This is a genomic window from Hasllibacter halocynthiae (assembly GCF_003003095.1).
Lineage (GTDB): Bacteria > Pseudomonadota > Alphaproteobacteria > Rhodobacterales > Rhodobacteraceae > Hasllibacter > Hasllibacter halocynthiae.
On sequence record NZ_PVTT01000001.1, the window covers coordinates 1,208,776 to 1,263,846 of the forward strand.

56 protein-coding genes (2 of these 56 cut by a window edge) are annotated in these 55,071 nt (G+C 71.4%); 27 read left to right on the forward strand and 29 right to left on the reverse strand.

The genetic code is table 11. The annotated features are described in order from the left end of the window. Both cyoE and coxB read right to left on the reverse strand, forming a co-directional pair. On the reverse strand, positions 1 to 519 hold the 5' portion of the coding sequence (gene cyoE, locus BCF33_RS06045; protein WP_106159970.1) for a heme o synthase. Its footprint begins 417 nt before the window's first position; only the first 519 of its 936 coding nucleotides appear in the window; it begins with the start codon at positions 517 to 519; its stop codon lies off the left edge, out of view. A 67-nt stretch (positions 520 to 586) separates the two neighbouring features. After that, the gene (coxB, locus tag BCF33_RS06050; protein WP_106159971.1) at positions 587 to 1,426 is read right to left on the reverse strand and encodes a cytochrome c oxidase subunit II; all 840 of its coding nucleotides are present in this window, start codon (positions 1,424 to 1,426) and stop codon (positions 587 to 589) included. 175 nt (positions 1,427 to 1,601) lie between these two features. Between coxB and BCF33_RS06055 the strand changes: the two genes are divergently transcribed. The 3 genes from BCF33_RS06055 to topA all read left to right on the forward strand — a co-directional run bounded on the left by BCF33_RS06055 (position 1,602) and on the right by topA (position 7,352). After that, entirely contained in the window at positions 1,602 to 3,023 is a 1,422-nt protein-coding gene (locus BCF33_RS06055) for a TldD/PmbA family protein (protein ID WP_106159972.1), read from the forward strand. A gap of 193 nt (positions 3,024 to 3,216) precedes the next feature. After that, entirely contained in the window at positions 3,217 to 4,653 is a 1,437-nt protein-coding gene (dprA, locus tag BCF33_RS14530) for a DNA-processing protein DprA (protein ID WP_425432753.1), read from the forward strand. A gap of 101 nt (positions 4,654 to 4,754) precedes the next feature. Then, entirely contained in the window at positions 4,755 to 7,352 is a 2,598-nt protein-coding gene (gene topA, locus BCF33_RS06065; RefSeq protein ID WP_106159973.1) for a type I DNA topoisomerase, read from the forward strand. A gap of 12 nt (positions 7,353 to 7,364) precedes the next feature. On the opposite strand, the gene BCF33_RS06070 is transcribed toward topA, so the two are convergent. Then, positions 7,365 to 9,590 carry a M10 family metallopeptidase gene (locus BCF33_RS06070; RefSeq protein WP_106159974.1) on the reverse strand — a complete coding sequence of 742 codons (2,226 nt, stop codon included), beginning with the start codon at positions 9,588 to 9,590 and terminating at the stop codon, positions 7,365 to 7,367. 125 nt (positions 9,591 to 9,715) lie between these two features. On the opposite strand from BCF33_RS06070, the gene BCF33_RS06075 reads away from it, so the two are divergent. The 3 genes from BCF33_RS06075 to BCF33_RS06085 are packed head-to-tail and all read left to right on the forward strand — an operon-like array spanning position 9,716 to position 12,142. Then, positions 9,716 to 10,432, forward strand: coding sequence for a CoA transferase subunit A (locus BCF33_RS06075; RefSeq protein ID WP_106159975.1), 717 nt, complete (start codon positions 9,716 to 9,718; stop codon positions 10,430 to 10,432). Then, positions 10,429 to 11,508, forward strand: a complete 1,080-nt coding sequence (locus BCF33_RS06080; protein ID WP_106159976.1) for a PAS domain-containing protein — start codon at positions 10,429 to 10,431, stop codon at positions 11,506 to 11,508. Before BCF33_RS06075 ends, BCF33_RS06080 begins: the two co-directional genes overlap by 4 nt. 10 nt (positions 11,509 to 11,518) lie before the next feature. Next, positions 11,519 to 12,142 (forward strand): 3-oxoacid CoA-transferase subunit B, encoded by a 624-nt coding sequence (locus BCF33_RS06085; protein WP_106159977.1) that lies wholly within the window; start codon positions 11,519 to 11,521, stop codon positions 12,140 to 12,142. Positions 12,143 to 12,253: 111 nt separating this feature from the next. Here BCF33_RS06085 and BCF33_RS06090 read toward each other — a convergent pair whose 3' ends face one another. After that, a complete protein-coding gene (locus tag BCF33_RS06090) occupies positions 12,254 to 13,060 on the reverse strand; it encodes a lytic transglycosylase domain-containing protein (protein ID WP_106160236.1) in 807 nt (268 codons plus the stop codon). Positions 13,061 to 13,434: 374 nt separating this feature from the next. On the opposite strand from BCF33_RS06090, the gene BCF33_RS06095 reads away from it, so the two are divergent. The 16 genes from BCF33_RS06095 to pdeM all read left to right on the forward strand — a co-directional run bounded on the left by BCF33_RS06095 (position 13,435) and on the right by pdeM (position 29,444). Continuing rightward, positions 13,435 to 13,677, forward strand: coding sequence for a Flp family type IVb pilin (locus BCF33_RS06095; protein ID WP_106159978.1), 243 nt, complete (start codon positions 13,435 to 13,437; stop codon positions 13,675 to 13,677). A 260-nt stretch (positions 13,678 to 13,937) separates the two neighbouring features. Continuing rightward, positions 13,938 to 14,138, forward strand: coding sequence for a Flp family type IVb pilin (locus tag BCF33_RS06100; RefSeq protein WP_106159979.1), 201 nt, complete (start codon positions 13,938 to 13,940; stop codon positions 14,136 to 14,138). 213 nt (positions 14,139 to 14,351) lie between these two features. Next, complete coding sequence (cpaB, locus tag BCF33_RS06105; protein WP_106159980.1) at positions 14,352 to 15,227, forward strand: Flp pilus assembly protein CpaB; 876 nt, start codon at positions 14,352 to 14,354, stop codon at positions 15,225 to 15,227. Between the two features lie 157 nt (positions 15,228 to 15,384). Next, entirely contained in the window at positions 15,385 to 16,791 is a 1,407-nt protein-coding gene (locus BCF33_RS06110) for a type II and III secretion system protein family protein (protein ID WP_106159981.1), read from the forward strand. Between the two features lie 11 nt (positions 16,792 to 16,802). Then, complete coding sequence (locus tag BCF33_RS06115; RefSeq protein WP_106159982.1) at positions 16,803 to 17,456, forward strand: OmpA family protein; 654 nt, start codon at positions 16,803 to 16,805, stop codon at positions 17,454 to 17,456. Between the two features lie 205 nt (positions 17,457 to 17,661). Continuing rightward, positions 17,662 to 18,921 carry a CpaE/TadZ family protein gene (locus BCF33_RS06120; protein WP_106159983.1) on the forward strand — a complete coding sequence of 420 codons (1,260 nt, stop codon included), beginning with the start codon at positions 17,662 to 17,664 and terminating at the stop codon, positions 18,919 to 18,921. Then, entirely contained in the window at positions 18,921 to 20,363 is a 1,443-nt protein-coding gene (locus BCF33_RS06125; RefSeq protein ID WP_106159984.1) for a TadA family conjugal transfer-associated ATPase, read from the forward strand. The genes BCF33_RS06120 and BCF33_RS06125 overlap by 1 nt, the downstream gene beginning before the upstream one ends. Next, the gene (locus BCF33_RS06130; protein ID WP_106159985.1) at positions 20,360 to 21,322 is read left to right on the forward strand and encodes a type II secretion system F family protein; all 963 of its coding nucleotides are present in this window, start codon (positions 20,360 to 20,362) and stop codon (positions 21,320 to 21,322) included. Before BCF33_RS06125 ends, BCF33_RS06130 begins: the two co-directional genes overlap by 4 nt. 5 nt (positions 21,323 to 21,327) lie before the next feature. Beyond that, positions 21,328 to 22,311 carry a type II secretion system F family protein gene (locus BCF33_RS06135; protein ID WP_106159986.1) on the forward strand — a complete coding sequence of 328 codons (984 nt, stop codon included), beginning with the start codon at positions 21,328 to 21,330 and terminating at the stop codon, positions 22,309 to 22,311. A gap of 84 nt (positions 22,312 to 22,395) precedes the next feature. Next, entirely contained in the window at positions 22,396 to 22,920 is a 525-nt protein-coding gene (locus tag BCF33_RS06140; RefSeq protein WP_106159987.1) for a tetratricopeptide repeat protein, read from the forward strand. A gap of 27 nt (positions 22,921 to 22,947) precedes the next feature. Next, complete coding sequence (locus tag BCF33_RS06145; RefSeq protein ID WP_106159988.1) at positions 22,948 to 23,799, forward strand: tetratricopeptide repeat protein; 852 nt, start codon at positions 22,948 to 22,950, stop codon at positions 23,797 to 23,799. Then, positions 23,799 to 24,284, forward strand: a complete 486-nt coding sequence (locus tag BCF33_RS06150) for an A24 family peptidase (RefSeq protein ID WP_106159989.1) — start codon at positions 23,799 to 23,801, stop codon at positions 24,282 to 24,284. Before BCF33_RS06145 ends, BCF33_RS06150 begins: the two co-directional genes overlap by 1 nt. Before the next feature lie 199 nt (positions 24,285 to 24,483). After that, entirely contained in the window at positions 24,484 to 25,794 is a 1,311-nt protein-coding gene (locus BCF33_RS06155) for a P-loop NTPase family protein (RefSeq protein WP_106159990.1), read from the forward strand. Between the two features lie 50 nt (positions 25,795 to 25,844). Then, positions 25,845 to 26,069, forward strand: a complete 225-nt coding sequence (locus BCF33_RS06160; RefSeq protein WP_106159991.1) for a hypothetical protein — start codon at positions 25,845 to 25,847, stop codon at positions 26,067 to 26,069. A gap of 202 nt (positions 26,070 to 26,271) precedes the next feature. Beyond that, positions 26,272 to 28,707 (forward strand): ligase-associated DNA damage response DEXH box helicase, encoded by a 2,436-nt coding sequence (locus BCF33_RS06165; protein ID WP_106159992.1) that lies wholly within the window; start codon positions 26,272 to 26,274, stop codon positions 28,705 to 28,707. Positions 28,708 to 28,763: 56 nt separating this feature from the next. Then, positions 28,764 to 29,444, forward strand: a complete 681-nt coding sequence (gene pdeM / locus BCF33_RS06170) for a ligase-associated DNA damage response endonuclease PdeM (RefSeq protein WP_106160237.1) — start codon at positions 28,764 to 28,766, stop codon at positions 29,442 to 29,444. Between the two features lie 175 nt (positions 29,445 to 29,619). Here pdeM and BCF33_RS06175 read toward each other — a convergent pair whose 3' ends face one another. The 19 genes from BCF33_RS06175 to BCF33_RS06265 all read right to left on the reverse strand — a co-directional run bounded on the left by BCF33_RS06175 (position 29,620) and on the right by BCF33_RS06265 (position 47,342). After that, complete coding sequence (locus BCF33_RS06175) at positions 29,620 to 30,219, reverse strand: MOSC domain-containing protein (protein WP_106159993.1); 600 nt, start codon at positions 30,217 to 30,219, stop codon at positions 29,620 to 29,622. An 85-nt stretch (positions 30,220 to 30,304) separates the two neighbouring features. Next, positions 30,305 to 32,218, reverse strand: coding sequence for an ATP-dependent zinc metalloprotease FtsH (ftsH, locus tag BCF33_RS06180; protein WP_106159994.1), 1,914 nt, complete (start codon positions 32,216 to 32,218; stop codon positions 30,305 to 30,307). 77 nt (positions 32,219 to 32,295) lie between these two features. Further along, entirely contained in the window at positions 32,296 to 33,345 is a 1,050-nt protein-coding gene (gene tilS / locus BCF33_RS06185; RefSeq protein WP_106159995.1) for a tRNA lysidine(34) synthetase TilS, read from the reverse strand. Next, the gene (gene ybgF, locus BCF33_RS06190) at positions 33,252 to 34,055 is read right to left on the reverse strand and encodes a tol-pal system protein YbgF (protein ID WP_106159996.1); all 804 of its coding nucleotides are present in this window, start codon (positions 34,053 to 34,055) and stop codon (positions 33,252 to 33,254) included. Before ybgF ends, tilS begins: the two co-directional genes overlap by 94 nt. Continuing rightward, a complete protein-coding gene (pal, locus tag BCF33_RS06195) occupies positions 34,055 to 34,579 on the reverse strand; it encodes a peptidoglycan-associated lipoprotein Pal (RefSeq protein WP_106159997.1) in 525 nt (174 codons plus the stop codon). Before pal ends, ybgF begins: the two co-directional genes overlap by 1 nt. 53 nt (positions 34,580 to 34,632) lie before the next feature. Next, a complete protein-coding gene (gene tolB / locus BCF33_RS06200) occupies positions 34,633 to 35,964 on the reverse strand; it encodes a Tol-Pal system beta propeller repeat protein TolB (RefSeq protein WP_106159998.1) in 1,332 nt (443 codons plus the stop codon). 118 nt (positions 35,965 to 36,082) lie between these two features. Beyond that, complete coding sequence (locus BCF33_RS06205) at positions 36,083 to 37,267, reverse strand: cell envelope biogenesis protein TolA (protein ID WP_106159999.1); 1,185 nt, start codon at positions 37,265 to 37,267, stop codon at positions 36,083 to 36,085. Next, positions 37,268 to 37,732, reverse strand: a complete 465-nt coding sequence (gene tolR, locus BCF33_RS06210; RefSeq protein WP_106160000.1) for a protein TolR — start codon at positions 37,730 to 37,732, stop codon at positions 37,268 to 37,270. Position 37,733: 1 nt separating this feature from the next. Next, positions 37,734 to 38,402, reverse strand: coding sequence for a protein TolQ (gene tolQ / locus BCF33_RS06215; protein ID WP_106160001.1), 669 nt, complete (start codon positions 38,400 to 38,402; stop codon positions 37,734 to 37,736). A gap of 160 nt (positions 38,403 to 38,562) precedes the next feature. Beyond that, positions 38,563 to 38,955 carry a YbgC/FadM family acyl-CoA thioesterase gene (locus BCF33_RS06220; protein ID WP_281260006.1) on the reverse strand — a complete coding sequence of 131 codons (393 nt, stop codon included), beginning with the start codon at positions 38,953 to 38,955 and terminating at the stop codon, positions 38,563 to 38,565. Further along, positions 38,952 to 39,593, reverse strand: a complete 642-nt coding sequence (locus tag BCF33_RS06225) for a hypothetical protein (protein ID WP_106160002.1) — start codon at positions 39,591 to 39,593, stop codon at positions 38,952 to 38,954. The genes BCF33_RS06220 and BCF33_RS06225 overlap by 4 nt, the downstream gene beginning before the upstream one ends. A 42-nt stretch (positions 39,594 to 39,635) precedes the next feature. Further along, positions 39,636 to 40,658, reverse strand: a complete 1,023-nt coding sequence (ruvB, locus tag BCF33_RS06230; RefSeq protein WP_106160003.1) for a Holliday junction branch migration DNA helicase RuvB — start codon at positions 40,656 to 40,658, stop codon at positions 39,636 to 39,638. Between the two features lie 38 nt (positions 40,659 to 40,696). Continuing rightward, entirely contained in the window at positions 40,697 to 41,356 is a 660-nt protein-coding gene (ruvA, locus tag BCF33_RS06235) for a Holliday junction branch migration protein RuvA (RefSeq protein ID WP_106160004.1), read from the reverse strand. Next, positions 41,353 to 41,838, reverse strand: a complete 486-nt coding sequence (gene ruvC, locus BCF33_RS06240) for a crossover junction endodeoxyribonuclease RuvC (protein ID WP_106160005.1) — start codon at positions 41,836 to 41,838, stop codon at positions 41,353 to 41,355. The genes ruvA and ruvC overlap by 4 nt, the downstream gene beginning before the upstream one ends. 62 nt (positions 41,839 to 41,900) lie before the next feature. Next, positions 41,901 to 42,293, reverse strand: a complete 393-nt coding sequence (locus BCF33_RS06245) for a hypothetical protein (protein ID WP_106160006.1) — start codon at positions 42,291 to 42,293, stop codon at positions 41,901 to 41,903. A gap of 112 nt (positions 42,294 to 42,405) precedes the next feature. Then, positions 42,406 to 43,284: a 50S ribosomal protein L11 methyltransferase gene (locus BCF33_RS06250; RefSeq protein WP_106160007.1), complete on the reverse strand. Its 879-nt coding sequence runs from the start codon at positions 43,282 to 43,284 to the stop codon at positions 42,406 to 42,408. Between the two features lie 44 nt (positions 43,285 to 43,328). After that, the gene (gene msrA / locus BCF33_RS06255) at positions 43,329 to 43,976 is read right to left on the reverse strand and encodes a peptide-methionine (S)-S-oxide reductase MsrA (protein WP_106160008.1); all 648 of its coding nucleotides are present in this window, start codon (positions 43,974 to 43,976) and stop codon (positions 43,329 to 43,331) included. Positions 43,977 to 44,093: 117 nt separating this feature from the next. After that, complete coding sequence (locus tag BCF33_RS06260) at positions 44,094 to 45,020, reverse strand: hypothetical protein (RefSeq protein ID WP_106160009.1); 927 nt, start codon at positions 45,018 to 45,020, stop codon at positions 44,094 to 44,096. 102 nt (positions 45,021 to 45,122) lie between these two features. After that, a complete protein-coding gene (locus BCF33_RS06265; RefSeq protein WP_106160010.1) occupies positions 45,123 to 47,342 on the reverse strand; it encodes a primosomal protein N' in 2,220 nt (739 codons plus the stop codon). Between the two features lie 54 nt (positions 47,343 to 47,396). On the opposite strand from BCF33_RS06265, the gene fsa reads away from it, so the two are divergent. Then, on the forward strand, positions 47,397 to 48,050 hold the full coding sequence (gene fsa, locus BCF33_RS06270; protein ID WP_106160011.1) for a fructose-6-phosphate aldolase: 654 nt from the start codon (positions 47,397 to 47,399) through the stop codon (positions 48,048 to 48,050). 607 nt (positions 48,051 to 48,657) lie between these two features. On the opposite strand, the gene BCF33_RS06275 is transcribed toward fsa, so the two are convergent. Together BCF33_RS06275 and BCF33_RS06280 are read right to left on the reverse strand one after the other, a co-directional pair. After that, positions 48,658 to 49,092 (reverse strand): DUF411 domain-containing protein, encoded by a 435-nt coding sequence (locus BCF33_RS06275; RefSeq protein ID WP_106160012.1) that lies wholly within the window; start codon positions 49,090 to 49,092, stop codon positions 48,658 to 48,660. 39 nt (positions 49,093 to 49,131) lie between these two features. Beyond that, positions 49,132 to 49,434, reverse strand: coding sequence for a hypothetical protein (locus BCF33_RS06280; RefSeq protein WP_106160013.1), 303 nt, complete (start codon positions 49,432 to 49,434; stop codon positions 49,132 to 49,134). A gap of 228 nt (positions 49,435 to 49,662) precedes the next feature. Between BCF33_RS06280 and BCF33_RS06285 the strand changes: the two genes are divergently transcribed. From BCF33_RS06285 to BCF33_RS06295, 3 genes are read left to right on the forward strand one after another with little or no spacing between them, the layout of a single operon-like run. Continuing rightward, positions 49,663 to 50,385 (forward strand): DUF484 family protein, encoded by a 723-nt coding sequence (locus BCF33_RS06285; protein WP_106160014.1) that lies wholly within the window; start codon positions 49,663 to 49,665, stop codon positions 50,383 to 50,385. Beyond that, on the forward strand, positions 50,382 to 50,756 hold the full coding sequence (locus tag BCF33_RS06290; protein ID WP_106160015.1) for a hypothetical protein: 375 nt from the start codon (positions 50,382 to 50,384) through the stop codon (positions 50,754 to 50,756). Before BCF33_RS06285 ends, BCF33_RS06290 begins: the two co-directional genes overlap by 4 nt. Before the next feature lie 7 nt (positions 50,757 to 50,763). Then, positions 50,764 to 51,702, forward strand: coding sequence for a tyrosine recombinase XerC (locus BCF33_RS06295; protein ID WP_245883733.1), 939 nt, complete (start codon positions 50,764 to 50,766; stop codon positions 51,700 to 51,702). A 246-nt stretch (positions 51,703 to 51,948) separates the two neighbouring features. Here BCF33_RS06295 and BCF33_RS06300 read toward each other — a convergent pair whose 3' ends face one another. The 3 genes from BCF33_RS06300 to BCF33_RS06310 are packed head-to-tail and all read right to left on the reverse strand — an operon-like array spanning position 51,949 to position 52,887. Continuing rightward, positions 51,949 to 52,146, reverse strand: a complete 198-nt coding sequence (locus BCF33_RS06300) for a putative antibiotic biosynthesis monooxygenase (protein ID WP_106160016.1) — start codon at positions 52,144 to 52,146, stop codon at positions 51,949 to 51,951. Continuing rightward, complete coding sequence (locus tag BCF33_RS06305) at positions 52,143 to 52,586, reverse strand: MarR family winged helix-turn-helix transcriptional regulator (protein WP_106160017.1); 444 nt, start codon at positions 52,584 to 52,586, stop codon at positions 52,143 to 52,145. The genes BCF33_RS06300 and BCF33_RS06305 overlap by 4 nt, the downstream gene beginning before the upstream one ends. A 10-nt stretch (positions 52,587 to 52,596) precedes the next feature. Continuing rightward, positions 52,597 to 52,887: a putative quinol monooxygenase gene (locus BCF33_RS06310; RefSeq protein WP_106160018.1), complete on the reverse strand. Its 291-nt coding sequence runs from the start codon at positions 52,885 to 52,887 to the stop codon at positions 52,597 to 52,599. Between the two features lie 456 nt (positions 52,888 to 53,343). Between BCF33_RS06310 and BCF33_RS06315 the strand changes: the two genes are divergently transcribed. Then, on the forward strand, positions 53,344 to 54,564 hold the full coding sequence (locus BCF33_RS06315) for a glycerophosphodiester phosphodiesterase family protein (protein ID WP_106160019.1): 1,221 nt from the start codon (positions 53,344 to 53,346) through the stop codon (positions 54,562 to 54,564). 36 nt (positions 54,565 to 54,600) lie between these two features. Here BCF33_RS06315 and BCF33_RS06320 read toward each other — a convergent pair whose 3' ends face one another. Continuing rightward, positions 54,601 to 55,071: the 3' portion of an HAD-IIA family hydrolase gene (locus BCF33_RS06320; RefSeq protein ID WP_211292358.1), read on the reverse strand. The gene runs 438 nt beyond the window's last position; the window shows 471 of its 909 coding nt (coding positions 439-909); the start codon falls outside the window, past its right edge; the stop codon is at positions 54,601 to 54,603.

Consider the following 55,071-nt stretch of genomic DNA (forward strand, 5'->3'; position numbering starts at 1 on the left):
CGATTCCGCCGAGACGCCGCCCGTCGCGACGGCCCAGCCGATCATCGGCGGGAACGCCCCCGCCGCCCCGCCGATCACGATGTTCTGCGGCGTCGAGCGCTTGAGCCACATCGAGTAGACGACGGCGTAGAAGAAGATGGTAAAGGCCAGCAGACCGGCGGCGATCCAGTTCGTCGCCAGCCCAAGCATGACGACGGCGAAGGCCGAGAGGACGAGACCCAGCGCCATCGCCTCGGACGGCTGGACCCGTCCGGCGGGAATGGGGCGGCCGCGGGTGCGCCGCATCACGGCGTCGATGTCCGCGTCCCACCACATGTTCAGGGCGCCCGACGCACCGCCGCCCAGTGCGATGAAGAGGATCGCCGCCAAGCCGATGACCGGGTGGACGGCCACCGGCGCGGCCACGATGCCGGCGATGGCCGTGAACACCACCAGGACCATCACGCGCGGCTTCAGGAGGGCGACGTAATCGCCGAACCCCGGCTCGCCATAGCGCTCGAAATGGGTCGCGTCGGACATCCGTTATGCCAACCGGCGGATCCTCCGCCGGCCCCTGCTGACGGGGGCGGCGCCCCCAAGGGTTGCGTTAGCCTTCCAGCGCAGCGGTCTGCACGCTCGCGCCGCCCTGCTCGACCAGCCACTCCTGATAGACCTCGGGCGAGACGACGTGGACCGTGATCGGCATGTAGGCGTGGTCCTTGCCACATAGCTCGGAGCACTGGCCGAAGTAGACGCCCTCGCGCTCGGCGGCGAACCAGAGCTCGGCCAGGCGGCCGGGGATCGCATCCTGCTTCACGCCGAAGGCCGGGATCGTCCAGGAGTGGATCACGTCAGCGCCCGTCACCTGCATCACGACCGTGGCGCCCGTGGGCACGACGATCGGGTTGTCGGTCGCCAGGAGGTAGAGGCTCTCGTCGTAGCCGTAGTCAGCGAGATCCTCGCGCGCGAGCATGAATTGCTCGAACGCGATGCCCTCGTCGACGTATTCGTAGCCCCAGTACCACTGGTAGCCAGTCACCTTGATGGTGATGTCGGCCTCCGGGATCTCCTGCTGGTGGAAGAGGACCGGAAGCGAGAACGCGCCGATGAAGAAGAGGATCAGGATCGGCACGACCGTCCACGCCACCTCGATCGGCGAGTTGTGGGTGAACGTCGCCGGGGTCGGGTTCCGGCGGCGGTTGTAGCGCACGATGACGATCCCGATCAGGGCGGTCACGAACACAGTGATCACCGTGATGATGATCGTCACCATCCAGTCGAGGCCCTGGAGCTGGCGCGCCAGCTCGGTCGCGGCAGGCTGGAAATCGATCCCGGCGGCGCTGGGCGCGCCGACGACCGGAAGCTCGTCCAGCACTTCCTGCGCACGGGCGGCGCCGCCGAGAAGGGCCGCGCCGAAGGTCGCCGTCAGAGCCGAGAGATTCCGCATATCGTCTTCCTGACTGGGTGGTCCCGCGCGGCCCGTCGCGGGGCGCGCCTTTGCTCGTGCGGGGTCTGACCATATCTAGCCTCTGACCTCAATGGGGCATGCCGCGTCACAACCGCGCGCGGCGGCCCCCGCTTCCCCCGCGCGGCGCCCCGCCGCCCTTCCAGCAGGAGTGGCCATGACCGACGAACCCTTCCGCCCGTTCGAGACCGCCATCGACGAGGAGGGCGCCCTAGGGATCCTGCGCGGCGCGCTCGAGGGCGCCGACGACGGCGAGCTCTTCCTCGAGCGGACCCGCACCGAGATGCTCAGCTTCGACGACGGGCGGCTCCGGACCGCGAACTACGACAGCGCCGAGGGATTCGGCCTGCGCGCCGTGCGCGGCGAGACGGCCGGCTACGCTCACTCGACCGAGATCACGGAGGCCGCGTTGCGCCGCGCCGCCGAGACTGCGCGCCTCGCGGTCGCCGGGGGCGGCGGGACGATGGCGCCGTCGCCCCGCCGGACGAATGCGCGCCTCTACACGGATGCCGACCCCATCGCCGGCGCGCCCTTCGGCGTGAAGGTCGAGACGCTGCGCGAGATCGACGCCTTCGCCCGCGACCTCGACCCCCGCGTGGTCCAGGTCAGCGCCTCGCTGGGCGCGGGCCTGCAGGAGGTCGAGATCCTCCGCCCCGAGGGCTGGCGCGCTTCCGACGTCCGGCCGATGGCCCGCCTCTACGTGCAGGTCACCGTCGAGAAGGACGGCCGGCGCGAGTCCGGCGGGTCGGGCGGGGGCGGGCGCACGGACCTTGCCGGGCTGATGACGGCCGGGGGCTGGCAGGCCCATGTGCGCGAGGCGCTGCGAATCGCGCTCGTCAACCTCGAGGCCGAGCCGGCGCCCGCGGGAGTGATGGACGTGCTCCTCGGGCCGGGCTGGCCCGGCATCCTCCTCCACGAGGCGGTGGGGCACGGGCTGGAGGGCGATTTCAACCGCAAGGAATCGAGCGCCTTCGCCGGCCTCATGGGCCAGCGCGTCGCAGCGCCCGGCGTCACCGTGCTGGACGACGGCACGATCCCGGACCGGCGCGGCAGCCTCACGATCGACGACGAGGGCACGCCGTCGGGCCGCAACACCCTCATCGAGGACGGGGTGCTCGTGGGATACATGCAGGATCGGCAGAACGCCCGCCTGATGGGGGTGGAGCCTACGGGCAACGGCCGCCGCCAGAGCTTCGCGCACATCCCGATGCCGCGCATGACGAACACCTACATGCTGGGCGGCGACGCCGACCCGAAGGCGCTGCTGGCGGACCTCGAGGATGGGATCTACGCGGTCGGGTTCGGCGGCGGTCAGGTCGACATCACGAACGGCAAGTTCGTCTTCTCCTGCACGGAGGCCTATCGCGTGAAGGACGGCGTAGTCGGCGCGCCCGTGAAGGGGGCCACGCTGATCGGCGACGGCGCGACGGCGCTGACGAAGATCCGCGGGATCGGCAACGACATGGCGCTGGATCCGGGGATCGGGAACTGCGGCAAGGCGGGGCAGTGGGTGCCGGTCGGCGTGGGGCAACCCTCCCTCCTGATGGGCGGGCTGACGGTGGGCGGCGCGGCGGCCTGATGCGGCGGTGACCCTGCGCGGCCACCCAAGCGGCCCCCGATCCGCCGGGCCGATGGGACTGGTGATCGTCGGCCGCGCAGACGTCTTCGGGCCGATGTGGCCGTTTTCGTGCATCGTACGGAGGGCGTTAACGCCCTCTTAACCCGCTGCCGCTAGAAGTGATTCCGCAAGCAGGCGGAGGCGGGTTCCACCCATGGACGGAAGCTCGGGTCCCGAACCCCACCCCACCCCCCACCCCAGCGGGGCCGAGCGTCTGGACCGCCTCCGCCTGCTTCGCTCCCGCCGGATCGGCCCGGCTACCTTCGCCAGGTTGATGACGGCGCACGGCACCGCCCGCAGGGCGGTCGAGCTGCTGCCTGCCCTGGCGAGCGAGGCCGGCCTGCCGGGCTACGTCCCCTGCCCCGAGGCCGTCGCCCGACGCGAGATGGCGGAGGGGGCCCGCCATGGCGCCAGGGCGATCTTCGCCGACGACCCCGAATGGCCAGCCGCGCTGCGAGAGGTCGAGAACGCACCCGCGATGCTCTGGGCCCGGGGCGACCTCTCGCTCCTTTCCCGGCCAGCCGTGGCGCTGATCGGCGCGCGCGACGCCTCCTCGCTGGGGCTGCGTATGGCCCGCTCGCTGGCCTCCGGGCTGGGCGAGGCCGGGTTCGCGACGGTCTCCGGCCTCGCGCGGGGGATCGACGCCGCCGCGCACGACGCCGCGCTGCCCCACGGCACGATCGCCGTCCTGGCGGGCGGCATCGCCGCGACGCATCCCGCCCTCGACGAGGCGCTGATGACGCGCGTGGCGCGCGGCGGCCTCCTCCTGTCGGAGCATCCGCCCGGCCGGGTGCCCGGCGCGCGCGACTTTCCGCGCCGCAACCGGATCGTCGCCGGCCTCGCCCGCGCAGTGGTGGTGGTCGAGGCGGCGGCGCGCTCTGGCTCGATGATCACGGCACGGATGGCGCTGGACCAGGGGCGCGAGGTGCTGGCCGTGCCGGGGCACCCGCTCGATCCCCGCGCGGCCGGCTGCAACATGCTGATCCGCGACGGCGCCACCCTTGTGCGCGGGCCGCAGGACGTCTCCCAGGCCGTGGGCCGGGCCGACGAGGCCGGGCTGCCCCTCTGGGCCGCCGTGCCGTCCCCGGAGGCTCCGGCGCCGAAGGCAACGCAGGCCAGCCGGCCCGAGGCAGCGCCCTTCGCCGCAGCCCCGGCCCCGGCCCCGTCGGCCAAGGAAGCCGAGTCGTCCGAAAGGAAGAGGACCGCGATGCCCTGGAGGGGCAGGCGGAGGAATGCAGGCCCTGCGGCGGCGGACGGACCTCGCGGCGATCCGGGGGGCGCGCGGAGGGCGGCGTCGCCTCCCGCCGCGGAAGCCGGCGGGACCGGTCCCGCCCGAGGCCACGTTCGCACGCCGCGTTCCGGCGGCGCGGAAGCCGCGTCACCGGACGGCGATGCCGAATGCGCCGGGATCCGGCCCGGTAGCACCGTCGCACAGGCGATCCTGGCGCGGCTGGCGGACGCCCCGGCGGACGAGGACCAGCTCATCCGCGCCTCGGGCGCCTGCCCGGGCGAGGTGGCGCCCGCCCTTCTCGCGCTCGAGCTCGACGGCCGGATCGAGCGGCGGGCCGGGGGCCGGATCCACCTTTCCTGAAGGTCCGTTCCGGGGCGGCCGATTGACAAGGCCCGCGGCGCCCCCACATCTGCGGCCACTCCGCCGGGCGCCACTCGGCCCCGTCCCCCCGAGGAGCCGCCATGCCCGTCGTCGTCGTCGAATCCCCCGCCAAGGCCAAGACGATCAACAAGTATCTCGGGCCCGACTACACCGTCTTGGCCAGCTACGGCCATGTCCGCGACCTGCCCCCGAAGGACGGCAGCGTCGACACCGAGCACGGCTTCGACATGAAATGGGAGGTGGACGCCGCCTCCAAGAAGCACGTGAAGGCCATCGCCGACGCGCTGAAGGACGACCCCGAGCTGATCCTCGCCACCGACCCCGACCGCGAGGGCGAGGCGATCTCATGGCATCTGGCGGAGGAGCTCGGCCGCCGCCGCGACACCGCGAAGAAGGTGAAGGAGCACCCGCCCAAGCGCGTGGTCTTCAATCAGATTACCAAGAACGCCGTGACAGAGGCGATGAAGAGCCCCCGGGAGGTCGACGCCCCCCTCGTCGAGGCCTATCTCGCGCGCCGCGCGCTGGACTATCTCGTGGGGTTCAACCTCTCGCCCGTGCTCTGGCGCAAGCTGCCGGGCGCGAAGTCGGCCGGGCGCGTCCAGTCCGTCTGCCTGCGCCTGATCGTAGAGCGCGAGATGGAGATCGAGGCCTTCAAGCCGCGCGAGTACTGGTCCGTCACCGCCCAGCTGGAGACACCGCGCGGCAAGGGGTTCGAGGCGCGCCTGACGGTTCTCGGCGGCAGGAAGCTGGACAAGTTCGACCTCGCGACGGAGGTGGACGCGGACCTCGCCGTCCAGGCGGTCAACTCGCGCGACCTCGCGATCAAGTCGGTCGAGGCCAAGCCAACGACGCGTAACCCCGCCGCGCCTTTCATGACCTCGACCCTCCAGCAGGAGGCGAGCCGCAAGTTCGGCATGGGCGCCCGCCAGACCATGAGCGCGGCGCAACGCCTCTACGAGGCGGGGCTGATCACCTACATGCGGACCGACGGCATCGACATGGCGCCCGAGGCGGTGATGGCGACGCGCGACTACATCAAGGCGGAGTACGGCGAGGACTACCTCCCCAATTCCCCGCGCATGTACAAGAACAAGGCCAAGAATGCCCAGGAAGCGCACGAGTGCATCAGGCCCACGGACGTCGCCGTGGCGCCGGCGAAGCTGCGCCTCTCGGACCCGGACCAGCGCAAGCTCTACGACCTGATCTGGAAGCGCACCGTGGCCTGCCAGATGGCCGCCGCGAAGCTGGAGCGGACGACCGTGGACATCGCCTCCGCCGATGGCGAGGTCGAGCTGCGCGCCACCGGCCAACGCATCGCCTTCGACGGGTTCATCACCGTCTATACCGAAGGCCGCGACGAGCCGTCCGAGGACGAGGACGGTAAGATCCTGCCCCAGATCATGCAGGGCGAGGCGGCGAAGAAGCTGTCGGTCGATCCCGCCCAGCACTTTACCCAACCCCCGCCGCGCTACACCGAGGCCACGCTGGTAAAGCGGATGGAGGAGCTGGGGATAGGCCGCCCCTCGACCTACGCCTCGATCGTCACGACGATCCAGGACAGGGGCTACGTCGTGAAGGAGAAGGGCCGCCTGATCCCGGAGGACAAGGGCCGCCTCGTCACCGCGTTCCTCTCCAACTACTTCAGCCGCTACGTGGGCTACGACTTCACCGCCGAGCTGGAAGGGGAGCTGGACGACGTCTCCGCCGGGGAGCGGGACTGGAAGGACGTGCTGGGTCGCTTCTGGGTCGATTTCTCCGCCGCAATCGAGGAGACGGCCGACCTGCGGATCGGCGAGGTGCTCGAGAAGATCAACGAGGTGCTCGAGCCGCATCTCTTCCCCGATCCCGGCGACGGGACCGACCCGCGTCTCTGCCCCAATTGCGGGGCAGGTCGCCTGTCGATGCGGACCGCTCGTTCGGGCGGGGCCTTCATCGGCTGCTCGAACTATCCCGAATGCCGCTATACCCGCCCCTTCGGACCCCCGGGGGCCGAGGGCGAGGACGGCGGCATCCCGCCGGAAGGAAAGCTTCTGGGCGAGGATCAAGGCGACCCGATCACCCTGCATAAGGGTCGGTTCGGGCCGTTCGTCCAGCGCGGCGAGGGCGCCGAGGGCGAGAAGCCGCCCCGCGCCTCCGTCCCGGAGACCTGGCCACTCGAGGGCGTCGATCTGGAGAAGGCGGTGCGCCTCCTCTCCCTGCCCCGTCTGGTCGGGCAGCATCCAGAGGATGGCGTGAACATCTGGGCCGCCATCGGACGCTACGGCCCCTACGTGAAGCACAACGACACCGTCGGGCGCGGCGGATCCTCGGCCTCGCTCGACGACGTGGAGGAGGTGTTCACCGTCGGCATGAACCGCGCGGTGGAGCTTCTCGCACAGAAGGCCGCCAGCCGCGGCGGACGGGGCCGCGCCGCCGCAAAGCCGCTTCACGAGGTCGGCGAGCACCCGGAGGGTGGCCCGATCGCGGTGATGGAAGGACGCTACGGCCCGTACGTGAAGTGGGAGAAGGTCAACGCCACGATTCCGAAGGACGTGAAGCCCGAGGATGTGAACCTCGACCTCGCGCTGGAACTGATCGCCGAGAAGCAGGCGAAGAAAAGCAAGAACAAGAAGAAGACCACGCGCAAGCCCGCGGCGAAGAAACGAAAGGCGGCCGGCGGCAAGTCGGCGGCCGGTTGAGGACGGTGGCTGCTAGACCGCAGTCACCGTCCAGGCATCCCAGTCCGTCCATTCGTGGCCGTCATACGCCCGTATGCGGAGGTCGCTGGAATCACCGGCATTCGCGTCGGCCTTGAAGTAGATATCGGCGAGCATCGTCGCGTCGAACTCGAACGGAGTGGCGGCATCGACGTAACGGGCCCCTTCCTCCTCCACGACGTAGAAGTTGGGGGGACCTTCTCGATCTTCTATTTGACAAAGGAGGAAAGGCGCGTCGTCTCGATGGGAGTAGGTGGCGACGGTATCGAGGCGGACCCACGAACCGGCGGCTAGGTCGAGATCCTCCACTGCCATGGTCGCAGGTTTCGCCGCCCTCTGGGTGGTGAGGTCGAAGGCGGACCAGGCGGACCAGTCCTGCCCGTCATAGGCCCTCATCCAGAGCGTCTGGGTGCCCGCATGGGCGTCGCCCTGCAGGCCCAGAAGCGCCGGCGGGAACACCGAGGCCCCGCCCGAGGCGTCCCGCGCCACGCCCTCCACCAGCCAGTTGTGCCCGCCCGAGGGGTCGTAGATGCGGTAGTGCGTCGGCACGTCGCCATCCGCGTCCGAGAAGGTCGCGAACGCCTCCAGCCCCAGCCGCTCGCCCGGCGCGAGCGTCACGTCGCGGACCGAAAGCTCGGGCACGTGGTTCGCCGCCCTCTGGGTGGTGAGGTCGAAGGCGGACCAGGCGGACCAGTCCTGCCCGTCATAGGCCCTCATCCAGAGCGTCTGGGTGCCCGCATGGGCGTCGCCCTGCAGGCCCAGAAGCGCCGGCGGGAACACCGAGGCCCCGCCCGAGGCGTCCCGCGCCACGCCCTCCACCAGCCAGTTGTGCCCGCCCGAGGGGTCGTAGATGCGGTAGTGCGTCGGTACGTCGCCATCCGCGTCCGAGAAGGTCGCGAACGCCTCCAGCCCCAGCCGCTCGCCCGGCGCGAGCGTCACGTCGCGGACCGAAAGCTCGGGCGCGTGGTTGGAGAGCTGGCTGCTGAGCGTCGCCAACAGGTTGTCCCCCCCCGATCCCTGTGGGTTCGAGAGGCGTATGGACGTCGCCCCGTCGACATGGATCACGACGTCTCCATCGGCTTGCGAAACCGTCGTGGCGCGGATCTTCGATGCCGGAAGGGCCGAGAGATCGATCCGGTCTGTTCCGATCACGAAGTCGGTGATCGTGTCGTGCCCGTCGCCGTCCGCGAGGACGAACGTATCGGCCCCCTCCCCGCCTTCGAGGATATCGTCGCCGCCGCCGCCTGCAATGGTGTTGTCCGCGTCGTTTCCGATGATCGCGTCTGCGAAACGGGTGCCGTTCGCATTCTCTATGCTGGTCCCGAAGGCAATGCCGATATTGTTCGTCATGCCGTGGGTAGAGGAGTAGGCGCCGGGCCGCAGATCGATATGCGCGCCTTCGCGGACGGCCTCGCCCGAAAGGTCGAACGTGTCGGTGCCGCCGGCGTCGTATATCGTCAGGACGGGCCCCTCGTTCACCTGGAAGTCGAAGACCGCGTCGATGCCGGGCGTCGCGCCGTAGCCGTAGGTCGTGTCCTCCGCGCGGGTCGCCGCGTTGGCGGCATAGCCGCCGAAGCGCCCGTCGAAGTTCCCAGCGGTCAGCGCGAGGATGTCGTAGACCATCGGCGTCTGGGGATACTGATAGCTCCAGCGTCCGTCCGCCTCCCGGAACCAATGCTCGGTGCCGGAGTCGTCCGATCCGGCGCGGAAATAGGACATGACGGTGTATCGATGCGTATCCTGACGGAATTCGGCGTCGTCCGCGTAGGTGATGCCGCCGCCGTCGCTGGCGTCGTACCGGCCAGGATGCCCGAGGCCGAGCGCGTGCAGGAACTCGTGCAGGATCGTGGTCACGCCGTAGCTGCCGTAGTCCAGGTTCTTGGACGCGTTGCTCGACCAGTTCTGGTCGAAATGGATGTCGGAGGATGCGATCCGGCCCGACGAGACGTAGTAGCTCGTCGAGGCATAGGTTCCTTTGCCCGCGCTGGCGTTGAACGAGATGTCGCCGCCCGTCCCGACGAGGCGGAAGTCGACGTCGATCAGCGCACCAACCTGTGCGACCGCCTGCTCGATCCACGCCCGGTGGGTGGCGTCCAGCGCGTTGCCGCGCGTGCTGACGTCCCCGTAGGAGTAGGTAAGCGCATCGCGCGCCCAATGTAGGCCGCGCTGGGTCAGCGCGTCGGCGATTTGCTGGTCCGTGAATGCCTCGGGGCTCGGCATGGTCCCTCCCGTTCGGTCGATCGTGAGATTGAATTCTTCAGCGGTCGGGGGAGGCGATGCGCCGGCGCCCGATTGACGCCCCGGCGCCGCCCGGTAGTGTCGCGCTGCAAGCCAGGGGAGCGTGCATGGACAAGATCCGACCCGATGCCGCGGCGGCGCTCGAGGGCCTTCTCCACGATGGGATGCTGATCGCGGCTGGCGGCTTCGGCCTGTGCGGCATACCAGAGCTTCTCCTTGCCGCCATACGGGACGCGGGTACGAAGGATCTGACTTTCGCCTCCAACAATGCGGGGGTGGACGATTTCGGCATCGGCATCCTCTTGCGGACACGGCAAGTCAGGAAGATGCTTTCGTCCTACGTCGGCGAGAACGCGGAGTTCATGCGACAGTACCTGGCCGGAGAGCTCGAAATTGAGTTCAATCCTCAGGGAACCTTGGCCGAGCGGATGCGCGCGGGCGGAGCGGGCATCCCGGGCTTCTACACCAGGACCGGCGTCGGCACCCAGGTCGCCGAAGGCAAGGAGGTGAAGACCTTCGACGGCGAGGACTACATCCTCGAGCGGGGAATCGTCGCGGACCTCGCCATCGTGAAGGCCTGGAAGGCGGACGACACCGGCAACCTCGTGTTCCGCAAGACGGCCCGCAACTTCAACGTCCCCGCCGCGAGCTGCGGGCGGATCTGCGTCGCCGAGGTCGAGCAGATCGTGCCCCGCGGCAGCCTCGATCCCGACACGATCCACCTGCCCGGCATCTACGTGCACCGCCTCGTCCAGGGTGAGCACGAGAAGCGCATCGAGCAGCGCACCAACCGGCCCCGCGCGGCCGCCGGCAGCACCGGATGACCGACCCGAAACCTGCCTTGGGGGCGGTCATCGACGAGGCCTCCGCCGACCTCGCCTTCAGCCGGGCGACCGTCTCGATCGTGCTGACGAATCCGAACGTCGACGACAATCCGATCGTCTACATCAACGAGGCCTTCGAGGAGTTGACGGGCTACGCCAAGTCCGCCGTCGTCGGGCGCAACTGCCGCTTTCTGCAGGGCCCCGACACGGATCCGGCCGACGTGGCGCGCATCCGCGACGCGATCCGCGCGAGGGAAGAGGTGGCGATCGACCTTCTCAACTACCGCGCCGACGGCGAGGCTTTCCTCAACCGCCTCCTCCTCGCGCCGGTCTTCGGAGAGGGGGGGCAGGTCCAGTACTTCCTCGGCCTTCAGAAGGAGATGACCGCCCGGGACGTCGAGGACGCGGGAGGGCGCGCGGCCGCCGCCGACAGGATGCGGGCCGTCCAGTCGCGGGTGCGCGCGCATCTCGCGGGGGTGATCGACACGATCCTCGACCATCCCAACGCCGGTTGCTCGGAGAGGGAGCTCCTCTCCCTCAACCGGAGGATCGAGACGCTGCAGTTTCTCTACGAGGAGATGATCCGCCCCGCCCCCTTCGGCCGCAACGACGGGCGCGTGGCGCTGGGGGCCTACATCGCCCGCGTGGGCAACGCGCTCGCGCACGTGGAGGGGCGCCCCGGCATCCGGGTCAACATCGCCTCCGTCGACCTGGCGGCGGGCGTCGACGTCTCGACCCGCCTCGGCCTCCTCGCGTCCGAGTTGCTGACGAACGCCCTTCGCCACGCCTTCGAGGGACGCGCCTTCGGCTCGGTCGAGCTGCGGGTCGTCACCCTCGCGCAGGGCGGGTTGCGGATGACCGTGGCGGACGACGGCATCGGCATCCCGGAGGGAGAGCCCTTTCCAGCAGGCGGCGCGCGGGGCGGTCGCATCGTGCGGCGGCTGATCGAGGGGATGGCCGCTTCGATCGCCGTCAGCCGCGGCCTCGCCGGAACGGTCGTGACCGTCGATGTCGGCGCGGATGCCCTCGCCGGCGGAGGCGGCGCGCGCTGCGGCACCGTGACGGCCGGAGAGTAAGGAGAAGCCCATGCCCTGGAACCGCGATCAGATGGCCGCCCGCGCCGCCGAGGAGCTGGAGGACGGCATGTACGTCAACCTCGGCATCGGCATCCCGACGCTGGTGGCGAACCATGTGGGCGACAAGGACATCACCCTGCAATCCGAGAACGGGATGCTGGGCATGGGCCCCTTCCCGGAAGAGGGCGAGGAGGATCCCGACCTCATCAACGCCGGCAAGCAGACCATCACGGAGCTGGACCGCACGGCCTATTTCGACAGCGCGACCTCCTTCGCGATGATCCGGGGCGGCAAGATCGCCGTCGCCGTCCTCGGCGCGATGGAGGTGGCCGAGAACGGCGATCTGGCGAACTGGATGATCCCCGGCAAGCTCGTGAAGGGCATGGGGGGGGCCATGGACCTCGTCGCGGGGGTCGGCAGGGTCGTAGTGGTCATGGACCACCAGAACAAGAAGGGCGAATCGAAGCTTCTGCGGACATGCACCCTGCCCCTGACCGGCAAGGGCGTGGTCGACCGGATCGTCACGAACCTCGGTGTGCTCGACGTCGTCGGGGGCGGCCTCAGGATCGTCGAGACCGCGCCAGGCGTTTCGGAGGACGACGTCCGCGCCGCGACGGAGGCGCGGATCGTCTAGACACGTCGCGCCGGCTGGCGCGTGGCGGCGGCGGGACGGATGAGGCGCGTCGCCGGTGCGGCGGGTTCCAGGGGGCCTTCCGGATCGGTGCGCCGAAGCCGACTAGGGCCGTCAGCCGCCGCTGACCGGAACGACGAACGCGCAGCCGTCGGACGGAAGCTCGGGCGGCGTCGCGCAGAGGAGGCGGGCGACCCGCCAGGCGGCGAGGACCTTCGGGACATAGGTGCGCGTCTCGGCGAAGGGGGGCACGCCGCCATGGTCGTCGACCGCCCCCTCCCCCGCGTTGTAGGCGGCGAGCGCCAGCACGGCGTCCCCGTCGAACCGGCGCATCAGCCAGTCGAGATAGGCGATGCCGCCGCGGACGTTCTCGGACGGGTCGAAGGGGTCGGCGACGCCGAACCGCTCCGCCGTCGCGGGGATGAGCTGCATCAGCCCCTGCGCCCCGGCGCCGCTGACCGCTTCGGCGCGCCCCGCGGATTCGGTCGCCATCACCGCGAGCGCCAGCGCCGGGGAAACGCGGGTGCCGGCGGAATGCAGGAGGAGCGGTCCCCCGTGCGCCGCCGCCATGCGTCCCAGCGCCTGTGCGGACGGCGCGCGGAGCGGGCCGCCCTCGACGGCCCTGACCGCGGCGTCGAACCGCCCGGCGGTGGCGGCACGCGCGGGGTCGACCGCCGTCCAGAACCACCCCGCGGCCTGCTGGCGCGAGGGCGCCGGGGCCGCCGGGGCCGGCGCGGCGGCCTCGGGCGGTGCGGGGACGATCTGGACCGTGATCCGCCGGGCGACGCCGGCCGCCGGCAGCCCCACGCGCCTGGCGCTGAATTCGGGGAACGCGGATGGCTCGGCCCCGAGGGGCCCGGGCGAGGACGCGCCCAGCACCACGGCGAGGGCGAGGGCCTTTCCGGTCGAGATTGCGTCCATCTCGTAGCCCCATTCGACCATATCGCGGCCGTTCCGGCCGGCTTCCTGTTCGATCCTGCCGGTTCGAGGTCGGATCGCGCAACATTCGGCGTCGTATGCTCGCTTCATAGCGCCTGCAGCGCCACAGTTGGGCCGGATCGTGGCCGATAGGCTGGTTTGCCCTGCGTTTGCAGGCGCAGGCCTGCTGGAAGATGGCTCGCCGCGCCCTCTGGGGACTTGAAGACACCCCAAACCGGTTTCGCCCTTGCCCCGATCGCGCCCAATTCGGCCGGAATACCTTCCCCATCGCCGAGTGGCGGGGCCCCGGAAAGGTCGGTCCGCAACGCCGAACGGAGATGAGTGAAACCGAACTTTTCCCGTGGAAGGAACCCCACATGCAGTTCTTCAAGCTCGCCAACCGCTTCGCCCGTGACGAAGACGGCGCCGTCACCGTCGACTGGGTCGTGCTGACCGCCGCCATCGTGGGCCTCGGCATCGCCGTCGGCGCCTCGATCCGCTCGGGCGTTCAGAAACTGACGACCGACGCGACCAACGAAATTACCGGATACGAAATCAACACCGATGAGTTCCCCGGGTCCGGCGGCAACGGCGGCGGCGGCGAAGGCGGCGGCGAGTAACGTTTGATGCCCTGCCCTGCTCCGCAGCGGCAGGGCATCCTTGCAGTATCTCAGGCGTGATAGGGTACGTGAGCACCCCATACCGCCCCCTCCGGCCGTAATCACGGCCTGCGGACATCGAACATCACAGGGGCGGCCGCTCGCGCCGAGATATGCCCCGGCGAGATGAGTAACAGCCAGCCGAAGCGGCCCGACCGTTCGGATGCGGACAGAGCAAGCAGCGGGCCCAGACGCCGGGGTACGAAAGACAGAGGATCGACGTGAAACGCAGCAGCCATCTCCACCGCTTCCTTCGCGACGAGGACGGCGCCGTGACCGTCGACTGGGTCGTCCTGACCGCAGCTGTCGCCTTCATCTGCATCGCCGTGGGCCTCGCGCTGCGGCCCGCGCTCGCCGACCTGACGGGGGACACGAACGGGGTGATGCTGGCATACGACATCGAGACCGAATTCGAAGAGTAGCTCAGGTCGGCCGGGCCGCTGAAGGGCCCGCCAAGCCGCAGGAAGGGCCGCGCCATCCGGAAGGGGCGCGGTCCTTGGCATATGGGGATCCCGTTCCGCCACCGCCGGAGCCACGCCCCGCGCCCGCACCCTGCCCGCCGCAACGCCGCCCCATTCACCGTTCACGAACGGGCGACAGTCCACCCATAATTCCCGAATCGAAAGGCCAAAACCATGCGACTCATCTTCGGTCTGGTGCTTCTCGCCGGGCTCGGCCTGGCTGGGTTCGCCGTCTATCTGGCCAAGGGCACCTTCGGGCAGTCCGCCGCCGAGGCCAGCGCCCTCAGGGACGAGGTCGTCGCCCTGCGGGGGCGGATGTCCACCATGGCCCCGGTCTTCGTCGCCGGCCGCGACCTCGCCTACGGCGACCGCCTGACCGAGGACGACGTGCGCGTGATCCTCTGGCCGGAGGAGGAGATCCCCGGCGACGCCTTCCGCATCGTGGACGGCGAGAACGACCTCTTCGCCGGCGAGGACCGCCGCACGGTCCTCTTCGCGATGGTCGAGGGCGAGCCGATGCTTCCCGCGAAGCTGACCGCGCCCGGCGAGGACGCGGGCCTCGTCGCGCGCCTGACGCCGGGCCACCGCGCCTTCGCGATCCCGGTCGACGCGGCGTCGGGCGTGTCGGGCTTCCTCCGCCCCGGCGACCGTGTGGACGTCTACTGGTCCGGCAGCGTCAACGGCGAGACCGAATCGGGCGCCTCGGGCGACGTGACGCGGCTGATCGAATCGAACGTGCTCATCGTCGCGGTGGACCAGGACGACGGCGCCGACCGCACCTCCGCCCGCTTGGCGCGGACGGTGACGGTCGAGGCCCTGCCCCGCACGGTCGCCGCGCTGACGCAGGCCCAGGCGACGGGCCGGCTGACCCTGTCCCTCGTCGGCATCTACGACGACACGGTCGCCGAGCGGATCGAGATCGACCAGCAGGAGCTTCTCGACATCCGCGAGGTGCGCGAGGTCGCCCGTCCGGCGCGCGCGCAGGTCTGCACCATCCGTACCCGCCGGGGCGGCAGCACCGTCGAGGTTCCGGTGGCCTGTCCGGAATGAGCCTTTCTACCACGGGTTGTTGCCCGATCGGCACGCATGCCGAACCCCGGGGGCGCGGCATCTATGTGAAAAGACCGCGCTTCGGGCAGGATGACAGCGAGCGCGGACATGAGATCCCGCCAAAGAGCAGAACTCGATCCGAAGAGGCAGGTCGACCATGATTCCCAAAGTTCTTCGCGCGACGCCACTGGCGCTCGCGCTGGCCCTCGGTCCGGCGGGGCTCGTCGTCCCCGAACCGGCCGCGGCGCAGACCCTCTCCGTCCTCAGCGGCCCCACCTCGGGGCCCCTCCGGGTGCCGATGAACCGCGCCGTCGTCGTGGAGAGCGACATGCCCTTCGCGGAGCTGTCGATCGCAAACCCCGACATCGCCGACATCTCGACGCTGTCCGACCGGACGGTCTACGTCCTGGGTCGCACGCCCGGGCGCACGACCCTGACGATCCTCGGGCCGGACGGCGGCCTTCTGTCGAACGTCGAGGTTCAGGTGACCCCCGACGTCGCCGAGTTTCGCGAGCGCCTTCAGCAGATCCTGCCAGGCGAGAACATCGACGTGCGCACCGCGAACGACGGCATCGTGCTCTCGGGCGTAGTCTCGTCGATCCAGCGCCTCGACCGTGCCCTCTCGCTGGCGCAGCGCTACGCGCCCGAACGGGTCTCGAACCTGATGTCCGTCGGCGGCAACCAGCAGGTCATGCTGAAGGTCCGCTTCGCCGAGATGGGCCGTTCGGTCAGCCGCAGCCTGGGCGGCGGCATCGGGATCGGCATCGGGGGGGACGGCGACCTCGCCGGATCGGCCATCGGTCTCGGCACGCGGGTGCCCGCGTCCGCAGGCGGCGCGGTCGCCGGAACCGGCATCTTCGAGCTCGCCCTCGGCGACGCGTCGGTGGACATTCTGCTCGACGCGCTCGAGCAGCGCGGCCTCACCCGCATCCTCGCGGAGCCGAACCTTACCGCCCTCTCGGGTCAGGAGGCGACCTTCATCGCCGGGGGCGAGTACCCCGTTCCGACGGTGCAGCCGGGCGACGACGGCGAGAACCCCACCGTCCTGATCGAGTACAAGCCCTTCGGGGTCGAGATGGACTTCATCCCCCGCGTGGTGGACGGGGACATCATCAACCTCGAGCTGGCGGCCGCGATCTCCTCGCTCGACCCCTCGGCGGGCGAGATCGTGAACGGGCAGGCCGTGCAGGGCTTCCGCTCGCGCGCGACCTCGACCACCGTGGAGATCAGGGACGGCGAGAGCTTCGCGATCGCGGGCCTCCTGCAGGACGATTTCCGGGACTCGAACAACCAGGTGCCGTTCCTCGGCGACATCCCGATCCTCGGCGCCCTCTTCCGTTCGGCCGAGTACCAGCGCGACCAGACGGAGCTGGTCATCGTGATCACGGCGCATCTCGTGCAGCCCACCCGCGGCGGGTACGCCCTGCCGACGGACAACGTCCGCCTGCCGACCGAGCGGGAGCTGTTCCTGCTCGGCCGGACGGAAGGCGCGCCCACCACGGGCCCTGCGGCCGAAGTGGCGCGGCAGAACTTCCAGGGCTCGTACGGCTACGTGCTGGATTGAGGAGAAGAGCGATGAAGACCATCCTGACCACGACGATCCTCGCCTTCGCCTTGACCGGGTGCGGCGGGCTTCTGAACGACCCCAGCCTCGACCGGACCGCCGGCGCGACGCGCAACGCCCAATTCGGCGACGCGACGATGACGAACATGATGATAAGCACTGGCCAGCTGGGCTATGCGGAGGCGCTGCAGGCGAGGTTCGAGAGTGAGGTTCCGAGCACCGTCCTGTTCGAGTTCGACTCGGCCACGCTGACGCCCCGGGCCCAGCAGGTCCTCGACCGGCAGGCGAGCTGGATGCGGCAGTTCCCCGAGCTGGGCTTCTCGGTCTACGGCTACGCCGACGCGGTCGGCCCCTCCGCCTACAACGAACGCCTGGGCCGGGCGCGCGCGGAGGCGGTGCTGCGGTATCTCGTCTCGCGCGGGGTGCCACGCAGCCACCTCGAGGCCCTGGTCTCCTACGGCGAGGATCGCCTGGCGGTGCAGACGTCGCAGCGCGAAGTGCGCAACCGCCGCGTCATCACGACCGTGTCCGGCTTCGACCAGAGGCATCCGACGGTGCTCGACGGACGCTATGCGGAGATCATCTACCGCGATTACGTCGCCTCGGCCGTACCCCCGAGCCAGCTGTCGCTGGCGACGAGCACCGGGGCCGTCGCGAACAACTGATCGGAGGCCGATCGCGGGAACAGGGAACGGGCGGCCCCGAGGGGTCGCCCGCTCTCGTTTCGTCACCATGCTTTACCCCCATCCGGGCGCATTGTCGCCGGATTCGGCCACTATCCCATTCCGCGAGAAGGACCGTTCAGAAGCCCGGCGGGCGTCCTGACGGCATCAACGATCCGCGAAGGCGGACGCAGCGAGGATGAGCGACATGACCGTCAGCGCCGATTCCGAGAGCGACGCGGCCCCGATCCGGGCCTGCACGATCAGCCGCGACCTCGACAGGTTCGACGCGTTGATCGACGACATGGAGACCGCGTTCGGCGAGGGATGGGGCGATCTTTCCTTCGAGGAGGCCGCCGTGTTCCTCGGGCAGCCGGAGGCAGCGGAGATGGAGTTCGTCGCCATCGCCCTCGACGGCGAGGACGAGGGGCGGGTGGACGAGGCCGAGGCGGTGATAGCCGCCGCCCGCTCCGCCGGGGTCGCGGTCATCCTGGTGACGGACGGCCTGGCCCCGGCGGCGCTGCATCGGCTGATGAAGTCGGGCGCATCGGCCTTCCTGCCCTATCCCATCCCCTCCGGCGAGCTCGTCGAAGCCATCGCGACCCTCGAGGCGCCGCGCGTGCAAGCCGACCTCGCCGGAGGGGACCTCGTCCAGATGGCCCGCCCCGGCGCAGCGGCCCCGGCGGGCGACCGCTCGGCCGTCGTCGTCGCCGTCCACGGCATGGCCGGGGGCACCGGCGCGACGACGCTGGCGGTCAACCTCGCCTCCGAGCTGGCGACCGCGCCGAAGGGGATCTCGCCGCCGAAGGTGGCGCTGATCGACCTCGATCTGCAATTCGGCGCGGTCGCGACCGCCCTCGACCTGCCCCGCCGAGAGGCGGTGACGGAGCTTCTCACCGAGATCGAGGACATGGACGTCGAAGGCTTCATCCAGGCGCTGCAGCCGGTCGGGGAGGCGCTGCACGTCCTGACGGCGCCTTCGGACCTGCTGCCCCTCGACCTGCTCGGCCCCGAGGAGATCGAGCGCCTTCTCGAATTCGCGCGCGTCAACTTCGACTACGTCGTGATCGACCTGCCGCACGCCTTCGTCTCCTGGACGGAGGCGGTGATGAACGCCGCCCATCTCTATTTCGGCACGCTCGAGCTCGACATGCGCTCGGCGCAGAACGCGCTGCGGGTGATCCGGGCCCTGAGGGCCGAGGCGCTGCCGGTCGAGAAGATCCGCTGGGTCCTGAACCGGGCGCCGAAGGGGATGGACCTGCAGGGCAAGGCCCGGGTCAAGCGCATGGCCGAAAGCCTGGAGATCAAGCTGGACCTGCAGCTGCCCGACGGGCTGAAGCCCGCGCAGCAGGCAGCGGACGCAGGCAAGGCCCTTGCCGAGGTCGCCCCGAAGAATCCCCTCCGCCGCGAGATCGAGAAGCTCGCCCAATCGATCCATGAGCGCAACGTCGGCGAGGAGGCCGCCTGATGTTCGCCAAGTACAAGAAGGAGAAGGGCACGCCCGTCGCCGCGACCGACGCGGGCGCCGCTTCGCCCGAACCGGCCGCGAAGGCCGCGCCCAAGGTCGCCAGGCGGCAGGCGCCGAAGGCCGCCGCGCCCGCCCCCGCCGACAAGGAGACGCGCCGCAAGGAACGGCTGTCCGAGATCAAGACCGAGATGCACCGGCGCCTTCTCGACCAGCTCAACCTCTCCGCGCTCGAGCATGCAAAGGAAGCCGACCTGCGCGCCGAGATCCAGGCCATCGTGGCCGAGGCGTTGGAGGAGCTCGCAGTCGTCCTGAACCGCGAGGAGCGGACGGTCCTCATCCAGGAGCTCTACGACGAGGTCACGGGCCTCGGCCCGCTCGAGCCGCTGCTGAAGGACGACGACGTCAACGACATCCTCGTGAACGGCCCTCAGCGCGTGTTCATCGAGCGCAAGGGCAAGCTCGAGCTGTCCGACGTCACCTTCAAGGACGAGCGGCACCTCCTGCGGATCATCGACAAGATCGTCTCGGCCGTCGGCCGGCGCGTGGACGAGTCCAACCCATACGTGGACGCCCGCCTGAAGGACGGCTCGCGCTTCAACGCGATGGTGCCGCCCGTGGCCGTCGACGGCAGCCTCGTCTCGATCCGGAAGTTCAAGAAGGAGAAGCTCGGGATCGACGACCTCGTGGACTTCGGCGCCTTCTCCGAGGAGATGGCCGCCTATCTCGAGGCCGCCGTCGCCACCCGCCTCAACGTGATCGTCTCCGGCGGCACGGGCTCGGGCAAGACGACGACCCTGAACGCCTTGTCGAGCTTCATCGACAACGCCGAGCGCATCCTGACCATCGAGGACACCGCCGAGCTCCAGCTTCAGCAGGTCCATGTCGGCCGGATGGAATCGCGCCCCGCCAACGTCGAGGGGAAGGGCGAGGTCTCGCAGCGCGACTGCCTCAGGAACGCGCTCCGCATGCGTCCCGACCGCATCATCGTGGGCGAGACCCGCGGCGAGGAGGTCATCGACATGCTGCAGGCCATGAACACGGGCCATGACGGCTCGATGACGACGATCCACGCCAACAGCGCCCGCGACGGCGTCAGCCGCCTCGAGAACATGATCGCGATGGCGGGCATCGAGATGCCGATCAAGGCGGTCCGCTCGCAGATATCGTCGGCCGTCAACCTCATCGTGCAGGCCAGCCGCCTCCAGGACGGCTCGCGGCGCATGACGTCGATCACCGAGGTCACCGGGATGGAGGGCGACGTCATCACCATGCAGGAGATCTTCAGGTTCCAGCGTACGGGCCTGACGCCGGACAACAAGATCATCGGCCATTTCACAGGCTGCGGCGTCCGCTCGGCCTATTCCGAGCGCTTCCGCATCTGGGGCTACGATCTGCCGAACGAGATATACGAGCCCGTCGCGCTGCCCGGAGGCGCGCGATGACCAGCGAGCTGATCGTCTACGGCATCATCTTCGTTGCCGTCGTGGTGCTGGTCGAGGGGGTGTACCTCACAGTCTTCGGCAAGGACATCTCGCTGAACCGCAACGTCAACCGCCGCCTCGCGATGATCGAGAAGGGCGAATCGCGGCAGGAGGTCCTCGCCAAGCTCCGCAAGGAGATGAACCAGCACCTCGCCGCGAAGCGGCTGCCGCTCTATGCGATCCTGGCGGACAAGGCGCAGAAGGGCGGCGTGGCCTTCACGCCGACGCAGCTGATCATCCTGATGGTCGCGCTGACCATGATGTCGTTCGTCCTGCTTACGGTCGGCACGGCCACGGGCGTCGCGGTGCGGGCCATCATATCGGTCGCCTTTGGATGCGGCGGCGTCTGGTTCTGGGTGAACGGCAAGGCGAAGAAGCGCATGGCCCTGATCGAGGAGCAGCTTCCCGACGCGGTCGAGCTGATGGTCCGCTCGCTGAAGGTCGGACATCCCTTCTCCTCCGCGGTCAACATCGTCGCCAAGGAGGTGAACGATCCCCTCGCCTCCGAGATGGGCGTGATCGCGGACGAGGTGGCCTACGGCAAGGACATGGGCGACGCCTTCAAGGTCATGGCGGACCGCCTCGACCTGCAGGACCTTCGCTTCCTCGCGGTGGCGGTGACGATCCAGCAGCAATCAGGCGGCAACCTCGCCGAGATCCTCGCCGGCCTCGCGGCGGTCATCCGCTCGCGCTTCCGGCTCTTCCGCCGCGTCAAGGCGATCACCGCCGAAGCGCAGTGGTCGGGCATGTTCCTGTCGATGTTCCCGCTCGTCGCCCTGGCGCTGATCCTGATCTTCAAGCCGGACTACTTCGACGCCGTCAAAGAGCATCCCTACTTCATCTACGGCTGCTTCACGGTCGCCGGGTTCCTGGTCGCGAACCTCGTCGTCATGAAAAAGCTCGTTAACATCAAGGTTTGACGCTGATGCAGCCCCTCATCGACGCACTCGGCCCGGACGGCGCGCTCTACGTTCTGGGCGGCACCGGCATCCTGCTGGTGCTTGGCGCGCTGGTGGCCTTCCTGAAGCCCGGCGCGGACCCCTATCGCCGCCTGGACCGCAAGGGCGCGATCGCCACCGGCGGCGCCCCCGCCGCCGCGGAGGCAGGCCGCCTGCGCGAGAGCGGCGAGAAGAAGCTCGAGAAGTTCTCCGGCTTCCTCGAGCCGCAATCGGAGGAGGAACTCACCGAGATCAAGCGGAAGCTCCAGCAGGCCGGCTACACGAACCGCGACGCGGTCTCGCTCTTCTATCTCAGCCAGGCGGTGCTGGGCATCGGGATGATGGCCCTGGGGGGCTTCTACGTCTGGATGAACCTGGGCGCGGAGCCGCCCATGTCGACGACGACCATGGTCCTCGCGATCCTCGGCCCCGGCGTCGGGGGCTACTACATGCCGAAGAGGTACATAGCCTCGCGCGCGAAGGCCCGCGAGGAGGAGATCGTCTCAGGCTTTCCCGACAGCCTCGACCTCATGCTCGTGTGCATCGAGGCCGGCCAGTCGATGGACCAGTCCATCATCCGCGTCGCCAACGAGCTTCAGATTTCATATCCCGCACTCGCGGCCGAGTTCGAGCTGGTCGCCTACGAGATGAAGGCCGGCAAGGACAAGGCGCAGGTGTTTCGGGACATGGCCGATCGTTGCGGCGTGCAGGACATCACCTCGTTCACCACCGTCCTGATCCAGTCGCAGACCTTCGGCACCTCGATCGCCGATGCCCTGCGCGTCTACGCCGCCGAGATGCGGGACAAGCGTGTGATGCGTGCGGAGGAGAAGGCCAACAAGCTGCCGACGAAGATGACGCTGGCCACGATGATGCTGACGCTGCCGCCATTGCTCATCATCCTGCTCTCCCCCTCCATCCTCGAGATCATGGCCGTCCTCTCGGGCGATTCCTCCTCGACCACGTTCTGACCGCGGCCCGGGGGACACGCCGGCCCGCCGCGCGGCGGCGCGGTCCCTCCCGCCTGCCCGCCCCCAGGGGTTAGAGGGGCCTTCATGCTTCGGATCGTCCTGCCCGCCTGCGCCGTCCTCGTCCTTCTCGCGGCCTGCATGCCGCCGGGCGGGCCGCAGGCGCTGACCCCCGACGAGGCGCTGACGCGGGGGCTGACGGCCGCCGCGCTCGGCGACCACGAGGCGGCGCTGACGCTCTACACCCGCGGCCGGCTGGGCCGCCCGGACGACGCCCGCCTTCTCGCCGCCCAGGGCGCGAGCGCGCACGCCCTCGGACGGGTGAACCAGGCCGAGCCGCTCCTGCGGCGCGCGCTGGCGTCCGATCCCGAACTTCCGGCGGCCTGGAACACCCTGGGCCTCCTCCTCCTCGACACGGATCGCGCGCCCGCGGCGGTACGCGCGTTCGAGCGGGCCTTCGCCCTCACCCGTGGCAGCAGCGCCTCGATCCGCGCGAACCTCTCCCGCGCGATGGAGATTCGCGACGGCGCCCGCTACGCTCCGCCGGAGGAAGCGTCCGCGACGCTGACCTACCGGGGCGGCGGGGACTACCTGCTCTCGACCGACGACTAGGCGCGCGGACCCGAGCGGAGGCAAGGAATGACCCTCGGACACGCGCGCCGGAACGTCGGCGCCATTCTGGCGATCCTCGCCCTTTCGGCATGTGGCGGACCGAAGGGCGCGGACGTCTCGCGCGGGGCGACCGCGAGCGACATCATCGACGATGCCGATCTCAACGACATCATGCTGACGGTCGGCGACCCCGGGACCGCCGTCGCGCATTTCGCCCGCCTCGCGGAGGAGCAGCCCGAGAGGGTGGAGCTGCGGCGCGGGCTGGCCAAGTCGCTGACCCGCGCCGGCCGCAACGCGGAGGCCGCCACGGCATGGCGCGAGCTGCTCGCGATGGAGGGCGCCGATGTCGACGACCGGGTCGAGCTGGCCGGCGTCCTCGTTCGGATGGGCGACTGGGCCGGCGCGCGTGCCGCGCTCGACGCGATACCGCCGACGCACGAGACGTTCCGCCGGTACCGCCTGGAGGCGATGGTCGCCGACAGCGAGCAGGCCTGGGACCGCTCCGACAGCTTCTACGAGACCGCGCTCGGTCTCACGGCCGCCCCCGCGGGGGTCTTGAACAACTGGGGCTTCTCGAAGCTGTCGCGCGGCGAGCATGCCGGCGCCGAGCGCCTTCTCGAGCGGGCGCTGCGCGACGATCCCGGCCTCTTCACGGCGAAGAACAACCTCGCCCTGGCCAGGGCGGGCCAGCGCAACTACACGCTGCCGCCCGTCGCGCTGACCCAGGAGGAGCGGGCGCAGCTTCTGCACACGATGGCGCTCGCGGCCATCCGGCAGGGCGACGTGAACACCGGCCGCTCGCTTCTCAACGACGCGGTCGAGAGCCACCCGCGGCATTTCGATGCCGCCGCCCGTGCGCTCCAGGCCCTCGGCGGCTGATGACCCCCGCCGAAAACCCCTACATCTGGCTCCTGATCGCCGCCGTCCCCTTCTGCATGGCGGCCGTCTGGACCGACCTCACGCGGATGAAGATCCGTAACTGGACGGTTCTCGGCCTCGTCGCCGCGTTCCTCGTGGCGGGGACGCTCGTCCTGCCGCCGGCGACGGTCGCGAGCCAGATCGCCCAGGCGGCCGTCGTCCTTTGCGTGACCTTCGTCCTGACCATGCTCCGCGGGATGGGCGCGGGGGATGCGAAGTTCCTCGCGGCGACGGCGCTCTACGTGCCCCTGGCGGGGGTGCCGCTCTATGCGGTCGTTCTCTGCGCTACCGTGATCGCGGGGTTCGTCCTGCACCGGGGCGCGCGCGCGATCCCCGCCCTGAGGGGCGTGGGATGGGAGAGCTGGTCGCGGCAGGACTTCCCGATGGGCCTCTGCCTCGGCTCGTCGCTCGTGATCTTCCTCGCGCTCGCCGCGACGGGCACCTGACGTCCCGTACGCCGCCGCCGCGGGGTAGGCGCGCGGTGGGCGCCCGCGCCTTCCTGTGCGTCTCGCCCGACATTCGCGCCGGCTGCCGCCATATCGTTTCCGTCCTGCCCCGTTTCCGCCGCGACGCCGAGGGAAACGGTCCCGGACCGGCATCCGCCCGCCCGCCGATGCCGCGACCCGCGATGCAGGAGGCACCCGCATGGACATGAGCGCCCGCGCCGTCATGGCGCCCCCGGTTCCCGCCCGTCCGCTCGACACCGGGCTGGACATGACGACGATGCGCGACCTCGTCCTGAAGACGATCTTCCGCACCAACGTGGACAGCGCGACCGTCCTGGCCAAGCGCATCTGCATGCCCACCGGCGCCACGCAGGAACTGATCGACCTCTGCCGCGACCAGCAGCTCCTCGAGGCGATGGGGACCCTCGCCGCGGGCAAGGGGGGCGAGATGACGTATCGCCTCTCCGATCTGGGCAAGAAGCGCGCCGAGGCGGCGTTGGCCCAGTCCGAGTATTTCGGCCCCTTCCCCGTTCCGCTGGAAAGCTATCGCGAGCAGGTCAAGCGCCAGTCCATCCGGGACGTCGCGATGACCCGCGACAAGTTGGAGGGCGCGATGGGCCACCTGATCCTGCCCCCCGACCTCATCGACCAGCTCGGGCCAGCCGTCGGGTCCGGCCGCTCGATCCTGATGTACGGCCCGCCGGGAAACGGGAAGTCGTCCATCTCGAACGGCATACGCGACGCGATCGGCGAGACGCTCTACGTGCCGCACGCGATCATCTATCAGGGACAGATCATCACGGTCTACGACCCCATCGTGCACACCCCCGTCCCGGCGGCCGAGGAGGACACGACCTCGATCCGCCGCCGTTCGGGCGGGCATGATCCGCGCTACGTCCATTGCGAGCGGCCGGTGGTCATCACGGGCGGCGAGCTGCGCGTCGACATGTTGAACCTGACTTACAACCCCGTCGCACGGACCTATCAGGCGCCCCTGCAACTCAAGTCGACTGGCGGCGTCTTCATCATCGACGACCTCGGCCGCCAGGAGGAGCCGCCCCAGGCCATCGTGAACCGCTGGATCGTCCCCCTGGAGGAAGCGAAGGACATCCTCGCCCTCCAGTCGGGGGAGAAGTTCGAGGTTCCGTTCGACACGCTCGTGGTGTTCTCCACCAACTTTCATCCGAACGAGATATTCGACGGCGCCGCGCTCCGCCGGATCTTCTACAAGATCAAGATCGACGGGCCGGACCGCGACGGGTTCCTGAAGATCTTCTCGCTCGTGGCGAAGAAGAAGGGCGTGCCGATGGACCGCGACGCGATCCTCTACCTCCTGCGCGAGAAGTACCCGACGATCGACAACAACTTCGCCAACTACCAGCCGATCTTCCTCGTCGATCAGCTCAAGGCGATCTGCGATTTCGAAGGCATCCCCTACCAGATGCGCCCCGACCTTCTGGACCGCGCCTGGGCGAACATGTTCGTGAAGGAAGAGAAGATCGCCCACTGACGTACGGCCTTCCTGCGGAACGGTCCGGGCGCAGGCGACGTTGGCAAGCCATGCGCATCCCCATCCTCCTACTGCCGATCCTTCTGGCCGCCTGTGCCAGCGGGCCCTTCGCCTCTGGACCTGGAGGGGGCGGAAGCGGCGGCGGCGGCCCTGAGGCGAAAGCCAGGCTGCTGATCGACGTGGAGAACCTCGACCTCCACCTCCGGCGGGCACGGATCGAGTTGGAGGTCGACGTCGAGCAGCTCGCGCGGATCCTGCAGGCGGCGCGCGGCTAGCCGGGATCGCGGCCTCTCGGAAGGTGGCGGCCTCGCCTGATCGCGCCCTCGCCCGAGGACGGGCGATCCATCCCGCATGCGCCCGCCTCGACACGCCCAAGCCGCACCCCCCGCCGCATGGCATCGACGACGCCGCCGCGTCATCCGGGTCCATGCCTCCGCCGCGACTCCAACCCGCGGAGAAAGGCCCTAGTTCGGGTTCATGCTGCCCGAACGCTTCGCAACATGGTTCGCCGACCGGGGCTGGTCGATCCATCCCCACCAGCAGGAGATGCTGGAGCGCAAGGACGATCCCGCACTCCTCCTCATCGCGCCGACGGGGGGCGGCAAGACCTTGGCCGGGTTCCTGCCAACCCTCGTCGAGCTCGAGGACGGCGCGCATGAAGGCATCCACACTATCTACGTCAGCCCGCTGAAGGCGCTGGCCAACGACATCAAGCGCAACCTCGCCACCCCTATCGCGGAGATGGCCCTGCCCATCCGGGTCGAGGATCGGACCGGCGACACCAGCCAGACCCGGCGCAAGCGCCAGCGTGCGGACCCGCCGCACGTCCTGCTGACCACGCCCGAGTCCCTCGCCCTGCTGCTGAGCTACGAGGACGCACCGCGCATATTCCGCGGCCTCCGAAGGGTCATCGTGGACGAGATACACGCCCTCGCCGAGAACAAGCGGGGCGACCAGCTGATGCTGCTCCTCGGGCGGCTGCAGACCCTCGTACCGGGGATGCGACGCGTCGGCCTCTCGGCGACGGTGGAGGATCCGGAGGCCATGGCCGACAGGCTGCGCTTCCACCCCGACCCCTGCACGATCGTCTTGGCCGACCCCGGCCCAGAGCCCGACATCGCCATGCTGACGTCCCCCGATCCGCCCCCCTGGGCGGGCGGCGGGGGGCGTTACGCGATCCCGGCCATCCTGGACGAGGTCAGAAGGCACACTACCACGCTCATCTTCCACAACACCCGCGCGCAGGCCGAGATCTTCTTCCACGCCCTCTGGCTCGCGAACGAGGACGACCTGCCCATCGGCATCCACCACGGCTCCCTCTCGCGCGAGCAACGCCAGAGGGTCGAGGCCGCCATGGCCGAGGGCGAGCTGCGGGCCATCGTCTGCACGGCCTCGCTCGACCTGGGGATCGACTGGGGGGACGTGGACCTCGTGATCCAGATCGGCGCGCCGAAGAACGTCAAGCGTCTCGTGCAGCGGATCGGACGGGCCAACCACCGCTACAACGCGCCGTCCAAGGCCCTTCTCGTCCCGGCGAACCGGTTCGAGGTGCTCGAATGCGTCGCCGCCCTCGACGCGGTGCGCGAGCGCGACCTCGACGGCATCCCGCCCGGCCCTGGCGGGCGGGACGTCCTGTGCCAGCACATCCTCCTGACCGCCGCCGCAGGCCCGTTCGACGCGGATGCCCTCTATGGGGAGGTCCACCGGACGGGCTGCTACACCCACGTCACCCGGCCCGAGTTCGACGCCTGCCTGCACTTCACCGCGACCGGCGGCTACGCCTTGCGTGCCTACGACCGATACCAGCGCATCCGCGAGATCGCCCCCGGCCGCTGGGCCCTGCGCGACCCGCGCCAGGCGCGGCGCATCCGCATAAACCTCGGCACGATCATGGACACGGACGTGATGAAGGTCCGGTTGAAGAACCGCCTCGGCGGCGCCCCGTTGGGCGAGGTCGAGGAAGGGTTCGCCAACTCCCTCGTGCCGGGCGACACGTTCCTGATGGCGGGCCGGGTCGTGCGCTACGTGAACACGCGCGAGCTGACCGTCGAGGTGACGCGGAACCCCTCCAAAGAGCCGCGGATCGCCACCTATATTGGTCTGAAGTTCGCCACCTCGACCGAGCTCGTGGATCGCGTCTACGACATCCTGCACCACGGCCACCCGGACCTGCCGGCCCATACCGTCGGCTGGCTGGCCCTGCAGAAGCGCCGCAGCCATCTGCCGACCCGCGACCGCATCCTGGTCGAGTCCTTCGAGATGGACGCGCGCGAGCACACCGCGATCTACGCCTTCGCGGGGCGCAACGCGATGCAGACGCTCGGCATCCTCCTGACCAAGCGGATGGAGGAGGCGGGCCTCGACCCGCTCGGCTTCGTCGCGACCGACTATGCCCTCGGCATCTGGGGGCTGGAGCGTCTGCGCGATCCCGCCCCCCTGTTCACGCTGGAGAACCTGCAGGACGGCCTGGACCGTTGGTTGAACCAGAACCAGCTGATGAAGCGTACCTTCCGCAAGGCGGCGACGATCGCCGGGCTTCTCGACCGCAACACCGCGCAGGGGCGCCGGTCGGGCCGTCAGGCGACGTTCAGCTCCGACATCCTCTACGACACGCTAATGAAGTACGAGCCGGACCACCTGATCCTCGACATCACGCGCGAGGAGGCGATGCGCGGCCTCGTCGATTTCGCCCGCATCGAGGAGATGCTGTCGCGGACCGAAGGCCGCGTCGACCATGTCGAACTGGATCGCCCCTCGCCCTTCGCGGCCCCCCTCTTCCTCGAGCGAGGCCGCGTGCCCGTCGAGGGCGCGGGCCGCGAGCGCCTCATCATGGAAGAAGCCGGCGCGCTTCTCGAGGCGGCAGGCCTCGACCCGTCAGGCGTGCCGGAGAAGCCCTACGCCGATGCGGGCTGAAGCCGTTCCCGCCAGGGGCCCTTGATCGTGATTTCGGTATGATTCATCTCGTGCCGATGGAACACGTCAGGAACGGCTACGGCTTCGACCTCGCGGGCGCGCGCCTCGTCGCTCTGCCCTCGGGCGCGCTTCTGTGGCCGGAGCAGTCGATGCTCGTCGTCTCGGACCTCCACCTGGGCAAGTCCGAACGGATGGCCCGCCGCGGCGGGGCCCTCCTGCCGCCCTACGAGACGCGCGAGACGCTGGACCGCCTGGCGCAGGACGTGGCGCGGCACGATCCGGGCACGGTGGTCTGCCTCGGCGACAGCTTCGACGACCTTCCGGCGGCCCACGCGCTCCAGGGCGAGGACGTGTTGGCCCTGGGCCGGCTGATGGCGAACCGCCGCTGGGTGTGGGTGGAGGGGAACCACGACCCCGGCCCCCTGCCCTTCGGCGGCCTGCAGATGGCCGAACTGCCCGTTCGGCAGGTGACGTTCCGGCATATCGCCAAGCCCGGCACCTCGGGTGAGGTGTCCGGCCACTACCACCCGAAGGCTTCGATCCGGACGCGCGGCGCCGGCGTCTCCCGCGCGTGCTTCCTGATCGATCGGACGCGCGTGGTCATGCCGTCCTTCGGGACCTACACGGGCGGCCTTCATGCCCATTCGGACGAACTGACCGCCCTCATGCGCCCCGATGCCCTCGCGGTGCTTCTGGGGCCGGTCCCGCAGCCCATCCCGATGCCGCGCGGCGCCTGATCCGGCAACGCGCCCGGCCCCTGGGGCCGGAACTTAACCCGATCTTCGGAGATGGGTCCCAGAAGGGGAAGCACCGCTGCCAAGGAGGCGAAACCCATGCCCGCGCTCATCGTTCATATCGGTTTTCTCACCGGCCTCGCCGGAGCCACGCTCGTTCTGATCTGAGGGCCGAGGGTCAGCGGCCCCGTGCGGCCGGCAGGTGCGGCCAAGGGTCCTGGTCGGGAACGTGGAGCACGAGCTCGTCCCCCAGCGCGAGGGTGCCGGGACGCTCGACCCAGGCCGTGACGCCGCGGCGTCCCCGCGCCGCGCCCTTGAACGCGCCGCCCTTGCCGGGGTGCTCGCCTTCGATCACGCGGGCGGGCAACTGGCAGGGGCGGTTCTCCATGTCGACGACCAGCGTGGCGCCGTCCGGACCCTGTAGCCGAGACGAGGGCGGAACCTTCGTGAAGTCCGGTATGCCTTCCACCACCATCGTCGCCCCCATCCAAGCCGGGTCCACCTCATCCAGCTCCATCCCCTCCGCCATCGCCGCCAGCTCCTCGGCGGAGACGACGGAGAGTTGCCGGACATTGGCGATCTCGGTCCCGAAAGGGTGTTGATCCACCACCCGCCCACACGAAAGGCGCGTGCGTCCGCCGTGGTCCTCGTCTTCGGGGCCGGCGAAGCCGAGCGTCAGGCTGGCCCTGGGCGCGCTGGCCAGCGCCGCCTCCCGGTCAGGGACGACGCCCAGCCATCTGACGCGGGCGGCGAAGGAGGTGGGGATCAGCGCGGGCACGGGGACGATCTTGAAGCGGCTGCGGACGAAGGAAAAGGGGCCGCCTCCTTTCGGAAGCAGCCCCCTTTCCTTCGCGCGATACGGGTCAGGTCGCGGGTTCGGGCTCCGGACCCGACAGGCCCTTGCCGGTCTTCGGGATCGAGACGACCGAGGGCTTGCCTCCATCCCCGCCCGTCGGCGAGGTGCCGTCGCCATCGTCGCGGCCCAGCGGCTCGCCGTTGATGACACGCATGATCTCAGGGCCCGTCAGCGTCTCGTATTCCAGAAGGCCGTTGGCCAGCCTGTGCAGATCGTCGATCTTCTCCGTCAGGATGCGCTTGGCGGTCTCGTAGCCCTCGTCCACCAACTCCTTCACCTTCGCGTCGATCTTGGCCTGCGTCTCGGGCGAGACGTTGCCCCCGCCCTGGTAGCTGCCGAGATAGGATTGCTGCTCGTTGGCGTAGTCGACGAAGCCCAGCTCGTCCGCGTAGCCGAACTGGGTGACCATCGCGCGGGCGATCTTCGAGACCTGCTGGATGTCCGAGGCCGCGCCGGAGGTGATGTTCTCCTTGCCGAAGATCAACTCCTCCGCGACGCGCCCGCCCATCGCCATCGCGATCTTCGAGCGGTACTTCGTGTAGGTCACCGAAAGCTGGTCCCGCTCCGGCAGCGACAGCACGAGGCCCAGGGCACGGCCGCGCGGGATGATGGTCGCCTTGTGGATCGGGTCGTGCTGCGGGACGTTCAGGCCCACCACGGCATGCCCGGCCTCGTGATAGGCGGTCAGCTTCTTCTCGTCCTCGGTCATGACCATGGATCGGCGTTCGGCGCCCATCATGACCTTGTCCTTGGCGTTCTCGAAGTCGTCCATCGTCACGAAGCGCCGTCCGACGCGGGCGGCCATCAGCGCCGCCTCGTTCACCAGGTTGGCGAGGTCGGCGCCCGAGAAGCCCGGCGTGCCGCGCGCGATGATCCTGAGATCGACGTTGGGCCCGAGGGGCACCTTCCGCGCGTGGACGCCCAGGATCTTCTCGCGGCCCTTGATGTCGGGGTTCGGAACCTGGACCTGCCGGTCGAAGCGCCCGGGCCGCAGCAGCGCGGGGTCGAGAACGTCGGGCCGGTTGGTGGCCGCGACGATGATGATCCCCTCGTTGGCCTCGAAGCCGTCCATCTCCACGAGGAGCTGGTTGAGCGTCTGCTCACGCTCGTCGTTGCCGCCGCCGTAGCCCACGCCGCGCGACCGGCCCACGGCGTCGATCTCGTCGATGAAGACGATGCAGGGCGCGTTCTTCTTGGCCTGCTCGAACATGTCGCGCACGCGGGAGGCGCCGACGCCCACGAACATCTCGACGAAGTCCGAGCCCGAGATCGTGAAGAACGGCACGCCCGCCTCGCCCGCGATGGCCCGCGCCAGCAGCGTCTTACCCGTGCCCGGGGGGCCGACGAGCAGCGCGCCCTTCGGTATCTTGCCGCCCAGCCGGCTGAACTTCTGCGGGTTGCGCAGGAACTCGACGATCTCCTCGAGCTCGTCCTTCGCCTCGTCGATGCCGGCGACGTCCTCGAAGGTCACGCGGCCGTGCTTCTCGGTCAGCAGCTTCGCGCGCGACTTGCCGAAGCCCATCGCGCCGCCGCGCCCGCCGCCCTGCATCCGGTTCATGAAGTAGATCCAGACGCCGATGAGGAGGAGGAAGGGCAGGAAGGTCATCAGGATCGTCGCGAAACCCGACTGCTGCTGCGGACGCGCCTGGATCGGGACGTCGTTCGCGATCAGGCGCTCGGTCAACTGGTCGTCGCCCGGGCGGATCGTGGTGTAGGACTGGCCGTCCTCGCCGCGGAACTCGACCCGCTCGCCGTCGAGCACGACCGAATCGACCTCGCCCTGGTCGACCGCCTCGATGAACTCGGAATACGGGATCTGCCGGGCGTTCAGGCCGCCCTGCCCGCCGGAGAAGAGGTTGAACAGGGCCACCAGGAGGAGGCCCAGGACGACCCAGAATGCGATGCTGCGCGCGTTGCCCAAGGTGTCTCTCCTTCAGGGGAAGCGGGGGCGGCCGGAAAGGCCGGTCGGAGTGCAATGTAAGGAGAAGGGGCCGGTGTTCAACGCGCGAAACCTTCGGAAGACGGATCGTCGCCGCCCGCGCCGCGCCCCACTACCTCCGGCACCAGCGTCAGGAGGGGGCCGCGCCTGCGGATCACGATCCCGTTGAGCGTCCTCGCCGCCGCGCCCGCGAGCATGGCCCGGTCCAGCGCCGCGACGTCGCGCCCGCGCGGTGCACGGCCCTCCCGCGTCAACGCCAGCCTCCAGGCGCGGCGGCGGATCGGGGTCGGCAGGCCCAGGAGCGGCGCCGCCGCGAGGCCCCCGTCGCATCCGGCCCCTTCGAGGCGGCGCGCGGCCTCCGCCTCCTCCAGCGATCGGCGCTCGGCGGCGAGGGCGGCGACGCGGGCCAACGCGGCGGCGGTTCCCAGCGGCATGCCCGCCAGCGCCCGGCGGGCATGGGTGCGGGCATGGCGCGGATCGTCGTTCGCGGGGTCCTCGACCCAAGGGATGCCCGCCGCGCGAAGCCAACTGCGCAGCGCCTCGCGGGGGGTGCCCAGCAACGGACGGCGGAAGAGGCCGCAGGGTGAGGTGTCAGGCATCGCGGAGAGTGCGTCGACGCCCCCGCCGCGCAGCGCCATCAGCACCGTCTCGGCCTGATCGTCCAGCGTGTGCCCCGTCAGGACCGCCGAGAGGCCCTCGCGCCGTGCCCAGCCACGCAGCAGCCGGAGGCGCGCCGCCCGCGCGGGGCCCTGCCCCGCATCCCGCGGAGGGTCGGCCCAGCGCAGGGTGGCATGGGCCAGCCCCAGGGCCGCTGCCGCCGCGCCCACGGCACGGGCCTCCGCGGCCGAGGATCGCCGCAGCCCATGGTCCACCGTGGCCGCCCGCGCCGGGACCCCTTCGAGCGCGGCGAGATGCATGAGCGCGACCGAGTCGCCCCCCCCGGAGACCGCCAGCCCGACGGGTCCATCCTCGGGGACCAGTCGGCGCAGCTCGGCCCGGAAGAGGGCGCGCAGGTTCAGGAGCAGCCCATGGCCCGCGCGGCATCCGCCGATTGGGCCGCCGCGCCCGAGCCGGGGAAGCGGCTCTGCACGTCCGCGAGCGTGATGCACGCCGGCTCCGTCTGGCCGAGGTCGCGCAGCGCGAGGCCGAGACGATGGAGCGCGTCGCCCGCCGCCGCGCCTTCGGGATCGCCCGAGAAGGCGGCGAGATAGGCACGCGCGGCGCCCGGCAGATCGCCTGCGCGCTCCAGCGCCTCCCCCTCGCGGAACTTCGCCGTCCCGGTCAGCGGCCCGCCCGGGTAGCTCTCCGCGAAGGTGGCGAAGAGGGTCGCGGCCTGTGCGTAGTCGCCGCCGTCGAAGGCGGCCTGCGCGGCGTCGAAGTCGGCCTGCTCGCCCAGGGCGAGCTGCGCGCCGCCCGTCACCGGGGTCGCCTGCGCGCCGCCCTCGGGCAGCTCGCCACCGCCCAGGGTGGACGTCTCGGCCAGCTGCGAGACGTCGCCCCCCTCCAGCTCCACCAGCCGGAACTCAAGGTCGCCGATGCGGCGCGTGCCGTCCGTCACCACCCGGTCCACCCTGCCCGTCAGCGCCTCCGTGGCGGAGGTCAGGCGCTGAAGCTCGGACTCGATGGCGTCGATCCGCTCCAGCGCGGACGAGGGCAGGTTCAGCGACTGCCCGCCCGTGGTCGACAGCTCGCGCCGCAGCCCCTGCACGTCCGAGTTGAGAAGCACGAGCTGCTGGCGGATGTCGGCCAGCGTGGCCTCGCGGTCCTGCGAGAGCGCGGGGCCGGCGAGAAGCGCGAGGACGCAGAGCAGGGCGCGCATCAGACCGACCCGACCCCACCGGCCAGCACCGTGACGGCGCGGCGGTTCTGCGCGTAGCACGCCTCCGAGGAGCAGATCTCGAGCGGGCGTTCCTTGCCGTAGGTCACCGTCCGCAGGCGCGACGAGGCGATGCCCTGCGAGACCAGGAACTCCTGCGCGGCGGCGGCGCGCCGGGCGCCGAGGGCGAGGTTGTACTCCCGCGTGCCCTGCTCGTCCGCATGACCTTCGATGACGGCGGTGAAGCCGGGGTTCTGCTGAAGCCACCGCGCCTGCCGCGTCAGCGCCGTCCGCGCCTCGCCCGAGAGGGTCGACTGATCGACTGCGAAGAGCACGCGGTCGCCCACCGTCTGCTGGAAGTAGGCCGCCGAGGCCGGATCGCTCGCGCTGCCGGGAACGATCCCGCCCGCGACGCCCTGGGCGCCCGGCGCCCCCGCGGCGCCGCTTCCGGGCCCGAAGCCGGTCGGGTTGGTGCAGGCCGACAGCAGCGTTGCGGCGGCGAGGGTCGCGGCGATCATCGGGCGCATGGAGGTTCCTTCCGGTGTTCGAGGAGCGGTGATGCCGCCTCGTGAAAGTCGTTTCAAGGAAGCAGCGGCGACCAGGACGGATCGCTCGCGAAGGCAGGGGTGGAGACGCGGCGCAGGTTACGGCCGGTCACGTCGACCGACCAGAGGTCCGGCGCGCCGTCCTCGCCCTGGGTCTCGCGGGTGAACATGATCACGCGGCCATTTGGCGCCCAGGTCGGCCCCTCGTCGAGGAACGATGCCGTGAGCAGACGCTCGTCGCTGCCGTCCGTCCGCATGGCGCCGATGTGGAAGCGACCGGCGTTCTGCTTGGTGAAGGCGATCAGGTCGCCGCGGGGCGACCAGACCGGGGTGCCGTAGCGCCCCTCGCCGGAGGAGATGCGGCGTGCCTCGCCGCCGCTCGCCGGCATCACGTAGATCTGGGGGATGCCGGTGCGGTCGCTTTCGAACACGATCTGGCTGCCGTCGGGCGAGTAGCTCGGCGCGGTCTCTATGGAGGGGGCGGATGTCAGCCTCTGACGCGCGCCCGTGGCGAGGTCGAGCGTGTAGAGATCAGTGTTCCCGCCCGAGGACAGCGAGTAGACCACCGTGTTCCCGTCGGGCGCGAAGCGCGGCGCGAAGGACATCGTGGACGAGCCGTCCCCCAGGGGCTGCGAAGTGACCGATCCGACGTCCAGCAGGTACACCTCCGGGAAGCCGGAGGCATAGCTGGTGTAGAGGACGCGGTCGCCGCGCGGGCTGAAGCGCGGGGCGAGCACGATGGAGCTGTCGTCCGTGAGGTAGCGGACGTTCGCGCCGTCGTAGTCCATGATCGCCAGCCGCTTGAGGCGGGCGTTCTTCGGCCCGGTCTCGGACACGAAGACCACGCGGCTGTCGAAATAGCCGGCCTCGCCGGTGAGGCGCGAGTAGATCTCGTCCGCGATCTTGTGGCCCAGCCGCCGCAGCTCGGTCGTGGTGCCCGCGAACTGGAGTCCCTCGCCGACCTCGCCGTCGGAGAAGACGTCGTGCAGGCGGAACCGCACCGTGACCGCGCCGTCGCCACGCGTCGCGACCCCGGCGGTGACGAGGGCCTGCGCGTTGATCGCCTTCCAGTCGGCGTAGGCGACGGGCGCGTCGAAGGACGCGACGCGCGAGATGAAGGCGTCGGCCGGGATCGCCCGGAAGAGGCCCGAGTTCACGAGGTCGTCCGTGACCACCTGCGTCAGCTCGGCGACGATCGCCTCGGCGCCGGCATCCTCGGCGACGAAGGTGGGGATCGCGATCGGCAGGGGCTCGATCACGCCCTGCTCCAGCGTGATCCGCAGCGGCCCGGGGGCCTGCTGCGCGGCTGCGGGCGGCGCTGTCAGCGCGGCGGCCGCGAGCATCGCGGCGATGGTGATGATCTTCATGGTCCCTACCCTTCCTCGGCCGGGGTTCTGACGCGGCTGCGCACGTCATCAAATGGCAGGCGCGCCGGCGGTCCGCGACGGGCGGAGGACCGCGCACGAAGATGTCCCGTGCGCCGCGTCACCAGCGGATTCCCGTCGGATCGAAGGTCAGGATCACCTCGCGCCACTGGCCGTACTTCTCGGCCGGCAGGTCGAAGCCGCGCGCGCCGCACCGGGCGATGGCGGTGCGCGCGCGTTCCCACGCGATCTGCTGCCCGGCGGGCGTGCCGCCCGTGGCCGAGACCCGCGTCGGCCCGGAGGCGATCGTGCCGTCCTGGTTCAGCGTGAACGCGACCTCCACGGTGCTCTGCATCCACTCGGCGCCCGGGTCGGTGATCCAGCACTGCTGGACGGCGAAGCGGAAGCCGTCCCGCTCGGAGAAGGTCATCGGCGGGCCGATGGGCAGGTCGGGCGCCTCCGCCTCGGAGGAGGCGCTCTCCGCCTCCGCCTCGGCCAACGCGTCGAGCACGCCGCCCGAGAAGTCCGCCGGCGCCTCCTCGATCGCGGTGCTGTCGGCAGCGGCGACCTCGACCTCGGGTTCGGGGGCGGGATCGGGTGCCGGATCGGAACGGCGCGGCCTGGCGGGCGGCGCGGGCGAGCTGGCGGGGGCCAGCGCCAGGTCCTGCTCCTCGATCTCGTTGGCCTCGGTCTCCAGCACGTCGCCGGCCTCTTCGGGGGCGGTAGCGACCTCCTCCTCCGGGGCGGGCTCGGACGCCTCGGGGGCGGGTTCGGGCACGGTCGCCTCCACCACCTCGGGGGCGGTCTCGGCCTCGGGGGGCGGGACCGGGGCCGGCTGCGGCGCGACGCGGGGCGCGGGGCGCGGGTCGACCTCGGGCCCGGGGAGCGGGACGGGCGGCGCCTCCGCGATGGCTGCGGGGCGCGCGGGCTCGGGAGGTGATTCGGGCTCGGGCGGCGGCGCCTCGGGCAGTGCGGGCTCGGGCTCGGCTGGGGCGGCGGCGCTCTCCGCCGGTGCGGGCTCGGCCGTGTCCGGGGGGGTCTGTTCGACCGGCTCGGGCAGCGCCGGCGGCGCGGGCTCGGGCTCGGGCGGCGCGGCCTGGGCCGGCTCCTCGGCGGGGGCGGGCGGGGTCTCGGCCGTGCCCGCCGTCAGCGACGAGGCGGAGACGAGCACCGCCTCGATGGCGGCGGGGGGGGGCGCCTCGTCCGGCTCGGCTAGGAGGCCGCCGAACAGCGCGAAGGCGATCAGCGCCGTATGGCCGCCCACCGAGACGACCGTGCCCGCGTCGATCTCGTCCCGAAGCGCCATTCAGCCTCCGAAGGTCGGGCCGTCCGTGTCGGTGATCAGACCGATGTCGGTGAACCCGGCGGCGTTGAGCGCGCCCATGACCTGCACGACGCGCGCGTAAGCCACGGTCTCGTCGGCCTGCAGGAAGATGCGCTGGGAGTCCCGCTCCGCCGCGATGGCGCGAAGGCGGGGGATGAGGTCGTCGTCCGCGATCTCCGTCGTCTGGATGGCTAGGCCGCCGCCGGCCTGGACGGAGACGGTCAGCGGCTCCTCCTGGTCGACGCTCAGCGCCTCGGCGGCCGTGTCGGGCAGCTCGACCGGGACGCCCACGGTCAGCAGCGGCGCGGCCACCATGAAGATGATGAGAAGGACCAGCATCACGTCCACGAAGGGCGTGACGTTGATCTCGGACATGGGGGCGGCACGGGACCGGCCCCGGCGCCGACGCGATCCGCCTCCGCCGCCCTTGATGACCCCCGCGCCCATCTCAGGCGTCCACCTCGCGCGACAGGAGGGTCCCGAACTCGTCGGCGAACCCTTCCATGCCGGCGGTGATGCGCCCCGCGTCCGAGGTCAGCTTGTTGTAGAAGATGACCGCCGGGATCGCCGCCAGAAGGCCCAGCGCGGTGGCGAACAACGCCTCGGCGATGCCCGGCGCGACCACGGCGAGGTTCGTGTTCTGCTGGGCGGCGATCTCGGTGAAGGCGTTCATGATGCCCCAGACGGTGCCGAAGAGGCCGATGAAGGGCGCGGTCGAGCCGACGGTTGCGAGGAAGGGCAGGCCCTTCTCCAGATCTTCGGCCTCCTTCGCGATCGCGACGTCCATCGAGCGGTCTATCCGCGCGGTCGCGCCCGGGATCAGCCCGCCGCTCTCGCGGTGCGAGCGGCGCCATTCCGTCATCCCGGCGGAGAACACCCGCTCGGGGCCCGTGCCGGGATTGGGGCCGATCGTCTCGTAGAGCTCGTCCAGCGGCTCGCCCGACCAGAACTTCTCGTCGAAGCGGGCAGCCTCGGCCTTGGCCGCGCGGTAGCGCAGGAGCTTGCGGACGATGATCGCCCAGGCCCAGACGCTGGCCACCACCAGCGCGATCATCACCAGCTTCACCGTGAGGCTGGACTGGGCGAATAGCCCCCAGAGGCTGAGATCGTGTTCCATGAATGCCCTGTCCCCGCGCCCTCCCGGGGGCGCCCGTACTGCACGTCCGCCGCGCCCGTCTTTCCGCGGGCGTCGAGGCGACGTTACCGCGCCGCGCGGGAAAGCGCCAATCGCGCGCGCGTCATCCGCGAAGTGATGCGCGGCGCGATGCCGATCCGCCTCACGCGGCCGCCGCACGCAGCGCTTCGGGAAGGCGGACGGGGCGCCCCGTAGGTCCCATCGCCGCGATGGTCACGCGCGCTTCGAAGGCCGCCGCCCCCCGGACCGAAACCCGCTGGCGCAGCACCGCCCGCGCGCGGCCGGGCGCCTCCGGCACCGTCTCCACGAGGAACGGATCGTCCAGACGTGCCGGCGCGATCCAGTCGCACTCCATGTGGCGCACGACGAAGACCGTCCCCGCCTCGCGCAGGGCGTTCTGGTCGAGGCCCAGCCCGCGCACCCAGTCCGAACGGGCGCGCTCGCAGAACTTGAGCCAGTTGGCGTGATAGACCACCCCGCCCATGTCGGTATCCTCGTAGTGGACCCGCCCCTCGTAGAGGTGCGGCGCGGTCACTGCGGCCGCCCCATCCGCGCGGCGAGGCGCAGCGCGAGGGATGGGTCGCGGCCGCTCTGCGGCAGGACGGGATCATAGGCGGCGCGCAGCACGTTCGCGACGTCTGGCCGCAGCATCGCGCCGCCCGGCCCCGCGACGAGCGGCGGCGCCTCCGCGAAGGCCGTGTCGGACCAGAGGAGCGCGACCTGCACCGCCTGCCCCAGCGCCAGCGCGCCGGCCGGGGCCTGCGACAGGTGCTCGTCCATCCGCAGGAGGACGAAGGCCGCCTTGATCGCCCCCGGCCCCCCGTCGGGCGCCGCGTCGAAGCGGAACACACGATACTGGTTCGCGTCCGCGTCCTTCAGGCGACCGACGAGGGACGCCAGGTCCGGGATCAGCCGGTCGAGGCCCGGCACCTCCCCCAGCTCGTCCCAGTCGCGGACGAAGAAGAACATCAGGTTGCTGCCCAGCTCGGGGTCGGTCTCGGCGACGGGGTGGCCGGTCAGATGGCCCACCGCCTCGACCGCGCCCTTGATCGCGGGCAGCGTCGCTTCCTCGACGCCGAAGGCGACGGGCGCGATGGCCCGGCCCCAGCGCGCGAAGACGAAGGAGCCGTCCGAACGGGTGAAGAGGCGCTCCAAATCGTTGGCATCGGGCATGCCGCCTGCATGGACGCGCCCCGGCCCGGGCGCAACGGCCCCTCAGCCCTCGTCGAAGAGGCCGCCCTGCATGGGCACCTCCGGCGCGTCGAGGCCGAGATGCCGCCAGGCCGGCTGGGTCAGCACCCGGCCCCTCGGCGTGCGCATGAGAAGGCCGCGCTGCAGAAGATAGGGCTCGACCACCTCCTCCAGGGCGTCGCGCGATTCCGAGAGGGCGGCGCTCATCGTCTCGATCCCCACGGGGCCGCCGCCATAGGCCTCCGCGATCAGCGAGAGGTAGCGCCGGTCCCCCCCGTCGAGGCCGAGGGCGTCCACCCCCAGCCGCGCCAGGGCGTCCTTGGCGAGCGCTTCGGTGATCGTCCCGTCCCCCTCCACCACCGCGAAGTCCACCACCCGCCGCAGGAGGCGCCCCGCGATGCGGGGGGTGCCGCGGGCGCGGCGGGCGATCTCGCGCGCGCCGGCCTCCTCAGCGGCGACGCCCAGGAGGCGCGCGCCGCGGGTAACGATCTCGAAGAGCTCGCCTTCCTCGTAGAACTGCAACCGGATCGGGATTCCGAACCGGTCGCGCAGAGGCGTCGTCAGAAGGCCCAGCCGCGTCGTCGCGCCCACGAGGGTGAAGGGCTGCAGGTCGATCCGCACCGTGCGCGCGGCCGGCCCCTCGCCGATCACGAGGTCGATCGCGTGATCCTCCATCGCGGGGTAGAGCACCTCCTCCACCACGGGGTTCAGGCGGTGGATCTCGTCGATGAAGAGGACGTCGTTCCGCTCGAGGTTGGTCAGGATCGCCGCGAGGTCGCCCGCCTTGGCCAGAACGGGCCCCGAGGTCATGCGGAACCCCACCCCCAGCTCGCGCGCCATGATCTGCGCGAGCGTCGTCTTGCCCAGGCCGGGGGGCCCGTGGAACAGCACGTGGTCCATCGCCTCGCCCCGCTGGCGGGCCGAGGCCGTGAACACCCGGAGGTTCGCCCGCGCCTCCGCCTGGCCGACGAACTCGTGCAGGGTCTGGGGTCGCAGCGCAGGACCGTCGTCGCCCTGCTGGCGCTCGGGGGAGAGGGGCTGTTCCATGCCGTCCACCTAGGCGTTCCGGGGGGCCATCGCGCCCCTCATGCGGGGGCCAGCCGCTTCAGGGCGGCACGGATCATGCCGGCCGTGTCCTCGGCCCCCTCGCCCGCCGCCTCCGCCACCGCCCGCGAGGCGTCAGCGGGCGCGTAGCCGAGGTTCTGGAGGGCGGAGAGCGCCTCGGACTGGGCCCCGGCGCCGCCCCCGGGCGTGGAGGGGGCGGACGGCTCGACCACCTCCCCCCCGACGGAGGCCGGCACCATCGGGGCGGCGCCCGCGTCGATGCCGCCCAGCGCCATCACGGCGGGGGCCTTGTCCTTCAGCTCGTTCGCAACGCGCTGCGCCAGCTTCGGCCCGACCCCCGGCGCGGCCCGGATGGACGCCCAGTCGCCCAGGGCGATGGCCCGCCCCACGCCGTCGGGCCCCAGCGTGCCCAGGATCGCCATGGAAGCCTTCGCGCCCACGCCCTGCACGGTGGTCAGCAGGCGGTGCCACTCCTTCTCGAGGAGGGTCGGGAAGCCGAAGAGCTGGAGCAGGTCCTCGCGCACCAGGAGGTCGGTCCAGAGCTGCGCCGCCTCGCCCGCGCCGCCGAGGGCGGCCAGCGTCCGCTCGGAGCAGTGGACGACGTAGCCCACGCCCCCCACGTCGAGGATGACGTGATCCGCCGCGCGGTAGGCGATCCGCCCCGAGAGCCGCCCGATCATGCCGTGGCCCGGGCAGAGGCGCGCAGGTGCAGCGCGTGGCATATCGCGACGGCCAGCGCGTCGGCCGCGTCGGCACCGTCGGGATCCGCGCCAGGAAGCTGGAGGCGCACCATGTAGCCGATCTGATCCTTCGCGGCGTGGCCCGCGCCGACCACGGCCTTCTTCACGGCGTTCGGCGCGTACTCGCCCACGACGAGGCCTGCGCGGGCGGGCACCAGCATCGCGATCCCCCGCGCCTGCCCCAGCTTCAGGGTCGATGCGCCGTTGGCGGTGGCGAAGGTCGCCTCGACCGCCGCCGCGGCCGGCGCGTGGGCGGCGACCACCTCAGTCAGCCCGTCGTGGAGGGCGACCAGCCGCGCGCCGAGGTCGGCCCCCTTCGGCCGCACCGTGCCGCTCGCCACGTGCGCGAGGCGCGGCCCCTCGACCGCGATCACCCCCCAGCCGCAGGCGTTCAGCCCTGGGTCGATTCCAAGAACGCGCATCAGGCCCTCCCGCCGTTCCGGCGCCGGGCTAGCACGAAACGGGAACGGGCCGGAAGGGTCGTTCAGTCCAGCGCCGCGGCCTTCAGCGTGGGCGGCACGGTGCCCCGGATCGCCGCGCGCACCCCGCCGCCCGCCGCCGCCGTCACGGGATCGGGGTGCATGACGAAGGCGATCGCCTGGGCGGCGAGGTCGCCGGTGTCGAACCGCGAAAGGCGCTCCTCGTATTCGGCGGCGCCGACTTGGGCGAAGATCAGCGCCTTGAAAGCCGTCACCCCCAGGATCACGGCGACGAAGCCCCTCAGGGCGGGCAGCATGCGCCGGGCCTGTCGGCGTTGCGTGCGATAGGTCGGGACCATCAGGCCGTCGGGGCGAAGCTCGAACCCCGTGAGGGCCGTCGCCGACCGCCGTGGGCTCAGCGTTATGCGGTCGTCCATCTCGCCGAAGTGACGTCCCATCGCAGCGCTCCATCCGGGCGACGGCCCGGCTGGCGATCTCTCTTGCCCTCAAATGTGGCAGAAAAGCGGCTTCTGGCGATATTGAGGCGGAAACAGAACGTTTCCGTCACGACTAGTCGCGCCGAAGCCGCAGTGCGGCCCAATCCCCGGCCTCGCGGCGACCGACCTCGGCAAAGCCGAGCACGCCATAGCGATCCGCGACCGGGTCCGCCTGGTCCCGCAGGAGGCCCGAGAGGATCAGGTCGCCCTCCGCCAGCGGCGCGACCCCGTCCGCCATCCCGAGGAGCGGCCCCATCAGGATGTTGGCCATCACGAGGTCGTAGGGCGCCGAGGCGGCGATGCGCGGGTGCCCGGTCCCGTCCGCCAGCACCGTCTCCACGGCGCCGGCGAGGCCGTTCGCAGCGAGGTTGGCCTCCGCCACCTCGATCGCCACGGGATCGACGTCGGTCGCCACCACGACCGCCCCGGGCGCGGCCTTGCGTGCGGCCATCGCCAGGACGGCCGTTCCGCAGCCCAGGTCCAGCACCCGCGCCGGTACGCGCTCCGACAGGATCTCGTCGAGGAGGAGGAGGCATCCCAGCGTCGTGCCGTGGTGACCGGTGCCGAACGCCATCGCCGCTTCGATCAGAAGCGGCACCGATCCGGCGGGGACCTTCGCCGCGTCATGCGCGCCGTGGACGAAGAAGCGCCCGGCCTCGACGGGGGCCAGCTCGCGCCGGACATGGGCGACCCAGTCGGTCTCCGGCAGCTCGGACACGGCGAACGAGACGCCGAACGCCGCCTCGGCGAGCGCGAGGGCGACCGGGTCGGGCGCCTCGGTGAAGTAGCCCCCCACCTCCCAGAGGCCCGAGTCGTCCTCGACCTCGAAGACGCCGATCCCCTCGGGCGCGGGGTCCATCCCCTCAAGAGCCGTCTCGAGGCGGCGCGCGGCCCCCTCCCCCCGAAGGGTGGCGAAGGCGGTCCAGGTGGCGGGGGTGGTGGCTCGCGTCATGCCGGCCCCCTGCCCCGGCGCGGCGTCCGGGGCAAGGTCGCGCGTCAGGCGGCGGTGCCGACGGGGCAGGTCACGCCCGTGCCGCCGAGGCCGCAATAGCCGCCCGGGTTCTTCGCCAGGTACTGCTGGTGGTAGCCTTCCGCGAAGTAGAACTCAGGCGCGTCCTCGATCTCCGTGGTGATCGCGCCGTAGCCGGCCGCGTCCAGCCGCTTCTGGAAGTCGCGGCGCGACGCCTCGGCCGCCTGGCGCTGCGCGTCGCTCGTCACGTAGATGCCCGAGCGGTACTGCGTGCCGCGATCGTTGCCCTGGCGCATGCCCTGCGTCGGGTCGTGTCCTTCCCAGAAGGTCCTGAGCAGCGTCTCGTAGGAGACCTCGGACGGGTCAAAGACCACGCGCACCACCTCGTTCTGGTTGGTGCGGCCCGAGCAGACCTCCTCGTAGGTGGGGTTGGGGGTGTCGCCGCCCTGATAGCCGACGGCGGTGCTGATCACGCCGGGGATCTGCCAGAACATCCGCTCGGCGCCCCAGAAGCAGCCCATCCCGAAATAGGCGACCTCGGCCCCCTCGGGCACGGCCTTGAGGTCCGCGCCGTTGACGTGGTGCGCCTTGGCGGTCGGGATGGGCGCGTCGCGGCCCGGAAGGGTCTCGGACGCGGGAAGCCTCTCGGCGGGTTTGGTGCTGAAGCCGAACATGGAGGAACCTCGCTGTGGTGCCTTCCGAAGATAGGTGCGGCGGGGGCGTCTGCCTACTCCCGCGCCTGCCCGGGCCTGCGGAGGCGGCGGGGACGGCGACCCCCGCCGCGGGCGCCATCAGTGGGCGCCGTGATCCATGCCGTGCTCGCTCATGGCGGCGATGCGGCGCTTCTGGTCGGGGGTCAGCTGCGCGTCGAGGAAGCCTTCCCAGGACTGCCAGGCGCCCCGCGCGGCGGCGTCGACCGCCGCCCGGTCGCCCGTGGCGAGGGCGGCGCGGACGTGGTCGGCGGCCTGCGCGCAGCCGGCGAGCAGCGCCCGTTCCTGCCCGCCGGGGATGTTGGCTATCCACACCGGCCCTTCGAGGGTGCGCTCGCAGCCGTCCGGGGTGGCGAGGACCAGCCCCCGCGCGGCGGCCATCCCGGCGCCGTTCGCCCATTCGGCCGGGAGCCCCAGCTCGAGATAGGGCAGGAGGCGGTTGTGCGAGGCGAAAGGCCCGTCGGGGTTCGGGATCGGGCCGGCCCAGGCATGCACCATCGCCAGCCGGCCGCGGTCGTCGCCGGCGTTGCGGTACTCGCGGTCGAGCCACCAGTTGCCCAGGCCCCGCAGGAACGGGCGGTCCTCGGTCGCGGCCTCGAACGCCCCCTCGAAGTCGTGGACGTGCCAGCGGTCCCCGCCCCCCGTGAAGCCCGCGGGCAGCGCCTCGCCATGCCGCAGGCGGACGACGAAGGCCGCGCCGGTCAGGACCTGGCGGCCGCCGATCTCCGTGTACATCAGGTTCGAGGGTTGCGCGAAGTCGAGGCGCGCGTCCGAGCCGGCGTAGTCGGGGCCGCCGTCGCGGTACCAGTGCTGGCCCATCAGCGGCTCGTCCCCGCCGAAGGGGCGCCAGCCGTCGGCCCGGGCGACGGAGATGTCGGCGTAGCGGTCCAGCACGGCCCGGACCTGGGCCAGCTCGGCGGCGGGGTCGGCGACGGCGAGCGTGGGGGCGAGGGCGGGGGCGCCCAGGGCGAGCACGACCGCGAGCGCGGCCTTGAGGGATCGGAGCATGACGTTCTCCCGCTGGTTCGTCGTGATTCCTTCGAGGCGCGAGGTCGGGGCCGCGCGCCTGTCATTCAATGACCGGCGGGCCGAACGGCGGAAGCCTGCCGCCTAGAGGAAGCTCTGCGGGTCGACGTCGACGGAGACGCGGGTCGTGGCGGGCCAGCGGAACTGCGAGAGCCAGTCCGCGACGGCCGCCTGGATCGGCACGCCCCGGTCGGCCTTGACCAGAAGGCGCACGCGGTGGCGGCCGCGCACCAGGGCGATGGGCGCCGCGGCGGGCCCCCACAGCTCGGCCCCCGCGCGGCGCAGGGGCTCGTCCCGGCGGGCCATCTCCTCGGCGAGGCCGTAGGCCTCGTGCATCTCGGGGGAGGAGACGACGATCCCGGCCATGCGGCCGTAGGGGGGCACGCCGATGGCCCGCCGCTCGGCGGCCTCGGCGGCCCAGAAATCCTCCTCCGCTCCGGCGAGGATCGCCTTGATGACCGGGTGCTCGGGCTGCGCCGACTGCAGGAGGGCGACGCCCCCCGCGCCCATGCGCCCCGCCCGGCCCGCCACCTGGCGCATCAGGGCGAAGGTCCGCTCGGCTGCGCGAAGATCCGAACCCTGGAGGCCCAGGTCGGCGTCGATCACCCCCACGAGGGTCAGGAGGGGGAAGTTGTGCCCCTTCGCGACGAGCTGCGTGCCGATCACGATGTCGGCGGCGCCCTTCGCGATCTCCTCGATCTCGGCCTTCAGCTGGCGCGCGCTGCCGTAGAGGTCCGATGAGAGGATCGCGACGCGGGCTTCGGGGAAACGCTCGGCGACCTCCTCGGCCATCCGCTCGACCCCCGGGCCGACGGGGGCCAGCTTCCCCTCGACGCCGCATTCGGGGCACTCGGCCGGCATGGGGCGCGTCTCGCCGCACTGGTGGCACATCAGCAGCTTGCGGAACCTGTGCTCGACCATGCGGGCGTCGCATTGGTGGCAGCCGATCTGGTGACCGCAGGCGCGGCAGACCTGCACGGGCGCGTAGCCGCGGCGGTTCAGGAAGACGAGGGACTGCTCGCCCCGGTCCAGCCGCTCGCGCATGGCCTCGGCGAGGGTCGGGCCGATCCAGCGCGAGGGTTCCAGCCTCTCGCGGCGCAGGTCCACGGCGCGCATCATCGGCAGCTCGCCGGCCCCGAAGCGGCTGCCCAGGACGAGGCGGTCGTAGCGCCCCTCCTTCGCGTTCACCCAGGTCTCGAGCGAGGGCGTGGCCGATGCGAGGATCACCTGCGCCCTGGCGTGCGAGGCGCGCAGCACGGCCATGTCGCGGGCGTTGTAGAGGACGCCGTCCTCCTGCTTGTAAGAGGGGTCGTGCTCCTCGTCGACGACGACGAGGCCGAGGTCCGCATAGGGCAGGAAGAGGGCCGAGCGGGCGCCGACGACGAGGCGCGCCTGCCCTTCGGCGACGCGCCGGAAGCAGCGCCGCCGCTCGGTGCCGGTGACGCCGGAATGCCATTCGGCGGGCTTGGCGCCGAAGCGCCGCTCGACCCGCGCGACGAACTCGGAGGTCAGGGCGATCTCCGGCAGGAGGACGAGGGCCTGGCGGCCCCGGCGCAGGCATTCGGCGACGGCCTCGAGATAGACCTCCGTCTTGCCCGAGCCGGTGACGCCCTTCAGCAGCGTGGTGCCGTACCCACCCCCCCGGACCTTGGCCCGCAGGTCGATGGCGGCGTGCTCCTGCGCCTCGGTCAGCTCGACGCCCGGGCGGTCCGGGTCGAGGGGGGCGTAGGGCGGGTCGCGCGGGCGCTCGACCTCCGCGAGGGTTCCGGCGTCGAGGAGGCCCTTGATCACGGAGGAGGTGACGCCCGCGGCGGCCGACAGCTCGGCCCGGGTGACGGGCTGGCCGTCGAATTCCCCCAAGGCGTCCATGACCTTGCGGCGCGCGTCCGTCATGCGCGCGGGCTCGGGCCCGCCGGGCACGAGGAGGCGGACGGTGCCCGCGTCCTCGCCGAGGCCAGGCGCGCGGGTGGCGAGGCGCAGCATCGCGTGCATCGGGGTGAGCGTGTAGGCGCCCGCCCGCTCGAGGAAGTCGCGCATCTCCTCGGGCATCGGGGGCAGGTCGAGCACCCGCCCGACCGCGCGGGTGCGGGCGTAGTCGTAGTCGCCCCTGCCCGGCCCCCAGACCACGCCGATCACCGTGCGGGGCCCCAGCGGCACCTCGACATAGGAGCCGGGGACGCACCCCCCCTCCGGCGCCTTGTAGTCGAGCAGGCGGTCGAGGGGCTGGGCGGTCAGCACGGCGACGAGGGCGCCCTCGGGGAAGCTGCCGTCCGCCGACCGCGCGGGCGGGGTAAGGAGGTTCATGCTACCCATCGCGGCCCCGGCGCGTTAGGGCGTCGAGACAAGAAGGAGACCCCCATGAAGTTCTTCGTCGATACCGCCGAGGTGGACGACATCCGCGAGCTGAGCGACCTCGGGATGGTCGACGGCGTCACAACCAACCCATCGCTCATCGCGAAATCGGGACGCGATTTCAAGGAGGTGGTCGCCGAGATCGCCGGCTTCGTCGAGGGCCCCGTCTCGGCCGAGACGGTCGCGCCGGACTTCGACGGCATGATGGCCGAGGGCAAGGAGCTGGCCAAGATCGGGAGCAACATCGCCATCAAGGTCCCGCTCACCTGGGACGGGCTGAAGGCCTGCAACCACCTGACGAACGACGGGCACATGGTGAACGTCACGCTCTGCTTCTCCGCGGGCCAGGCGCTGCTGGCGGCCAAGGCGGGGGCGACCTTCATCTCCCCCTTCATCGGCCGGCTGGACGACATCGACCTCGACGGGATGGACCTGATCGCGGACATCCGCCAGATCTACGACAACTATGGCTTCGAGACCCAGATCCTCGCCGCGTCGATCCGCACGGGCGCGCATGTGCGCGAGGCCGCGAAGATCGGCGCGGACGTGATGACCGCCCCCCCGAAGGTGATTCGCCAGATGGCGTCGCACCCGCTGACGGACAAGGGGCTGGAGGCGTTCCTGAAGGACTGGGAGGGCACCGGGCAGTCGATCCTCTAGGCGCCCGGAAGGTTCCATCGAGGAGGGCCGGCCGACCGCGAGGGGCCGGCCCTTTCCTTTTCCGCCAGCGGCTTGCAGGCGGAGCGGGACCGGCGCGCGCGTCCCGCGGCCCCTGCAACGCGCGCCGCGTTAACCCCGCGGCAAGCCCCCTGGGCCAGACTGTCCCCCGCAAGGCGGGAAGGGACCGGGCGGGATGCGACGAACCACCCCCATAGCCGAGGCGGGAGGCCCCCGCCCCGGCCGCGCAGGGAGCGCGAGGCCGCGGGGCCGCCGGGGGATCGGCGGCGGACGGTCGGGAGAGGTGCGTCCGGGGGATCGGCGGACCGCTTCGGACGGGGCCGTCTCCGGGCGGCGGCGGCGCGGTGCGGCCTCCGTCCGGTTCGCCGGCGGCGGGGTGCGGACGTGCGCCGCCGCGCCGCTCCTTCCGGCCGGCGGCGCGCCTTCGGGTGCCGGGCGCCGGGGCGCCGGTCCGGGAGGGGGTGCCCGGGCGGCGGGGAACGGGTCCCGGCCCGGCGCGGTCCGTGGCGGCGCGCGGCCTTCGGGGCCCGATCTCGGCGGAGGGGCCGGCGCTGCGTGCGGAGAACCGCGCGCGGCGCCGGGCGGCGGGCTAGCGGCCCGCCTCGTGGAAGACCTCGCCAGCGCCGGCGGTGCCACCGAAGGCGATCACGTCGTATCGGGCGTCGGGGTCGTCCCCCATCCCCGGCGAGCCGGACGGCATCCCCGGCACGGCGAGACCGGCGATGGCCGGCTGCGCGGCGAGGAGGCGCGCGACCGCGTCGAAGGGCACGTGCCCCTCGAGGACGTAGCCCCCGACGAGGGCGGTGTGGCAGGACCGGTGCCCCGGCGTGATGCCGAGGTCGTCCTTGAGGGCGGCGACGTCCGTCTCGCGGATGGAGACGTCGTAGCCCTCGGCCCGGGCGAGGTCGGCCCAGGCATGGCAGCAGCCGCATCCCGGCGAGGGCATGACGGTCATGGCGGGGGCCTCCGCAAGGGCGGGGGCGGCGAGGAAGAGGGCGGCGAGGGCCGCAATTCGAGTGTTCATGGCATCGGTTCCGCTTGGGTTTCGGTGAGGGCTTCGTCCTCAGCCGAGGCGGGGCGGACCGGTGGGCGGCGCATGGAGGCGGCCCGAGGGAAGCGTCGCGCGCGCGGGAAGGACGCGGCCGGCCTGGACGGGTTCGGTGGCGGCCGCGGGCGCGGATGCGAGCACGGTGCAGAGGGCGCAGGGCCCGTGATGGCCGGCATGGTGGGCTGCGTGGTGGGCGGCGCAGCAGGCCGGCGGCGCGTCCGCGACCTCGGGCTGGCGGGCGCCGTGCGGGGCGCCGCCGGGGAGGGCCGGGCCGAGCAGGGCGAGCAGCAGTGCGAGTATGGCGAGGGCGCGGAGCATCGCGGAAGAGGATGGGGAATCGGCGCGCGGATGGGAAGGGGCCGGGCGCCCGGCGGGAAAAGGACGGGCGGGCGCGCCGGCGCATCCGCGTGCCCTGCCGGTCACGTGACCGGGGCGAGACACCGCCCCCCGGCGGAGTCCGCGGCCGGTGGACCGGCCGGGCCGGCGCCCGCTACCCCTTCCCCCGAAGGCCGGCACGGGGACCGGCGCGAGAACCGGGGGCGCGGCATGTCCACCCAACCAGCATCTATCGAAGGCGACGTCCGCCAGCGGATCCTGAAGGACCCGGAGGTCATCCTGAGGGACAGGGACCTGATGGCGGCGCTGGTCGCGCGCCACGAGGCGGCGGCGGGCGGCAACGTCGTCGACCTGCGGGGCCTCGCCATGGCCCGCCTGGAGGAGCGCCTGGACCGCCTGGAGGAGACCCATCGCAGCGTCATCGCGGCGGCCTACGAGAACCTCGCCGGGACGAACCAGATCCACCGCGCCGTGCTGCGCCTGATGGATCCGGCGGCGTTCGAGGGGTTCATGGCCGACCTCGGCGGCGAGGTCGCGGAGATCCTCAGGGTGGAGTCGGTGCGCCTCGTGCTGGAGGGCGCGGACTGCATCGAGCCCGCGCCCATCGGCACGTTCGGCGAGGTCCTGCAGGTCGTGCCGCGCGGCTTCGTGGACGGCTATGCCGGCCGCGGCAGGCCGGGGCCCGCGCGCTGCGTGACGCTGCGCCAGATGCCCGAGGACGATGAGGGGATGCACGTGGGAATGCACGGGCCGGACGGCGAGCCGATCGGATCGGAGGCGGTGCTGGCGCTGGACCTCGGCGAGGGGCGGCTGCCCGCGGCGCTGATCCTGGGCTGCGAGGACCCGCACCAGTTCAAGCCCGGGCAGGCGACCGACCTCCTCGCGTTCTTCGCGGGGGTCTTCGAGCGCGCGCTGCGGCGGTGGCTGGCATGAGCCGCCGCTGGGTCGACGCCATGCTGGCGGAAGCCGGCGCGGGCCGGATCGCCCCCGCCTTCGTCCCGGTTCACGGCCCGGTGGCGCGGTCCGGGGCGGGACCGGCGAACTCGGACGCGGCGCCGGGGCGGCCCGCGCCCCTGCGGGAGGTGCGCGGCGGCGCCCGCGCGGCGCTGGAGGCGATGCTGGCGCGCGCCGCGCGGGAGGCGCCCGCCGTCCCCGGCGCCCTCGCCCCCCTGGGCCGCGCGCCCGTGCCCGAGGGCGGCTGGACCGTCGAGGCCTGGTGGGCGAGCCTCGACGCCATGCCGCGCGTCGCGGTGGTCCGGCTGGAGCCCCGGGGCGGGACGCCGCAGCTCGCCTCGCCGGCCTGAGCGGCCGGTGGCCGGGAAGGGTCCGGGTGGCGGCGGCCTCGCCATCGCGCCGGCGCTGCGCGACGCCCTGGCGCGCTGGGGGGACCACCTGACGGGCGTGGAGGGCCGCGCGGCCCGCACCCGGGCCGAGTATGCGCGCGACGCGGCGGCCTTCCTCGACTTCCACGGGCGGCACCGGGGCGGGGCGGAGGGGGCCCGCACGCTGGGCGAGGTGCGGATCGGGGACATGCGGGCCTTCATGGCGGCCGAGCGGGCGCGGGGCCTGGGGGCGCGCAGCCTCGCGCGGCGCCTCTCGGCGGTGAAGGCGTTCGCGGGCTGGCTGGCGGAGCGCGAGGGGATCGACGTGACGGCGATCCTGGCCGCGAGGGCGCCGAAGTTCGACCGCCCCCTGCCCCGCCCGCTGGCGCCGGAGGACGCGCGCGCGGTGCTGTCGGACGCCGGCGCGGACGGGAGCTGGGTCGCGGCGCGCGACCGGGCGGTGCTGGCGCTGCTCTGGGCGTGCGGGCTGCGGATCGGCGAGGCGCTGGCCCTGCCCTTCGCCGCGCATCCGCTGGAGGCGTCCGTCACCATCCGCGGCAAGGGCGGCAAGGAGCGGCGGGTGCCGGTCCTTCCGGCCGCAGCGGAGGCGGTGGCGGAGTACGTGCGCCTCTGCCCCCTGCCGCTCGAGGGGGGCGCGCTGTTCCGGGGCGTGCGGGGCGGGCCGCTCGATCCCGGGGCCGTCCGGGGCGCGATGCGGGCGGCGCGCGCGCGCCTCGGCCTGCCGCAGAGCGCGACGCCGCACGCCCTGCGCCACAGCTTCGCCACGCATCTGCTGGCCGCGGGCGGCGACCTGCGCGCCATCCAGGAGCTGCTGGGCCACGCCAGCCTCTCGACCACGCAGGCCTACACGGCCGTCGACACCGTGCGCCTGCTGGAGGTCTACGAGGCCGCCCACCCCAAGGCCTGAGGGGCGAAGGCGGGCCGCCACCTCGGCGCCGGAACCGCCGGCCCCGCCCGGAGCGGCGCCCCCGTGCCCTTCGACCGCGTGAAAGGCAGGGACCGGGGATGCCGCAGGGCCGTGCGTCAGGGGGTCCCTGACGGAACGGCGAAGGTCCGGCATCCGGGCCGTAGCGGACCTCGGAACCTCCCCCGAAGCTCCGCTTGCCCCGCGGGGTATACGCTAGGACACCGATACGTTCTGTCTCGGCATAGGTCAGGAAACGCGCCGTGCGACCTGCGGGGCGATGATCAGGCTGATTGCCGGCACGAGGAGTGCTGTCAGCACGAGGGTGCGCGCCGGCATGGGCAGGTCCGGCCAGGCAGTCTGGAGGACGAACAGCCCGAGCGTGACGAGCGGCCAGACGATCACCCAGACCACGAAGGTTCGCAGCAGCGCGACGCGGGCGCTCACGCGCCCTCGTCCTCGCCTGACGCCGACAGCAGGGCGAAGTAGCCCGGCAGCACCTCTGACAGGGTGGCCCGGCCCGCCTCCGTCAGACGCACGACCTTCGCGCGCGCGTCGTCCGGGTCGGCTTCGATCGCGATGAGGCCGTCTTCGACCAGGTGCGCCAGCGTGCGCGTGATGACGGGCTTGGAGACGTCGAGCCGCTCGGCGATCTCGGTAACGCTCAGGCCGTCGCGTTCGGGCTCGCGGTCGATGACGATGAGCACGAGGAAGCGCAGCTGCGATAGGCCGTGCGCGGCGAAGTACGCTTCGAGCCGTCGCACCAGGAGGCTCGCGCGGCGCATGAGCACGAGCGCGTCCCGGACGGCCTCCACGTCGAGGCCGTCATGCCGCTCGGCATAGACCTCGACCATGCGGCGGGACGGCAGGTCCCGCAGGAAGAACATCGAGCCGCGCTCAGGCCAGACGACTCAGGCGGACGATGTCCACCGGCTCGGCCAGCCAGTCCTCGTAGGCGGCGAAGACGGCGCGCGTGTAATCCTTGGCGTGGTGCGCTTCGAGCGCGTCCTCGCCCGTCCATTCCTCGTAGAGGCGCAAGCGTCCGTCCCCACCTTCGAGCAGGCGGAACGTTCGGCAACCAGGCTCGGCGACAGTCTCCGGCACGATACCGAGGATGGCAGCGCGCGCGGCGGCGAGGTGTTCGGGACGCGGCGTGATCGTCGCGACGATGCAGAGGGGGTCAGTCATAGGATGCCTTTCGTTACCATGATAACTAAAGAGCGCGGGTATGATATGCAAGGTGCGCTAAGCACGGTCATGCACCGGATCAAATTTGGTCCGCATCGGACGTCGCAGCAGTGCACCCCGGCACCGCGGTTGTTTAAAACGGATCGTCCGTTTCGACAGGGCCGGTTCGACGGCTTGGAACGGAGCAGGTGTCGGGTCTGGGCTTCTGCGAAACGGTCGGGGTGACCGTTCGTTCGCTCCGCAGCGTTGGCGGTACGGGGATGACATGGGCTTGGGCGGACAGTCTGCACGTCCCGGCCCGGGGCCCGGCGGAGAGGCGTCCGCCGCCCCCGGGCCGGGGGCTAGGCCGGCGGCATTCGCCGTTTGCCGCCCATGCGCGGTCGTGGAAAGCTCCGCCCCACGCGTCGCCGCCCTTCGAGAGGGCCGCGCCGCAGCCACGAATCGGGAGGAGATCCTATGCAACGTGCCATGCTTGCCGCGCTCTGCGCCGCCGTCCCGGGGGCGGGCCTCGCGCAGGATGCCGGCGCGGACGCGCCGGCCATGAGCTATGGTCAGCGGCCGGCCCATCTGGTCGGGCAGCTGGAGGAGGGCGAGCTCAGGTCGACGCTGGAGGCGTGCCTCGGCGACGTGCCGGAGCGGACCGCCTTCTCCATCGGCCATCGCGGCGCGCCGCTGATGTTCCCCGAGCACACGGTCGAGTCGAACGAGGCGGCGGCGCGGATGGGGGCGGGCATCCTCGAATGCGACGTCACATTCACCGCCGACCGGGAGCTCGTCTGCCGGCACGCGCAGAACGACCTGCACACCACGACCGATATCCTGACGACCGATCTGGCGGAGAAATGCGCCGAGCCCTTCACGCCCGCGTCGGCCGATGCGGAGGCGTCGGCCGAGTGCCGCACCGTGGACATCACGCTGGACGAGTTCCGAACCCTGACGCCGAAGATGGACGCCTTCGACGCCGCGGCGACGAGCGCAGAGGACTACCAGGGCGGCGTCGCGGACTGGCGCACGACGCTCTATGCCGACGGCGCGACGCTGATGACCCATGCCGAGTCGATCCGCCTCTTCGACGCGCTCGGCGCGGACTTCACGCCCGAGCTGAAGGCGCCCGTCGTCGAGATGCCCTACGAGGGCTGGAGCCAGGAGGACTACGCCCAGGCGATGATCGACGAGTACCGGGAGGCCGGCATCGACCCGTCCCGCGTCTGGCCGCAGAGCTTCGACCTGGCAGACGTGCGCTACTGGATCGAGAACGAGCCCGAGTTCGGCCGCCAGGCCGTCTACCTCATGGACGAGTACGACCTCGACGGCTACGACCCCGACGACCCCTCGACCTGGCCCCAGAGCATCGCGGAGCTGAAGGACATGGGCGTGAACTACATCGCTCCGCCGCTCTGGATGCTCGTGAAGCTCGAGGATGGGGAGATCGTCCCGAACGCGCTGGCCGATGCCGCGCGGGAGGCGGACATGGGCGTCATCACCTGGACGCTCGAGCGGTCGGGCCCGCTGGCGGATGGCGGCGGGTGGTACTTCCAGTCCATCGCCGACGCGGTCGACGGGGACGGCGACTACCTCGAGCTCCTCGACGTGCTGGCGCAGGACGTGGGTGTGGTCGGGGTGTTTTCGGACTGGCCCGCCACGGTGACGTTCTACGCCAACTGCATGGGCCTGTGAGGTCGCCTCCCGCGGCGGGGCGTCCCGCCGCGGGGGTCAGATGCGCCCGATGACATAGTCCGGCACGATGCCGGAGCGGGCGATCGCGTCAGCCACGTCCAGCCCGGCGAGCGAGCCGCTCCCGGTGACGAGGGCGGTGGAGAAGCCCATGTGCCGCCCGCCGAGGATGTCGGTGTGCAGCGTGTCGCCCACCATCAGCACCCGCGCCGCCTCCGCCGGGCGGCGCTCCAGCGCCAGCTCGAAGATGTCCGGGAAGGGCTTGCCGAAGAAGCGCGGCGCGACGCCTGTCCGCCGGATGAGCCGATGCGCGAAATGCCCCGGCTCGCGGGACAGGCCGCCCTCGCGCGGGGCCACCAGGTCGGGGTTGCCGACGCAGACCGGGCGCGGGTCGTCCAGCAGCGAGGCTTCCAGATGGGCCTGCCTGGCGTCGGTCCAGCCTTCCGACCCGACGAGGAGGAAGCCGTCGACGCGGTCGTATGCGGCGCGATCCTCGCCCAGGGGGACGCA

Bases quoted from the DNA above. Each gene is read 5' to 3' on its own strand.
- coxB (WP_106159971.1), bottom strand. From the start codon at position 1,426: ATGCGGAATCTCTCGGCTCTGACGGCGACCTTCGGCGCGGCCCTTCTC.
- BCF33_RS06055 (WP_106159972.1), top strand. From the start codon at position 1,602: ATGACCGACGAACCCTTCCGCCCGTTCGAGACCGCCATCGACGAGGAG.
- dprA (WP_425432753.1), top strand. From the start codon at position 3,217: ATGGACGGAAGCTCGGGTCCCGAACCCCACCCCACCCCCCACCCCAGC.
- topA (WP_106159973.1), top strand. From the start codon at position 4,755: ATGCCCGTCGTCGTCGTCGAATCCCCCGCCAAGGCCAAGACGATCAAC.
- BCF33_RS06070 (WP_106159974.1), bottom strand. From the start codon at position 9,590: ATGCCGAGCCCCGAGGCATTCACGGACCAGCAAATCGCCGACGCGCTG.
- BCF33_RS06075 (WP_106159975.1), top strand. From the start codon at position 9,716: ATGGACAAGATCCGACCCGATGCCGCGGCGGCGCTCGAGGGCCTTCTC.
- BCF33_RS06080 (WP_106159976.1), top strand. From the start codon at position 10,429: ATGACCGACCCGAAACCTGCCTTGGGGGCGGTCATCGACGAGGCCTCC.
- BCF33_RS06085 (WP_106159977.1), top strand. From the start codon at position 11,519: ATGCCCTGGAACCGCGATCAGATGGCCGCCCGCGCCGCCGAGGAGCTG.
- BCF33_RS06090 (WP_106160236.1), bottom strand. From the start codon at position 13,060: ATGGACGCAATCTCGACCGGAAAGGCCCTCGCCCTCGCCGTGGTGCTG.
- BCF33_RS06095 (WP_106159978.1), top strand. From the start codon at position 13,435: ATGCAGTTCTTCAAGCTCGCCAACCGCTTCGCCCGTGACGAAGACGGC.
- cpaB (WP_106159980.1), top strand. From the start codon at position 14,352: ATGCGACTCATCTTCGGTCTGGTGCTTCTCGCCGGGCTCGGCCTGGCT.
- BCF33_RS06110 (WP_106159981.1), top strand. From the start codon at position 15,385: ATGATTCCCAAAGTTCTTCGCGCGACGCCACTGGCGCTCGCGCTGGCC.
- BCF33_RS06115 (WP_106159982.1), top strand. From the start codon at position 16,803: ATGAAGACCATCCTGACCACGACGATCCTCGCCTTCGCCTTGACCGGG.
- BCF33_RS06120 (WP_106159983.1), top strand. From the start codon at position 17,662: ATGACCGTCAGCGCCGATTCCGAGAGCGACGCGGCCCCGATCCGGGCC.
- BCF33_RS06125 (WP_106159984.1), top strand. From the start codon at position 18,921: ATGTTCGCCAAGTACAAGAAGGAGAAGGGCACGCCCGTCGCCGCGACC.
- BCF33_RS06130 (WP_106159985.1), top strand. From the start codon at position 20,360: ATGACCAGCGAGCTGATCGTCTACGGCATCATCTTCGTTGCCGTCGTG.
- BCF33_RS06135 (WP_106159986.1), top strand. From the start codon at position 21,328: ATGCAGCCCCTCATCGACGCACTCGGCCCGGACGGCGCGCTCTACGTT.
- BCF33_RS06140 (WP_106159987.1), top strand. From the start codon at position 22,396: ATGCTTCGGATCGTCCTGCCCGCCTGCGCCGTCCTCGTCCTTCTCGCG.
- BCF33_RS06145 (WP_106159988.1), top strand. From the start codon at position 22,948: ATGACCCTCGGACACGCGCGCCGGAACGTCGGCGCCATTCTGGCGATC.
- BCF33_RS06150 (WP_106159989.1), top strand. From the start codon at position 23,799: ATGACCCCCGCCGAAAACCCCTACATCTGGCTCCTGATCGCCGCCGTC.
- BCF33_RS06155 (WP_106159990.1), top strand. From the start codon at position 24,484: ATGGACATGAGCGCCCGCGCCGTCATGGCGCCCCCGGTTCCCGCCCGT.
- BCF33_RS06160 (WP_106159991.1), top strand. From the start codon at position 25,845: ATGCGCATCCCCATCCTCCTACTGCCGATCCTTCTGGCCGCCTGTGCC.
- BCF33_RS06165 (WP_106159992.1), top strand. From the start codon at position 26,272: ATGCTGCCCGAACGCTTCGCAACATGGTTCGCCGACCGGGGCTGGTCG.
- pdeM (WP_106160237.1), top strand. From the start codon at position 28,764: ATGGAACACGTCAGGAACGGCTACGGCTTCGACCTCGCGGGCGCGCGC.
- ybgF (WP_106159996.1), bottom strand. From the start codon at position 34,055: ATGCGCGCCCTGCTCTGCGTCCTCGCGCTTCTCGCCGGCCCCGCGCTC.
- pal (WP_106159997.1), bottom strand. From the start codon at position 34,579: ATGCGCCCGATGATCGCCGCGACCCTCGCCGCCGCAACGCTGCTGTCG.
- tolB (WP_106159998.1), bottom strand. From the start codon at position 35,964: ATGAAGATCATCACCATCGCCGCGATGCTCGCGGCCGCCGCGCTGACA.
- BCF33_RS06205 (WP_106159999.1), bottom strand. From the start codon at position 37,267: ATGGCGCTTCGGGACGAGATCGACGCGGGCACGGTCGTCTCGGTGGGC.
- tolR (WP_106160000.1), bottom strand. From the start codon at position 37,732: ATGGGCGCGGGGGTCATCAAGGGCGGCGGAGGCGGATCGCGTCGGCGC.
- tolQ (WP_106160001.1), bottom strand. From the start codon at position 38,402: ATGGAACACGATCTCAGCCTCTGGGGGCTATTCGCCCAGTCCAGCCTC.
- BCF33_RS06225 (WP_106160002.1), bottom strand. From the start codon at position 39,593: ATGCCCGATGCCAACGATTTGGAGCGCCTCTTCACCCGTTCGGACGGC.
- ruvB (WP_106160003.1), bottom strand. From the start codon at position 40,658: ATGGAACAGCCCCTCTCCCCCGAGCGCCAGCAGGGCGACGACGGTCCT.
- ruvA (WP_106160004.1), bottom strand. From the start codon at position 41,356: ATGATCGGGCGGCTCTCGGGGCGGATCGCCTACCGCGCGGCGGATCAC.
- ruvC (WP_106160005.1), bottom strand. From the start codon at position 41,838: ATGCGCGTTCTTGGAATCGACCCAGGGCTGAACGCCTGCGGCTGGGGG.
- BCF33_RS06245 (WP_106160006.1), bottom strand. From the start codon at position 42,293: ATGGGACGTCACTTCGGCGAGATGGACGACCGCATAACGCTGAGCCCA.
- BCF33_RS06250 (WP_106160007.1), bottom strand. From the start codon at position 43,284: ATGACGCGAGCCACCACCCCCGCCACCTGGACCGCCTTCGCCACCCTT.
- msrA (WP_106160008.1), bottom strand. From the start codon at position 43,976: ATGTTCGGCTTCAGCACCAAACCCGCCGAGAGGCTTCCCGCGTCCGAG.
- BCF33_RS06260 (WP_106160009.1), bottom strand. From the start codon at position 45,020: ATGCTCCGATCCCTCAAGGCCGCGCTCGCGGTCGTGCTCGCCCTGGGC.
- BCF33_RS06265 (WP_106160010.1), bottom strand. From the start codon at position 47,342: ATGAACCTCCTTACCCCGCCCGCGCGGTCGGCGGACGGCAGCTTCCCC.
- fsa (WP_106160011.1), top strand. From the start codon at position 47,397: ATGAAGTTCTTCGTCGATACCGCCGAGGTGGACGACATCCGCGAGCTG.
- BCF33_RS06275 (WP_106160012.1), bottom strand. From the start codon at position 49,092: ATGAACACTCGAATTGCGGCCCTCGCCGCCCTCTTCCTCGCCGCCCCC.
- BCF33_RS06280 (WP_106160013.1), bottom strand. From the start codon at position 49,434: ATGCTCCGCGCCCTCGCCATACTCGCACTGCTGCTCGCCCTGCTCGGC.
- BCF33_RS06285 (WP_106160014.1), top strand. From the start codon at position 49,663: ATGTCCACCCAACCAGCATCTATCGAAGGCGACGTCCGCCAGCGGATC.
- BCF33_RS06290 (WP_106160015.1), top strand. From the start codon at position 50,382: ATGAGCCGCCGCTGGGTCGACGCCATGCTGGCGGAAGCCGGCGCGGGC.
- BCF33_RS06305 (WP_106160017.1), bottom strand. From the start codon at position 52,586: ATGTTCTTCCTGCGGGACCTGCCGTCCCGCCGCATGGTCGAGGTCTAT.
- BCF33_RS06310 (WP_106160018.1), bottom strand. From the start codon at position 52,887: ATGACTGACCCCCTCTGCATCGTCGCGACGATCACGCCGCGTCCCGAA.
- BCF33_RS06315 (WP_106160019.1), top strand. From the start codon at position 53,344: ATGCAACGTGCCATGCTTGCCGCGCTCTGCGCCGCCGTCCCGGGGGCG.